This window comes from Pseudomonas sp. LBUM1652 (assembly GCF_059716105.1).
The window spans coordinates 3025344-3083014 of record NZ_CP166804.1 but is presented as its reverse complement, the minus strand read 5'-3'; the positions used below and the strand labels follow the sequence as shown (position 1 = coordinate 3083014).

Below are 57671 nucleotides of genomic sequence, written 5' to 3'. Positions count from 1 at the left end.
CCCCGCCGCGTTTATCGAAGAAGCACAACTGGCGCGTCAGCAGATCCTCAATGGCTCGCTGGCCAGCGATTGCGAAAGCGTTGCCCAAGCGCTGCTGCAAGTGGCCCGCGATGACCTGATGACCCGCGACCTGACCCTCGGCGCAATTCGCCGCGTACTACAGGCGTTGATCGTGCATTTCCCGGTGTATCGCACCTACATCAGCGCGATGGGTCGCTCGGCGCAGGATGACGTGTTTTTCCAGCAGGCCATGGACGGTGCGCGGCAGACTCTCGGCGAAGGCGACTGGCCAGTGCTCGACTGTGTCGCTGCGTGGCTCGGCGGCACCCCATGGCGACAAAAGCCACGCGGACGCTCGCGCAAAATCCTCAAACATGCCTGCGTACGCTTCCAGCAATTGACTTCGCCGGCGGCCGCCAAAGCCGTGGAAGACACCGCGCTGTATCGTTCGGCCGTGCTGCTGTCGCGCAATGACGTCGGCTACAACACCGAGCAGTTCAGCGCGCCGGTCAGCGATTTCCACGAGATCAATCAGCAGCGCCTGGCTCAATTCCCCGATAACCTGCTGGCCACTGCCACCCACGACCACAAACGCGGCGAAGACACCCGCGCGCGCCTCGCGGTACTCAGCGAGCGCAGCCACTGGTACGCCGAACAGATCGAACTGTGGCGCGCCCTCGCCCGCCCTGTGCGCGTTGACGAGCAAATGCCGTCGACCGGTGATGAGCTGATTCTCTATCAGGCGCTGCTCGGCAGTTGGCCGCTGGATTTGCATGACGGCGATCAGGCAGGTTTTGCCGACTACGCCAAACGCATCTGGCAATGGCAACAGAAAGCCCTGCGTGAAGCCAAGCTGCAAAGCAGTTGGAGCGCGCCGAACGAAGCCTATGAAAACGCCGCGCAGGCATTCACCGAAAAACTCCTCACCGGTGAAGAAGGTGAACTGCTGCGCGCAGCGTTGAGCAAGACCGTCAACAGCATTGCCGCAGCCGGCGCGCTCAACGGCTTGGCGCAAACCTTGCTGCGCATGACGGTGCCGGGAGTGCCGGATTTGTATCAAGGCAACGAGTTCTGGGACTTCAGCCTGGTCGATCCGGACAACCGTCGGCCGGTGGACTACCCCGCTCGCGAGCAGGCTTTGGCGGCGCAGGCGCCGACCACGGAGCTGCTGTCGAACTGGCGTGACGGTCACATCAAGCAAGCCTTGATCGCCCAGGTGCTGAACCTGCGCGCTGAACACGCCGAGCTCTTCCGGCGTGGCACGTACCTGCCGCTGGAGGTGCTGGGCAGCCAGGCGCATAACGTGCTCGCGTTTGCTCGCGAGCATGAAGGTCAGCAAGCCATCGTGATCGTGCCAATTCGCTGCGCGACATTGCTGGAAAACAGTGCCGTCCCGCAAATCGATGCGCTGCGCTGGGGCGATACGCGGGTGGTTTTACCGTTCGCCGCCTCTGACAAAAATCTGAAGGGACTTTTTGCAACCACAGCAGTCACAAAAAACAGGGAGCTGAATGTCAGCGACGCGCTGGGGGATGTCCCGGTCAATCTCTTTATCCAACACTTAACGTAAGCATGAGTTCAGTTCAGGAGCATTGCGATGAGCACCGACGATAAACGCATCCGCGAATTCGCCTATCAGATCTGGGAATCCGAAGGTAAGCCCGAGGGCCACGAAGAACGCCACTGGGAGATGGCGCGCAAACTGGCCGAGGCCGAAGCACTGGCACCGAAGAAATCACCGAAGGCTGCCGGCAGCAAAACAGCAGGCAAAACCGCCGAGGTGAAGGCGCCAGCCGCCAAGCCCAAAGCCCCGGCCAAAGCCAAGCCGGCGAGCGCCGCCAAAGTCGTGCCACCGGGCGAAAAAGCCGTCGAGAAAAAGCCCAAGGTGCCACGCAAGCCCCCGGCGAACTGACGCCCCCCCGATTATTGAACTGAATGACTGTGTGGCGGGCTTGCTCGCCACAGAGGGCCAACTCGCCCTGAAAAAACACACTACCGCCATGCTGGTGAAAACTTATGTGGTGAGGGGATTCAGCGAAACGTCGCACCGCCCCGATGGGTCGCGAAGCGGCCCCAGAACAACCAATGCGGAACATCTGACACCCCGCATTCAATGATTTTGCGACTGCTGCGCAGCCGATCTGGGATAAATCCCCTCACCACAAAAGCTTCCCCCCACTGGTCAGGTATCAACCGAACTACCCCGATTTTTGCAGGAGCAATCATGACCCGTCCAAAAAAAGCCGAGCCCGCACAGCACGCCGAGCCCTCGAGAATTCGTGAGGGGCTGCCCTTCCCGCTCGGTGCGACCTGGGATGGCTTAGGGGTGAACTTTGCCCTGTTCTCCGCCAACGCCACCAAGGTCGAACTGTGCATCTTCGACGATGCCGGTGAAGTCGAGCTCGAACGAATCGAACTGCCCGAATACACCGATGAGATCTACCACGGCTACTTGCCCGACGCCCATCCGGGGCTGATCTATGGCTACCGCGTCTACGGCCCGTATGACCCGGCCAACGGCCACCGCTTCAACCACAACAAATTGCTTATCGACCCCTACGCCAAACAACTGGTCGGCCAACTCAAGTGGTCCGAAGCCTTGTTCGGCTACACCATCGGCCACCCCGACGCCGACCTCAGTTTCGACGAACGCGACAGCGCTCCCTTCGTGCCCAAATGCAAAGTCATCGACCCGGCGCATACCTGGGGCAACGACCAGCGCGTCAGCGTGCCGTGGGACAAAACCATCATCTATGAGACTCATGTGCGCGGCATCAGCATGCGCCACCCCTCTGTGCCGGAAAACGTGCGCGGCACCTTCGCCGGTTTGATGAATGACGATGTGCTCAAGCACATTCGCAGCGTCGGGGTTTCATCGGTCGAGTTGCTGCCCATCCACGCTTTCGTCAACGACCAGCACCTGCTGCACAAGGGCATGACCAACTACTGGGGCTACAACAGCATTGCGTTCTTCGCCCCGGACCCGCGCTACCTGGCCAGCGGCAAGATCGCCGAGTTCAAGGAGATGGTCGCGCACCTGCACGAAGCCAATCTCGAAGTGATCCTCGACGTGGTCTACAACCACACTGCCGAGGGCAACGAGCAAGGCCCGACCCTGTCGATGCGCGGCATCGACAACGCCTCGTACTACCGGCTGATGCCGGACGACAAGCGCTTCTACATCAACGATTCCGGCACCGGCAACACGTTGGATTTGAGTCACCCGTGCGTCTTGCAAATGGTCACCGACTCGCTGCGTTATTGGGCCAGCGAGATGCATGTCGACGGTTTCCGCTTCGACCTGGCGACTATCCTCGGCCGCTACCACGACGGTTTCGATGAGCGGCACAGCTTCCTTGTGGCCTGCCGTCAGGACCCGGTTTTGCGTCAGGTGAAAATGATCGCCGAACCGTGGGATTGCGGCCCCGGTGGCTATCAGGTCGGCAACTTCCCGCCGGGCTGGGTCGAGTGGAACGACAAATTCCGCGACACCGTGCGCGCGTTCTGGAAGGGTGACGACGCCCAGGTCGCCGACTTTGCCAGCCGCATGACCGCTTCCGGCGAGATGTTCAACCAGCGCGGCCGGCGGCCGTATTCATCAGTGAACTTCATCACTGCCCACGACGGCTTCACCCTCAACGATCTGGTGTCGTACAACGACAAGCACAACGAAGCCAACGACGAGAACAATCAGGACGGCAGCAATAACAACCTGTCCTGGAACCACGGCGTTGAAGGTCCGACCGACGATCCCGAAATCAACGCCCTGCGCCATCGGCAGATGCGCAACTTCTTCGCCACGCTGCTGCTGGCCCAAGGCACGCCAATGATTGTCGCCGGCGACGAATTCGCCCGCACGCAGGATGGCAACAACAATGCCTACTGCCAGGACAGCGAGATCGGCTGGGTCAACTGGGATCTGAGCGAGGACGGCAAGGCCCTGCTCAAATTCGTCAAACGCCTGATCAAGCTGCGTCTGGCTTATCCGATCCTGCGTCGTGGGCGCTTCCTGGTCGGCGAGTACAACGAGGACATCGGCGTCAAGGACGTGACCTGGCTCGCCCCGGACGGCACCGAGATGACCACCGAGCATTGGCATGACGCGCACAACCGTTGCCTGGGCATGTTGCTCGACGGCCGCGCGCAGGAAACCGGGATTCTGCGCAAGGGTGCCGACGCGACCCTGCTGCTGGTGGTCAACGCCCACCACGACATCGTCAACTTCACCTTGCCGGAAGTCCCGGAAGGCAGTTTCTGGACCTGCATGGTCGACACCAATCAGCCGGCGATCCGAGGCCAGGAGCGCTTCGACTTCGGTCACGAGTACTCCGTCACCGGACGTTCGCTGCTGCTGTTTGAACTGCAACGTGAAGAAGAAGACTGATATGGACTTGCAGAACTATCTGGCCCGCCGTCCACCGGACTATGCCGACACGTTAGCTCTCGGTGGATGCCTGCGGGCCATGGTTGAAGCCGGACTGGATCGTTTACCGCTGCCGGGCAGCGGTCACACGCTGGAGCGTTTTCGGCATCTGGCGAATGTCGGCGGGCATGATCTGGGGTTATGCAAACTCTATGAAGGCCATACCGACGCGCTGGCAATCATCGAGCAATTGGGTGGTTCGCCAACGCCCGGCAGCACGTGGGGCATGTGGGCGGCCGAACCGCCGCAAGCGCGGGTGCAAGTGCGTCCCGCCGGGCATATGGTCACGCTCAATGGACGAAAAGCCTGGTGTTCCGGCGCCGCCGTGCTGAGCCATGCGCTGCTCACCGCGTGGGATGCCGATGATCAGCAACAATTGGTTGCCGTCGCACTGGATCAACCGGGCGTGACCGTTACCGATCAAGGCTGGCAAGCGGTGGGCATGGGCGCCACCGGCAGCGTCGAAGTGCTGTTCGACGGCGCCGAAGCGCAGGCCATCGGCAATCCCGGTGATTACCTGCAACGCCCAGGCTTCTGGCAAGGCGGGATCGGCATCGCAGCGTGCTGGTATGGCGCTGCGCGGCAAATCGGTGAATACCTGCGCAAGCAATGTGCTCATCGAGACGAGCCGCATGCCCTCGCCCATCTCGGCGCGGTCGACAGCGCGTTGCAGGCGGCCGCCGATGTGCTGCGCTTCAGCGCCTTGCACATCGACGCAAATCCCGAGGACAGCGCCGAACTGCTGGCCCGACGCGCCCGCGCCGTGGTGGAACAATCCGCCGAGCAAGTCATCCGTGAGGTCGGACGTGCCTTGGGTGCCGGGCCGTATTGCAAGGATCGGCATTTCGCCCGACTGATCGCCGATCTGCCGGTGTTTCTGCGTCAAAGCCACGCCGAACGCGACCTCGCCGGCCTCGGCCAACTGGTTGCCGCTCAACCCGAAGAGACATGGACGCTATGAATGTGGTCAAGAAAGATAATCCGATCGTCGGCCAAGGCACGTCCCTGCACCAATGGCAGGATTCGCGGCAACTGGCGCAATTGGACAGCATTGATATTCAAAGTCTGGTTCCGCCGTGCGCAAGAGCAGTAATCATCGCGCCACACCCGGACGATGAAGTGCTCGGTTGCGGCGGCCTGCTGCAATTGCTCGCCGCTGCCGGCCGCCCGCTGCAACTGATCTCGGTCACCGACGGCTGTGCCAGCCACCCCGGCTCCGAGCGCTGGCCAGTGGAGCGCCTGAGCGTGATCCGTCCGCAGGAATCCGCCGAAGCGCTACGGCGCCTCGGCCTGCCCATGCATCGAGTGAAATGGCTGCGTGGCGGTTTCACTGACACGCAAGTAGCGGCGCAAGAAGCTGAGCTGAGCGACTTTATCGAGCGGCATCTGCGCCCCGACGATGTCATTTTTACCACTTGGCGCGAGGACGGCCATTGCGACCATGAAGCCGTCGGTCGCGCCAGTGCCGAAGCGGCGCGCAGAGTCGGCGCAACCTGCCATGAGCTACCCGTGTGGACCTGGCACTGGGCAACGCCTGAAGACGTGTTGGTGCCGTGGCAACGAGCACGCAAGATTCTTCTGTCGCCTGAGCAAGTGGCGCGCAAACGCCACGCAGTACACGCCTTCGCCAGCCAGCTGGAAGGCGACGCGGCCGCCGGACTCGCCCCGGTGCTGGCGCCGTACGTGCTCGATCGCCTGCTGCAACCGTTTGAAGTGGTGTTTCTATGAGCGTCGAGGATCGTTACTTCGAAGGCCTGTTCGCCGGCAACGATGACCCGTGGGCGTTCCGCCAGCGCTGGTATGAGCAACGCAAACGCGCGATCACCCTCGCCGCTTTGCCGCGTCCGCATTACCGGTCGATTTTCGAGCCGGGCTGCGCCAATGGCGAGTTGAGTGCCGAACTGGCCGGTCGCTGTGATCGACTCCTGTGCTGTGACACCGCGAGCGCTGCGGTGAGTCTGGCGACCACGCGATTGAGCCTGTTTGATCACACCGAAGTACGCCAAAGTCGTTTGCCCGGCGACTGGCCGGAGGAAAAATTCGACCTGATTGTATTTAGCGAGATCGGCTACTACCTCGACAGTAAAGATCTGACAGAAGTGATCCGCCGGATCAGTGATTCCCTGACCGCCGACGGCCAACTGCTGGCCTGCCACTGGCGACCACCCATCGACGGCTGCCCGCTAAATGCACGGCAGGTTCACGACTTGATCCACGAACAATTGCACTTGCCGCGCCTGGTGCTGCATCAGGAGGCCGACTTTATTCTTGAAGTATGGAGTCGCGAACCGCGCTCGGTGGCATCGTTGGAGGGCTTGCGATGATTGGCATTTTGATCCCGGCGCACAACGAGGAAGACCTGCTCGACGAATGCCTGAACGCCGCGCTAAGGGCCAGCCGGCACGGTTTGCTCGCTGGCGAACGGGTTGAAGTGCTGGTGGTGCTCGACAGTTGCACTGATCGCTCGGCGCAGATCGTCAGCGGTTATCCGGTGCAGAGCCTGCATATTGATGCACGCAATGTCGGCCAGGCCCGAGCCGCTGGCGCACAGCTGTTGCTTGAGCGCGGGGCGCGCTGGATCTCCTGCTCCGACGCCGACAGTCGCGTCGCCGATGATTGGCTGGTGGCGCAACTCGGGTTGGGTGCGGACGCGGTATGCGGTACGGTCACTGTCGAGCGCTGGCATGAATCGTTCGATCAAGCGGCACAAATTCGCTATCACCGGCACTATCGGGCCTGCGAGGGCCACCGGCATATCCATGGCGCCAATCTGGGCGTCAGCGCCGATGCCTATCGTTGGGCTGGAGGCTTTAAACCGCTGGCTTGCGACGAAGATGTGCAACTGGTGCGGGCGCTGGAACTGGCCGGCGCGAACATCGCCTGGAGCCATCGCCCGCAAGTTCACACCAGCGCCCGTTTCGACAGCCGCGCGCGTGGTGGATTTGGCGACTACTTGCGAAATATGGCACAGATGACACAAAAAAAAGCGGATCAGATTGATCTGTGACGCGACGAACCACGCTTCATGAGCAATACTCTTCTGCGCGGCAATCCAGGGTTCGGAGCACCGCACGGCAATCAACCAGCCTTCACGGGTCGGCCACCGCAGATGTTTCTGGCTGTGGGCACGATTGAGGGCGAGACAACACAAGGACGTCGTACCCATGAAACCGTTATCGCTCATCGAAAACAGCCCGTCGGCGCAAATCTGGAACAGCGCCGCGCAACTCGACAATATTCCCGTGATCAACACCCGCAGTCTGGTACCGCCCGGCGCCCGCGCCGTGGTGATCGCCCCGCATCCCGGGGATGAAGTGGTGACCTGCGGCGGCCTGCTGCAATTACTCTCAAGTCTCGGTCATCCGCTGCAATTGCTCTCGATCACCGACGGCAGTGCCAGCCACCCCGGCTCGCGGCAATGGTCGGAAAAACGCCTGAGCGTATTTCGCCCGCAGGAAAGCGTCGAAGCCCTGCGGCGCCTCGGCTTGCCGATGCACAGCCTGAAATGGGTGCGCGGCGGTTTCACCGACAACGCCTTGAGCGACCAGCATGTTCAACTGACCGAGTTCATCGGCCGCTACTTGCGGCCAGGTGACGTGGTGTTCAGCACTTGGCGCGGCGATGGCAATGACGATCATGAGGCGGTTGGTTGCGCTGCCGCCGAAGCCGCCGAACTGGCCGGGGCGACCTTCCACGATGTGCCGGTCTGGGCATGGCACTGGCCAGAGCGCGATCAAAAACTGATCCCCTGGGAGCGCGCACGCAAACTGCGCCTCGACACCTGGACCGTCGCGCGCAAGAGCCACGCTACCCACGCGTACGCCAGTCAGCTCAAGGGCGAACCGGCAATCGGCATCGCCCCGATGCTGCCACCGGTGATTCTGGAGCGGATGCGTTTGCCTTACGAAATTGTTTTCGTCTGAGCAAAGCCTGTGCGTTCACATCAATGACCACTCGTCGCCACCTGTCAGATCTGACAGGTGTCTAATTCATCGTTTAGCGCTCTGATAGCTCCTGCCCGTTCCCTCTGCGCAGGAGCTTCGCCCATATGACTACCTCAAACCCACCAGACAACACCATTCTCGTGCTCCGCCCACCCCGAGTACCTGAAGCCACTACCCCGGTAGTCGGCGCCATTTATGGTGTGCCCAAACATGTCTATGACCTCAAACCCATGGGCCTGACAATCGCAGTCGATCCGCCGGCGTCGGGTACGGTTGATGCCGGCGATGTCATCCGACTCGTGCTGAACGGCGCCAGCACCGAGGCCACAAAAACCATCCCGGATGGCGGAGAGAACAACATTCAAACGTTGTATCTGCCCATAGGCCTGCTGCTGACAGACCTTGTCAATGAACTCGTTTACACCATCACCCGCGGCAGTCTGAACAAGGGGACTTCGACGCCGGCGCTGACATTGCTGTACAACCGCATCCGTCCTGGCCTCAAAGATCGCTTGACCGATCCCGGTGGTCACTCCGAACTCAAATTGCTGCTGCCCGACGCCATCAAGAACGGCGTCGCCCCGGACTTCGTCAGCGCAGAGGTGTGTGTGGCGTACCCCTACTGCCGGGCTTACGACCGCATCAGCCTCAAATGCAACGGCGAACTGATGACGGCCGATGTCAATCCGAATCAGGCGCCGCAACCACCGGATCATGGCTCCGAAGTGCCGATCACCATCTGCTTCACCGTGGATCGCGCTTACCTGGACAAGGCGAAACGGCTGGATCACAAACTGAATTTTTCCTACACCGTCATCGACCAGCTCGGTAACGGCCCGGACACCGATGCACCGTGGTCGCCGGCGCAGACCGTGGATGAGGATCTGGATGGTGTCCTGCTGCCCATGCCGATTCTGCTGGAACGGCTGGAAGATTTTCCGGGTGATGATGCGAGCATCATCGATCTGGAAAAACTCGCCGGTAATCCGTTACTGATGGTTGTGATAACGGCGGACAGCCGTTTTGTGGCCGGTGACGATGTCCTTGCCACCTACACCGCGAAAAATACAGGCCAACCCGCCGACGTGGTAGTGACTGTCCCCGGCAAAGTAGAAGCGGATCCTTTCGGTTCCAAGAAAACCTTGTTCCTTGAAATGGCCAACGACAAGGTCTTCGCTGGCAGTAGCGTGACGGTGACCTACGAACTGCGCCGCCCCAACGGTGATCTGGTGGGTAACTCAAAACCCGCGAAGGCCACGGTGACGGGTGCGGCCCCGATTAAATTGTTGAAGCCAAAAATCAAGCAAGCCCCCAACGATACAAGCCTCGAGCCGCTCGCTGCCAAGGACGCCCTGACGGCCGTGATTCCAGCCTACCCCAACATGATCGGCACGCAGGTCACCGTGACCTGGAGCGGCACCGCCGGTTCGGGCAGCCAGACCGTCGGCCCCATCAATGTGAGCACGCAAGGGGATCTGAACATCCCTCTGGACAACGCAGTCGTGGCGTTCAACCTTGGTAAAACGGTGACGGTGACCTACATCGTGACCGGCAATAGCACACCATCGGATCCGCTGGATCTGAGTGTGCTGCCGATTGCCGATGAAAACCCCGCCATGGGCATACCGTTAATCACCCAGGCGGCCAACAATGGTGCCGGCCCCGAGTTCGACGTCAGCAAGCTGACCACTGCCGCAACCGTGCGAGTGAACCGTTGGCCACTGATTGCGCTGGCTCAGTACGTCTGGCTGCGCCTGACAGGCACCAAAAAGGATGGCAACAACTACGACGAAACGTTTTGGCAACCACCGGGCTCGCAAACCAACAGTACCTGGATCAGCCAAGGCTATTGGGAGCGCTTGATCCCCCTCGCCACCTTGCAGAATCTGAAAGACGGTAGCGAACTGACACTGGAGTTCAAAGCCGGACTTGGCGGAAGTCAGGACGTTGGTCTGGCGCTAATCTTCAAGAAACGCATTTATACCGTCAAGGCCGTTGAGGATGTGAAGCCTGAGATCACAATGATCACCGGCTCGCCGAGTGGAGACGAGATTCAACCGGACGGCATCACTGTGGAAACGGCAGTGATCCTGACGGGCACTGCCGCCAAGGACCAGGATGTGAAAATCCTCGACGGCGACACACCCAAGGCCGAAGCCACGGCCGACCGCGTCACTGGCGTCTGGACCAAACTGATCACGGGGTTGAATGTGGGCGCCCACAGCTTTATCGCCGAGGCGTTGTATGGGGCAGCTCAGAAGTCTGACCCGAGAGTCGTCAATGTGCGAGAAAAACTGTCGATCACGTGGGATTTCAATAACGGCAATCTTCAGGGGTGGACTCCCCAAGGTGGGTATGCCTGGAAAGACAACTGTTACAACGAAAACGGCACTGTTCGGTGTAACACCAACTATCAAGGCGAGTTTCCTGGGGATCATAGTGGCAATGTCATGGTAATCCCGCTCTCGGTCTTGGCAGGAAAGACTTACGACTTTGGTTTTTCAGTGGCGGCTATTACAAACAGCGGCTATTCGACAAGACTTTGTTTGAAAATTGACGACATAGAAATTGGAGGACAGGTCGATACACAAAATCAGCCTGGGGTCTGGAAAAACGGTTCAGGTCTCTACACGGCCTCCTCCACCAAGGTTGTGACGTTCGCGGTCAAAAACTTTGTGGGCAGTGGCGGTGGTAATGACTTCTGGATTGATAACATCTGGGTACGTGAGCGGTAGAAACAGCCTCCAGCCCGGTGGGTGTGGGTGTGCGCCTGCTCGCTCCCACAAGGGGCTGAGACAATTTCGGACGATTTGTGGCGGTTGACGGGTTTGGCCTCACTCCCTATCCTCGCGTCCGTCACGACTCATTCGTGATCGGGTTTGACGGCTCGGCGGTTTTTTAAGGTGTGCACTGTTCTCCAACTTTGCTCGCGCGCTTGCGTGCTCGATACAAAGCTCAATGGTGACTGTGCGCGGGGCACTTTCGAGTGCGCCGGGTACCTTAGACCGGTCCGTCAACCTGCGCACAGTTGCCACCCATTCGTTTGACGGCGACCGAGTGGCAGCTCTTGATGACTAAGGAGCTACACCGATGACCGATCCAACCACAACTTCCACCCCCTTCGCCCGCTGCGACCACGTCGCCCACCACCTCTTCGCCGTACAACCCGGCATCCCCTTACTCGACGCCCTGGAACACGCCGCCGTCTACCTCAGTTGCGCCGAAGCCCTCGCCCATCAAGCCCCTACCGCCACCCGCCCGGAACACAGCGGTTCGTTGAACTGGGCCTGTCAGCAGATGCTCGGCAGCGCACGCGCGCTGGTGCAGGCTTCGATTGATGGTTTGCACGCTGCACGCGCCGGAGGTGAAGCATGAATTCGCACATCTCGATGACCCACAACGAAGACAGCATTCCCGTCCTGCTCGTTTCCACCCAAGCGCCGCTGGATGTGTTGCACACCAGTGCGGCCAGTCGTTTTCTGGCGGTGACGCAGATGATGGAAAGCCTGGCCAGCCTGGATATCTCGTCAGCCAAAGGTGCCGATGTGCAGCAATTGGCCCACGCGGCGGCGATGTTGCTGCGCGATGGCTGTGATGTGATGGATGTGTTGGGGCGGCAGATTCGATTGCGCGTCTGATGTAGGAGCTGCCGAAGGCTGCGATCTTTTGATCCTGAACAACAAGATCAAATGATCGCAGCCTCGTTTCACTCGACAGCTCCTACACTCGTTGGCTGTGTTGATTCAGAAGGAACCGCCACCCCCACCCATCAGTCGCATGAATACGCACTCAGGATTCAGAGGAGTAACCGTGTCCAGCGATCCCAAGCGTCACACCGTCGACGCGCCCGTCATCCATCGCCTGCGCGTGCTGACGGTCAATACCCACAAGGGCTTCACCGCGCTCAACCGGCGCTTCATTCTCCCGGAGCTGCGCGAGGCGGTGCGCAGTACCTCGGCCGATCTGGTGTTTTTGCAAGAAGTGGTGGGTGAGCACGAGCGGCATTCGAACCGCTACAACGAATGGCCGCAAACTTCACAATATGAATTTCTCGCCGACAGCATGTGGAGCGATTTCGCCTACGGGCGCAACGCGGTGTATCCCGATGGCCACCACGGCAATGCATTACTGTCGAAATACCCGATTCGCGAATACCGCAATCTCGACGTGTCGATCACCGGCCCCGAGCGCCGTGGCTTGTTGCACTGCGTGCTGGACGTGCCGGGACATGCCGAAGTCCATGCGATCTGCGTGCATTTGAGTCTGCTGGAAAGCCATCGCCAATTGCAGTTGCAACTGCTTTGTCAGTTGCTTGAGTCACTGCCCGACGATGCCCCAGTGATTATTGCCGGCGATTTCAATGACTGGCAGCTTCAGGGCAACGCCGCCCTCGCCCGTCGCGACTATTTGCACGAAGCCTTCGAACGTCATCACGGGCGTCCGGCCAAGACGTATCCGGCACGGTTTCCATTGTTGCGTCTGGACCGAATCTACCTGCGCAACGCCAGCAGTCATGACCCGCAGATTCTCGGCAACAAGCCGTGGACGCACCTGTCGGATCACTTGCCGCTGGCGGTTGAGGTGCATCTTTGACACTGCTTGCACTAAGACCGTCTGTCAGAAGTCTTTGATCATCGCGAAAAAACAACTACACCTTAAAAAGCTGAAGGATTGGCACTTTCAAAACGTTAGGGTACAGATCTCACGTAGTTCATTAGCTTCAGAGGCATATAGATCAAGCACCCATTCAAGGATGAATTCCCCAATGGCTAAACCAGGGAATTGCCGTGATGCGATCTATCAGATCTCTGAGAATTTTGCCGCACACCTTTATTTTGCCTGCCTCCCTCGTTCTGCTCGCCAGTCCACCGGCCTGGTCGGCGTGTGTGTTGACGCCCGGCGCAGGGAACGATGCCTACACTTGCGACAGTGGCAGTAGCGGCCCGTTGACCGACCTCTCCGGTAACAACAGCCTGACCCTCCCCGCCAATGGCAGCGGCCAGATCAACGGCAGCGTGACCTTTGGTGCAGGCACTGACCGGGTCGAAATCAACTCTGGCGTCATCACTGGCGCCGTCAATCAAGGCGCGGGCATCGATGACTTCGTCATGACGGGCGGCTCACTGGGATTTCTTGCTCAGGGTGACGGTCGCGACACGTTCCTGATGACCGGCGGCACCATCGTTGCAGCCTTCGAGGACGGCGATGTCGCGCGCATGACCGGCGGCACCATCGGCCGGGTCGACATGAAGCTCGACAACAATATTTTCGACCTGTCCGGCGGGCAGATCATCGGCAATCTGGTCACCGGATTCGGCACCGATACCATCATCGTTTCGGGCGGCCGGATTGGCGGCAACGTCAGTGTCAGCGGTGGCAACGACAGCATTACCTTGACCGGTGGGGAAATCGTCGGCGAGATCCGCGCCAGCGCCGGTGATGACCGCTTGCTATGGGACGGAGGCGGCATCATCCGCTCGGCGATCCTGATGGACGTCGGCAATGACAGCGCCACCCTGCGTAATCTCGATGACAGCATTCTCGCACTCACGCCCAACGTTGATGGCGGCGTCGGCAACGATGTGCTGACCTTCGACAACACCCGCACCGGCCTGCCCACGCGCTTCAGCAATTGGGAAACCGTCAACCTGAGCAACGGCTCGCAACTGGATCTTGGCTCAAGCAACCTTGTGTTGGGTGATGCCGGAACCGGCAGCGGCGTGCTGAATGTCGATGCCAGCAGCGTCGTGCTGTCCACGCAAGGCTCTGTGTCTCCCGCCGTGGCCGGGCAAGCGGTGACGTTCAACAACGCAGGCGTCATTGACCTGACCCGCGGCAACAGCCGCACCGACGACACGCTCACCGTACAAGGCAACTACGTCGGCAACAGTGGTCAGTTGTTATTGCAAAGTGTGGTCGCAGGCGACGACTCGCCCAGTGACAAGCTGGTGGTCAGTAACGGCAGCCTGAGTGGCGGGACAGTGATCAGCGTCACAAATCTTGGCGGGTTGGGCGCGCTGACTCAAGCCAACGGTATTCAACTGGTGCAGGCGCAAGGCAGCACGGTCAGCGCCGATAACGCCTTTACCCTGAACGGCCCGGTCTCCGCCGGGGCCTACGACTACTACCTGTTCAAGGGCGGCGTGACTGCCGGTACGGAAAACAGTTGGTACTTGCGCTCGGCCATTGTCGCGCCACAAGTGGTGAGTGTGCCTAACCCTGATCCGAGCTTGCCGCCGATTCTGGTGCCTGTGGTTGCCACGCCGATCGCGGCCGTGGCTCCGACTGGCAGTCCGCCATTGCCGGTTTTGCCCGCAGCCGTGGCGGGTGCCGCGCCGATTCCTCTGTACCGTCCGGAAGTTCCGACCTGGTCGGTGCTTCCGCCTGCCGCGGCGCAACTGACCCTCAATGCGCTGGGTACTTTCCATGATCGTCAGGGCGACCAGCGCCTGCTCAGCGAGACTGGCGCGTTAGGCGCAAGTTGGGGCCGGGTCTATGGCAAGAACCTCGAACAGACCTGGGCCGGCACCGTCACCCCGCGTCTGGATGGGTCGCTCAATGGCTTTCAAGTCGGCACCGACCTGTACGGCTCGCAGACCTCCGGCGGCCAGACCCAACGCATCGGTTTCTTCGTCGGCCATAGCCGTTTAAAAGGAGACGTCGATGGTTTCAATGAAGGTTTCGAGGGCAACAGCGCCGGCAAAATCAAACTTGAGGGCGACAGCTACGGCCTGTACTGGACGTTGACCGATCCCTATGGCTGGTACATCGATACCGTGGTCATGGGCACGCGCTTCGATGGCGACAACCATTCTGATCGAGGCGTAAAACTGGACAATCGCGGGCATGCGCTGACCGTGTCGGCAGAGGCTGGCTACCCTTTGCCAATCAACGATACCTGGGTGGTCGAACCGCAAGCACAGGTCATTCACCAAAAGATATCCCTCGACAGTCAGGACGACGGCATTTCGCGTGTGTCGTTCGACTCCGACGGTGCGTGGACCGGCCGGCTCGGCGCGCGGATCAAGGGTCGATATGAAGTCAGCGGCTTACCGGTAGAACCCTACCTGCGGGCTAATCTGTGGCACACGTTTTCCGGCACCGACTCGGTAACCTTTGGCGACAGCGATGTGATCAGCACTGAACAGAAGTCCTCAACGGCGGATCTCGGACTGGGTGTGGTAGTCACCCTTGACCGCGCCGTCAGCGTTTACGCCAGCACCGATTACAGCCGCAATATTGACAGTAATGACCTGCGCGGCGTGACGGGGAACCTGGGAATCCGGATTAGCTGGTAGACCTTCCGTCGGTAATAAAACACCTCTGGCGCGGGGCTTTCATGGCGTTTTTCCATACAAACAAACACTTAGTTATGTACAGAAAAACAAACGCTTGCGAATCCCGATTTACCACTACCGCTCATCGTTCAATTTCTTGACGCACGGGCACAGCTCTTCTTATCTCTACCTTACTACCCCGAGATTTACTTCCGGGGCGACCCTCAGGACACTCGCGAAATCGAGCGGCCACGGTTCGCCCCGCTCCATTCGGTCGCCCCTCGTTCGGGGTAGGAGAGACGCCATATCGAGATGCCACATGCGCTTGCAAGGTAGACCTCCATGAAAACTTCATTCCACACACACGAGATCAAAATAAGCTTCTGCACAGTGTCGAGTTCTCTCTTGCTGTGCTCATCCATGGAGGCGCAGGCCGGCCCTGCGGCGGATGAAACGACCCCGTGGTATCGAGAGAACGTACCGGTCATGACCCTGCCCGCGACAGTGATCACGCCCGGTCCGCAACGCATCAACCCGCGCCCGGACCTGCGAGGGGCCACCCTCATCACAGAAGATCTCGCCCCGGGCGCCTGGGAGCAGCTTTACGGGCGCAGTGCCCGACAGGCACAAACCGACGTGCTGTCCGCAAGCTTCGCAACGCCTGGCAGCGGTCATTTCAAAGGTCCCGCCGTCCTTACCCTGCGAAGCGGCAATGGGCCTACCCAGACCCTAGGACTCATCGGCGGTCAGAACCAGATTCAAGCCAATGGCAACGGGCTGATCACCAGCCGCGCCCTCAGCGACCCGACCACCGATACGCTTAACCTCCAGGGCCAAAGCCTGGGTGCGTATTACAGCCTGACGGGCGCGCAGGGCTGGCACGTCGACTTGTCAGCCAGTGGTGGCCGGGTCAGCGGTTTTAGCCGCAACGAACAAGGAGCACGGCAAGCCACCGAAGGCAGCGCCATGACTTTCTCGGTCGAAGGCGGCTACCCGATCGGTTTGAGCGAAAACTGGGTGGTGGAACCTCAAGCGCAACTGATCAATCAGCGCATCACCCTCGACACACCTTACGCGGGCTCTGGCAATGCCTCTTCCACGGATGTGACCTCCTGGAGCGGGCGCGTCGGTGCGCGTTTGAAAGGCAGTTATGACTTGAATGGCTTGCCGGTCGAACCCTACGTGCGCACCAACCTCTGGCACACGGTGTATACCGGCAACACGGTGACACTGGATCAGGTCGACAAGATCAGCAGCAGCCGCAAGTCCTCGACCGTCGAGTTGGGCTTGGGTCTGGTGGCGCGGGTGACGCCGGCCGTGAGTCTGTATGTCAGCGCCGATTACAGCAGTGATGTCGATGACAATGATTTGAATGGCTTGATCGGCAGTCTGGGCGTGCGGATGAGGTGGTAGGAAAAGATCAAAAGATCAAAAGATCGCAGCCTGCGGCAGCTCCTACAGGGAAATGCATTCCAATGTAGGAGATGCCGCAGGCTGCGATCTTTTTCAAGTCACCCCCCAGGCCGCAGGATCAACACCGCCAACGGCGGCAGATTCAACTCCAGCGACAACGCCTGACCATGGCTCGGCACCTCTTCGGTAAACGCCCCGCCACCATTGCCATAGTTGGAGCCGGCGTAAGTGTCGGCATCGCTGTTGAGCAATTCAGTCCAGCGCCCGGCAAAGGGCACACCAACCCGATACGACTGGCGCGGCACCGGCGTGAAGTTGGCCACCACCAGCACCGGTTCGCCGTCCTTGCTCCAGCGCAGCCAGGCATAAACGCTATTGATCGCATCGTCACCGATCAACCACTGGAAACCCTGCGGTGCGTCGTCCTGATCGTGCAGCGCGGGCAATTCGCGGTACAGGCGATTGAGGTCGCCTACCAGTTTCTGCACACCTTTGTGCTCGGAATACTGCAGCAGATACCAATCGAGTTGCTGATCGTGATTCCACTCGCGCCACTGGCCGAACTCGCAACCCATGAACAGCAGCTTCTTGCCCGGATGGGTCCACATGAAACTCAGATAGGCCCTCAGGTTGGCGAACTTCTGCCAGCGATCGCCGGGCATCTTGTCGATCAGCGAATGTTTGCCATGCACCACTTCATCGTGGGAAATCGGCAGGATGAAACGCTCGGACCAAGCGTAGACCAGGCCAAAACTCAATTCGTTGTGGTGATGAGCGCGGTACACCGGATCCTGCTGAATGTAGTGCAGCGAATCGTGCATCCAGCCCATGTTCCATTTGTAGGCAAAGCCCAGTCCGCCCTGCTGTGTGCTCTGACTGACGCCCGGCCACGCCGTGGATTCCTCGGCGATCACCAGCGCGCCCGGCGCTTCCAGCTCGACCACGTCATTCAAATGACGCAAAAAGTCGATGGCCTCCAGATTCTCCCGCCCGCCGTGGCGGTTAGGTACCCATTCGCCAGCCTTGCGCGAATAGTCGCGATAGAGCATCGAGGCCACTGCATCGACCCGCAGGCCATCGATGTGGAAATGCTTCAACCAGTGCAACGCCGACGCGAGCATGTAGCCATGCACTTCGGTGCGGCCAAGGTTGTAGATCAGCGTGTCCCAATCCTGATGGAAACCTTCCAGCGGATTGCCGTACTCGTACAGCGCCGTGCCGTCGAATTGCGCCAGTCCATGGGTATCGGTCGGGAAATGCGCCGGCACCCAATCGAGAATCACGCCGATGTCGGCGCGGTGGCAGGCGTCGACGAATTCGCCGAATTGCTCCGGCGTGCCGTAACGTGCGCTCGGGGCGAATTGCGAGAGCAATTGATAGCCCCATGAGCCACCGAACGGGTGTTCCATGATCGGCATCAATTCGATGTGGGTGAAGCCCAGTTCTTTCACATATGGAATCAAGCGTTCGGCCAGTTCCGGCCAGGTGTACTGACGCGCGACTTCGCCGAGATCATCCAGCTCGCACTGCCACGAACCGGCATGCAGCTCGTAGATCGACAGCGGCGCGGAATGTTTCTGCCGTTCGCGGCGGCCGTTCATCCAGTCCTGATCCTGCCAGTCGACTTGCAGCGGCGCGGCGACTTTCGACGCCGTGTCCGGCGGCAGGCTGGTTGCCAGCGCCATCGGGTCAGCCTTGAGCGGCAGAATTCCTTGGGCACTCAGGATTTCGTATTTGTACAACTCCCCCGCTTGCAGGCGCGGGATGAACAGCTCCCAGACCCCGGATGGGTGGCGCAGACGCATCGGATGCCGGCGCCCGTCCCATACGTTGAAATCACCGACCACCGACACTCGCCGCGCATTCGGCGCCCACACGGCGAAGCGCACGCCATCAACGCCATCGACAGTTGTCAGTTGTGCGCCGAGGCATGCGCTGAGGTCGCGGTGATTGCCTTCGGCGAACAGATACAAATCCATTTCACCGAGCAACTGGCCAAAGCTGTAGGGATCTTCCGCCACCTGCTCGCCGCCGGCCCAACGGGTGCGCAGCAGATACGGCCGCGCCTGATCGAAGTGACCGACAAACAATCCCGGCGTTTCACTTTGCTCCAACGGGCCGCGCTCTTCGCCGGACGCCTTGTCCAGCACCACAACGCTTAGCGCACCCGGTAAATAGGCGCGGATAAACTGCCCGCCGGCGCCATCGCCGTGCGGGCCAAGAATGGAAAACGGGTCTGGATGTTCCGCACGTACCAGCGCGTCAATATCGCTGGCTGACGGCAGCAATGCTTCTTTGACCTGACCCTGTTCCTTGTTCGAGAAACTCATGACTACTCTCCACCAAGATCGGAAAAGGGTTTAAGCCCCGTCAATAACCCATACAAACCGTGCAACGGCACGGGCAGCCACGTCGGGCGATTTTCGGCTTCATAGGCCACTTCATAGGCCGCCTTCTCCAGACCGAACAACGCCAGCGCGGCGTCGGCACCGTCAGGATCTTGCCAGGCATGATCAAGACTAGCTGCCGCCCGGCGATATGCCTGAACAAATGCCTCTCGGGCCTCACGCAAATATCGCTCGGCCACACGGTGACGGGACGCTTCGGACTCAGCACTGTGATCAACGTTGTGCACGTTGATGGTCATCGCTGCCGCGTAATCGAAGGATCGCAGCACGCCGCTGACATCCTTGTACGGGCTGTGTTTGCCACGACGTTCGCTCAATGGTCGCGCCGGTTCGCCCTCGAAATCGATCAGATAGGCATCGCCCTTGATCACCAGCACCTGCCCCAGATGCAGGTCGCCATGCACACGAATGCGCAAACCGCCGACGGCTTTTTTAGCCAGTTCCTGCACATGGGCCAGGATGGTTTTTTTCTCGTCGACCAGTCGCTTGACCAGTTTCTGATCCGCCGCACTAAGCTCGCCCTGATGCTGCTTAAGCAGCTTCAACGCATGCTCGACCTGCCCGGCGACATCCTTGCCAGTGGCCTGCATATCTTTGGCCGTACTGGTTTGGGGGGCAAAGTCGGGGTCATCGGTCGGCGCCGCTAACACCTGGTGCATTTCTCCCAGACGCTGGCCGAGCATCCCGGCAAAGTCCTTCAATTCGCCCAGCGCGTTGTAGTGCTGGTCCTGCTCGGACATGGCATCGGCCAGTTCGTCGCGCAACGCCCGTTCGAGGTTGTTCTGCGTCCATTCCCACGCGTCGCCCTGATTGCTCAGATAGCCTTGGGCGATCATCAGCAGATTGTCCTCGCCCTTGCTGTCGCGGCGAATCACCGAACCGAGCAGCGGTGAGATATTGGCAAATCCGGCAGCGGTCAGGTAAGCGCTCATCTCCAGTTCCGGGTGTACGCCAGAAGCGACTTTGCGGATCAGCTTAAGTACCAGGCTGTTGCCGATCACCACCGAACTGTTCGATTGCTCGGCCGACAGATAACGCACTTCGGACTCGCCACCCAGGTTGAGTTTGTCCAGATGCGGCGTCGGTTCGAAACGGATTTCGCCTTCGGACGATTCCAGCACGGTGTTGTTTTGCATGCCCTGCAGGACAGCGCGGATAAACGCCTCAAGGCTGAATGCATCAGTGATCAACCCGACCTGACGCACGCGGCGAACGCGGGCCAGGGCCAATTGCTGCGGCAGCGCCGCACCGACCTGATCTTCGGCAATAAAGCCAAACGGCAGTTGATAACGGCTGGTCTGGCCACCGCTGGTGACTTCGATTTCGCTGAGCAGCACCGGATGCTCCGCATCGCCGAAACGCACGCCATAGGCCAGATTGACCTTGTCGATGGCCGCGTCCTTGCCGGCGAACCAGCGCCGGTTTTGCAGCCAGCTCGGCAGAATGCCCTGCTCCAGCGTCGCGCGGGACGGCGTTTCGAGCAGTTCTTCCATGCGTTTTTTCAGCACCAGCGTGGTGAAGTCCGGCAGGCTCTGCGCCGGTTCCACGTGCCAACTCGGCATCTGGTTTTCCGTCGCCAGTGCGAACCAATAGAAGCCGTATGGCGCCAGCGTCAAAAGGAAATTCAATTGGCCGATGGGCGGGAAGGCGTTACCGCCGAGCATTTCCACCGGCACCATGCCGACATACGCCGACAGGTCCAGCTCCGCTGCTTGCGCGCTGCGCGACACGTTGGCCACGCAGAGAATGATTTCGTGCTTGCCGTCGGCGTCGGTGAATTCACGGGTATAAGCCAAAATCCGCCGGTTGCTTGGTGAGAGCATTTTCAGCGTGCCACGGCCGAACGCCTTGGATTGCTTGCGCACGGCGAGCATGCGCCGCGTCCAGTTAAGCAACGAATGCGGGTCGCCGGCCTGGGTTTCGACATTGACCGACAGATAACCGTATTGCGGGTCCATGATCGGCGGCAGCACCAGACTCGCCGGATCGGCGCGGGAGAAACCACCGTTGCGGTCGATCGACCATTGCATCGGTGTACGCACGCCATCGCGGTCGCCGAGGTAGATGTTGTCGCCCATGCCGATTTCATCGCCGTAATACAGGGTCGGCGTACCCGGCATCGACAGCAGCAGGCTGTTGAGCAGCTCGACGCGACGGCGATCGCGCTCCATCAACGGCGCCAGACGCCGACGAATGCCGAGGTTGATGCGCGCGCGGCGGTCAGCGGCGTAGTAATTCCACAGATAGTCGCGCTCCTTGTCGGTCACCATCTCCAGCGTCAGCTCGTCGTGGTTACGCAGGAAAATCGCCCATTGGCAGTTGGCGGGGATTTCCGGGGTCTGCCGCAGAATATCGGTAATCGGGAAGCGATCTTCCTGGGCCAGCGCCATGTACATGCGCGGCATCAGCGGGAAGTGAAACGCCATGTGGCATTCGTCGCCATTCAGGCCTGCGGCATCGGTGTCGCCGAAGTACAACTGGGTGTCTTCCGGCCATTGGTTGGCCTCGGCCAGCAGCATGCGATCGGGGTAATTGGCGTCGATTTCGGCGCGGATCTGCTTGAGGACGTCGTGGGTTTCCGGGAGGTTTTCGTTGTTGGTGCCGTCGCGTTCGATCAGGTACGGAATCGCGTCAAGACGCAGGCCGTCGATGCCCATGTCCAGCCAGTAACGCATCACCGACAGCACGGCTTTCATCACTTGCGGGTTATCGAAGTTCAGGTCTGGCTGGTGCGAATAGAAACGGTGCCAGAAGTACTGGCCGGCGACCGGGTCCCAGGTCCAGTTGGACTTTTCGGTGTCGAGGAAAATGATCCGCGTGCCATCGTATTTCTGATCGTCATCCGACCACACATAAAAGTCCCGCGCCGCTGAGCCGGGCTTGGCTTTGCGCGCACGCTGGAACCACGGGTGCTGATCGGAGGTGTGATTGATGACCAGCTCGGTGATGACCCTCAACCCACGTTTATGCGCCTCGGCGATAAAGCGCTTGGCGTCGGCCATGGTCCCGTAATCGCTGTGGACGCCACGGTATTCGGCGATGTCGTAGCCGTCATCGCGACGTGGCGACGGGTAGAACGGCAGAAGCCAGATGGTGTTGACGCCGAGTTCGGCGATGTAGTCGAGCTTGGCGATCAGGCCGGGAAAGTCGCCGATCCCGTCGTTGTTTGAATCGAAAAACGATTTGACGTGAACCTGATAGATCACCGCGTCCTTGTACCAGAGCGGGTCTTTGATAAAGGTGGCTGCCTTGGGTTTCTTCGCCATGTGAAACTCCTGTTCAATTCGCTGAGACCACACGAATACCCTGTGATGAGAGGGCTCTTGTGGTGAGGGGATTTATCCCCGATCGGCTGCGCAGCAGTCGTAAAATCGCGCAACTCGGTTTAAATGGTAAACAGCGGGGCCGCTTCGCAGCCCAGCGGGGCGGTGCGACGTTTCGATAAATCCCCTCGCCACAGTGAATTCATTTCTAACCACAGATTTGATTGTCAGCTTCAGGCGGCGGTGATCCGCCAGATCCCGAACGGTTGATGACCCGGATCAATACGCATGAACTGATACTTGCCGTGCCAGTCCCAGCGATGCCCGCTCATCAAATCCTCACCGTGGGTAGTCGCGTCATCGGGCAGGCCCATTTCCCACAACGGCAGTTCGAAATTCGCTTCCTGCACGTTATGCGGATCAAGGTTCACCGCCACCAGAATGAAGTTGCTGCCATCCGCGCTGCGCTTGCCGAAATACAGAATGTTGTCGTTCCAGGCGCTGTAGATCGTCAGGCCCAGATGCGTGTGCAACGCAGGGTTCTGTCGACGGATGCGGTTGAGTTGGGCGATCTCGGCAATGATGTTGCCGGGCGCGGTGAAATCGCGGACGCGGATCTCGTATTTCTCCGAATCGAGGTATTCCTCCTTGCCCGGCACCGGCGCCGCTTCGCACAGTTCATAACCGGAATACATGCCCCACAGGCCCGAGCCCATGGTCGCCAGCGCCGCGCGAATGAGAAAACCCGCGCGCCCGGACTCATGCAGGAACGCCGGGTTGATGTCCGGCGTATTGACAAAGAAATTCGGCCGATAGCATTCACGCCATGGCGATTCGTTGAGTTCGGTGAAATACGCGGCCAGCTCGGATTTGGTATTGCGCCAGGTGAAATAGGTGTAGCTCTGCGTGTAACCGACCTTGCCGAGACGCGCCATCATCGCCGGCGTGGTGAACGCTTCGGCGAGGAAGATCACTTCCGGATGCAGCGCCCGCACATCGGCGATGAGCCATTGCCAGAACGGCAGCGGCTTGGTGTGCGGATTATCGACGCGAAAGATCTTCACGCCCTCTTCGACCCAGCCGACAACAATGTCACGCAGCTCGACCCACAGGCTCGGGATCGCGTCCGGCGCATAGAAATCGACATTGACGATGTCCTGATATTTCTTCGGCGGGTTCTCGGCGTATTTGATCGTGCCGTCGGGGCGCCAGTTGAACCAGCCGGGATGCTGCTTGAGCCACGGGTGATCCTGAGAACACTGGATGGCGAAATCGAGGGCGATTTCCAAACCATGGTCGGCGGCGGCAGCCACCAAACGGCGGAAGTCTTCGCGGGTGCCGAGTTGCGAGTGAATCGCCTCGTGGCCGCCCTCCTCGCTACCGATGGCATAAGGACTGCCCGGATCATCGGGACCTGCGGTGAGGGAATTATTGCGACCCTTGCGGTGGGCGCGGCCGATCGGGTGGATCGGCGTGAAGTACAACACGTCGAAACCCATGTCCTGAATCATTGGCAACCGCGAATGCACGTCGTTAAAGGTGCCGTGACGGTTGGGATCGTCGGTGATCGAGCGCGGAAACAGTTCGTACCAGCTGGCGAATTCAGCCAGCTCACGTTCGACGTCCATGGGGAACTCGGGGCTCACGCTCAGATAAGCGCGGTGATCGGCCTGGGACATCAATTGCGCACTGCGCGAGTGCAGAAACAGCGCCACCTGCTCGGTTTCGAGCAGGCCGGACAGTTCGTGATGCAGGGCGGCGAGTTGTTCGCTGAGCTGACCTTCGCTGCGCTCGGCGGCCTGTTGCACCATGGTTCGGCCTTCTTGCAGTTCCAGCGAGACGGGCACGGCGGCGGTGTGTTTCTTTTCCAGTTCGTACTGGAAACTGGCGAAATGATCGATCCACGCTTCGATGCAGTACAGAAAACGACCCTGATGCTCAGGGCGGAACTGACCTTTCCAGCCGTTATTGCCCTGATCGGCCATGACCTCGCTTTGCCAGGTGTCTTCACCCTCCTCACGCCAGCGAATGCGCACCGCCAGTTTGTCGTGGCCGTCGGCAAATACCTTGCTGGTGACGACCACGTCGCGTCCGGCAATCGACTTCACGGCGAACTGGCCGCCATCGAGGGTCGGCATGGTGTTTTCGATGACAATGCGTGGTAACAGCAATGCCTGCGACAGCGGCATGTGGGGGTTGTAGCTCAGCTCTGAGGGTTTTTCAGCAGTCATTGAGCATCTCTCCTTAACGCCCAAAGGACGCTCTTGTAGCGGATCAGTTTTCGCAACGAAGCGCCTGCCCCGCAATGAACTCACTTAGGTTCCGAGCAGCCGGCGCCGGGAAAAGTTCAGCGAAATTTGCCTAGGTGAAAAAGCGGATCGAATTCGCCGAGAGGTGGTCAACTCACTTAAGCACTTCTCACGCCATGTGCCACACGGAGGTCTATCTGATGAACATCCCGATCCCGGCTGAAACCCCTGATCCGAACATCGACAACCCGACGATTCCCGAGACCGAACCTCAACCGATTCCCGAGCAGGAACCGCCCGGCACCACGCCGCCACCGAAGGAAGAGCCACCGACGACCATGCCACCGGTCATCCTTTAAGCTCGCGTTACTCTTGCTGATCATTCCCACGCTCTGCGTGGGAACGATCATTCGGCGCAGGAATGATCAGTGGTCATCAGTCTTCTCTTCTTCTTTTTCGAAAAGCTTCACGATCCGTGGCATCACGCTGAAAATGCCAAGCGCGAGAAAAGTGCTGAGCAACGCCGTCGCCTCCCTGCCCAACCCCGCCGCCACACCAATCGCCGCCGTCATCCACAGCCCGGCAGCAGTGGTCAGGCCTTTGACGTGGCCTTCATCGCCTTCCTTATTCTTCAGGATCGTACCGGCGCCGAGAAAACCGATCCCGGCAATCACCCCCTGCAACACCCGACTCATCGCGTCCGACTCGGCTCCTGAAGTCTGCGGCACCAGCACAAACAGTGCCGCCCCCAGTGCCACCAGCATATGGGTGCGCACCCCGGCAGCCTTGCCCTTGTGTTCTCGTTCAAACCCGAGAATCCCGCCCAGCACCGCCGCCATCAACAGGCGCACGGTAATCCGCGTCAGTTGCGAGGCATCGCCGATGTCGGCAAATTCCGCTTGCAGGGTTACCCACACTTCATGCCACCACGCGTTCATCCTGCAGTCCTTCCAAGAGGCTTATAGAAGATGGACAGCGGCGACCATTAATCAGTTGCGCAGAACGATCGGCGAAGCGTGCGCCCTAACGTTTCAGACACCCCAGGAAAAAGGACAGCCACCATGACCGTTCGAATTGAAAACCAGACCTGCTTTTTCACCGTTGAAAACGGCGAGCAGATCCGCTTGTGTGAGGACGTGACAGTGATCACCGACAGTAAACAATCAATGTCGGCCGTGGAAATCGAAGGCAAGCGCATTTACATCACCGAAAAAGAAGCCGACGCCTTGACCCTCGCAGGCGCCAAGGATGGACGTAAACACTTGAAGGCCGACGAGAGTGGTTCGATGATTTGATTGACCCTGATCAGCACCCCACGCAAACGTCTGGGATAGGCGTTTGCGCCCGTGTCTGCGGGCTGCTTCAAGTTGTCGCAGGGTCTGAGCCCGATACTATCTGATCCGCTTTTTATTCAAATAGCTGAGCCTGTTATGCAAACAGATCGGCGCTCATAGTGCATCGGCCTGATGGAGGCTGATGAGCGAACGACCATGAGCGAACAAATCCCCGTCCGAACCGTAGAAGCAACGCCCACAATAGCTCCTCATATAAAGAAGGTGCCCGCACGCCCAATGAAGGCGACGGCCAAATCCAGCGACAACCAGATCCACACCCGCAGCTTCACCGGCCTGTTTCGTAGCCTGCGCATCAGCGGCGCGGGGTTTCTGTTTTTGCTGTTCTTCGGCACGGTGTGGTTGAACTGGGGCGGTCGTCAGGCCGTGTTGTGGGATCTGTCGGAAAGCAAATTCCACATCTTCGGTGCGACCTTTTGGCCACAGGATTTCATCCTGCTCTCGGCCTTGTTGATCATTGCCGCGTTCGGCCTGTTCGCCATCACCGTGTTCGCCGGGCGCGTCTGGTGCGGGTACACCTGCCCGCAGAGTTCGTGGACGTGGATTTTCATGTGGTGCGAGAAGATCACCGAAGGCGAACGCAACCAGCGAATCAAACTGCAAGCGGCGCCCTGGAGCCTGAACAAACTCGCGCGCCGCGCCGCCAAACACACGCTATGGCTGGCGATCAGCGTGCTCACCGGTTTGACCTTCGTCGGCTACTTCACCCCGATCCGGCCACTGGCAGAAGAACTGCTGACTCTGCAAATCGGCGGAGTCAGCCTGTTCTGGGTGCTTTTCTTCACCGCCGCCACCTACATCAATGCCGGTTGGCTGCGTGAAGCGGTGTGCATGCACATGTGTCCATATGCGCGGTTCCAGAGCGTAATGTTCGACAAGGACACCCTGACGATTGCCTACGACGTGGCCCGCGGCGAAAACCGTGGCCCGCGCAAGCGTGATGTGAAACCGGTTGAGGCCGGGCTGGGCGATTGCATCGACTGCCAGTTGTGCGTGCAGGTGTGCCCGACCGGCATCGACATCCGCGACGGTTTGCAGATGGAGTGCATTGGTTGCGCGGCGTGCATCGACGCCTGTGATTCGATCATGGACAAGATGAACTACCCACGCGGTTTGATCCGCTACAGTTCCGAGCGCGAATTGCAGGGTGGCAAGACTCATCTGCTGCGGCCACGGCTGATCGGTTACGTTGCGGTGTTGCTGGTAATGATCGGCGCGCTGGCCCTGGCTCTGATCGAACGTCCCATGGTGTCGCTGGACGTGACCAAGGATCGCGGGCTGTTCCGTGAAAACGGTCAGGGCCAGATCGAAAACATCTATTCGCTGAAAGTCATCAACAAGACCCAGCAGCGCCAGAACTACAACCTGACCCTGGTGGACGGCGACGGCTTCCAGTTGCAAGGCAAGACCGAACTGAGCCTGGCACCGGGTGAGATTGTCGATGTGCCAGTGTCGGTGGCGATGACCACAGATCGGCCGAGCAGCAGCTCGCAGACCTTGAGCTTCAAGATTGCCGACAGCGATGAGCCTGAGGTTTACAGCGTGGCGAAGAGCAGGTTTGTGGCGCCGATGAATCGCTGAGCCGTTAGAATCGTTTCCCCTCACCCCAGCCCTCTCCCGAGGGAGAGGGGGAAAGGGAGCAGATCTCGGTTGCTTTCAAAACCGAGTTCGACTCGATATCTCAGGTCGATGTATAGCGAAAGAACACCACGGTCAGTCCCCTCTCCCTCCGGGAGAGGGCTAGGGTGAGGGGCAGGTCCCTGACACCCCACACAATCAACCAGCACCAAGGCTCCTCGATGAAACGCTACGAAAAATTCGCCGACGACATCGCTGAACTGATCCGCTCCGGCGTCCTTGGCCCCGGCCAGCGCGTGCCCTCGGTGCGCTACGCCAGCCAGACTTACGGCGTCAGCCCGTCCACGGTGTTCCAGGCTTATTATTTGCTGGAACGCCGTGGCCTGATCCGAGCGCGCCCGCGCTCGGGTTACTTCGTCAACACCCACGCGCCGAGCCCGTTCTCGGAGCCGGTGATCAGTAGCCACGTAAACGATTCGACTGAGGTTGACGTCAGCGAACTGGTGTTCTCGGTTCTGGAATCGATCAAGGACCCCAGCACCGTACCGTTCGGTTCGGCGTTCCCCAGCCCGACCCTGTTCCCGCTGCAACGCCTGTCTCGCTCGCTGGCCAGCGCCGCTCGGGAGATGGACCCGCGCATGGTGGTCACCGACATGTCGCCGGGCAACCCGCAACTGCGCCGGCAGATCGCCCTGCGCTATATGGTCGGCGGGCTGATGCTGCCGATGGAAGAACTGCTGATCACCAATGGCGCCCTCGAAGCGCTGAACCTGTGCCTGCAAGCCGTAACGGAACCGGGCGATCTGGTCGCCATCGAAGCACCGGCGTTCTACGCCAGCCTGCAAGTGCTGGAACGGCTGAAACTCAAAGCGGTGGAAATCCCCGTACATCCGCGCGATGGCATCGACCTCGGCGTACTCGCCCAGACACTCGAGCGCCACCCGATCAAGGCCTGCTGGTGCATGACCAGTTTTCAGAACCCGATGGGCGCGACCATGCCCGAGGCCAAGAAGCAGGAACTGGTCGAACTGCTGCGCCGCCATCAGGTGCCGCTGATTGAAGACGATGTCTACGCCGAACTCTATTACGGCCAGCAAGCGCCGAAACCGGCCAAGGCCTTCGACACCGAAGGGTTGGTGATGCATTGCGGCTCATTCGCCAAAAGCCTGGCCCCCGGCTATCGCATCGGCTGGGTCGCCGCCGGGCGTTACGCGCAGAAAATCGAACGGCTGAAACTGATGACCTCGCTGTGCGCCTCGATGCCGGCGCAAGCGGCGATTGCCGACTACCTGCAACACGGCGGCTACGATCGGCATCTGCGCAAATTGCGTTATGCGCTGGAAGAACAGCAAAGTGCGATGCTCGCGGCGATTGCCCGTTATTTCCCGGCGCAGACGCGGGTCAGCCAACCGGCGGGCGGCTACTTCTTGTGGCTGGAACTGCCACCGCAGATGGATTCGTTGAAGCTGTTTCAGATGGCGCTGGCGCAGGGCATCAGCATTGCGCCAGGGCCGATCTTTTCGCCGACTCAGCGGTTCCGCAACTGTATTCGCTTGAACTACGGCAGCCCGTGGACCGAGGATTCGGAAAAGGCGATGGAGACGTTGGGGCGGATTGTGCGGTCGTTCTGACAGCAAAAAGATCGCAGCCTTCGGCAGCTCCTACAGGGAAACGCCTAATCCTGTGTAGGAGCTGCCGCAGGCTGCGATCTTTTGATCTTGCTTCTTTTACCGCCCACCACCCAGATCAACAAACGTCCCGGTGGCATAGGAAGCCTTGTCCGATAGCAGCCATATAATCGCCTCCGCCACTTCATCCGGCCGGCCGCCACGGGCCATCGGAATCGCCGACTCAAGCTTGCTGACCCGATCAGGATCGCCACTCAGGGCGTGGAAATCGGTGTAGATGTAACCCGGACGCACCGCGTTGACGCGAATCCCCTCGCCCGCCACTTCCTTGGACAAACCGATGGTGAACGTGTCGAGCGCGCCTTTGGAGGCGGCGTAATCGACATACTCGTTCGGCGAACCCAAGCGCGATGCCACCGACGACACGTTGACGATACTGCCGCCCTGCCCGCCATGCTTGGGCGACATGCGCAGGATCGCGTGCTTGGCGCACAGGATCGGCGCCAGGACATTGGTTTTCATGATTTTCAAGATGCGGAATTCGGACATCTCATCGACTCGCGACTTTTGCCCGACAGTGCCGGCGTTGTTCACCAATGCGGTGACTCGCCCTAACTCGGTGTCGACCCGCTGAAACAGTGCGATCACTTCGTCTTCGATGCTGACGTCGGCGCGTACTGCGATGGCCTGTGCGCCCAACGCGCGGACTTGCTCCAGCACGCTTTGCGCGGCCTGTTCGTCTGACTGGTAGTTGATGCAGATGCGATAGCCCTGCTCGGCGGCCAACAGCGCCGTAGCGGCGCCAATCCCGCGCCCGCCACCGGTGATCACAATGACTTTATCCATGCTGGCCTTTCCCCTGAATGCACACGTAACAGTCGGGGGGAAGAATAACCGCCATTGGCGGGTTTTGCATGAGGTCTGTTTTTGACTGGACCGACGCTTTCGCGAGCAAGCGCGCTCCCACAGGGGCTTGCATTTCAAATGTGGGAGCGAGCTTGATGGCGCGGTTTATCAGACTGTCGGCAGGCGCTGTGCACTGACAATGTCATGCATGAACTTGTCTGCCGGCTTCGGATACCCCAGCAGATACCCTTGCAGCGAATCACAGCCCAATTGCGTCAGGAAATCCTGCTGCGAACCCGTTTCCACGCCTTCAGCCACAATCCGCAGCCCCAGCGCCTGCCCCAACGCAACAATCGCCGACACGATGGCCGCATCGTCACTGTCATGCTCCAGATCCCGCACAAACCCACGGTCGATCTTCAGCTCATTGGCCGGCAAACGCTTGAGGTACATGAGGCTCGAGTAACCGGTACCGAAGTCATCAATGGACAGGTCGACACCCATGTCCGACAACTCCTGCAACACCGTCATGCTTGCATCGGCATCGCTCATTGCCGTGGTTTCGGTGATTTCCAGGGTCAGGCTATTCGCAGGTAAATGGTGCGTAGCCAAGGCTTTGGCAACACTTCGGACCAATCCGGCATGGCAGAACTGCAACGCCGAGAGGTTCACCGCGATACGCCAGTCGGTGTAGCCGAGCACGTACCACTCGCGCATCTGCCGGCAGGCTTCGTTGAGCACCCACTCGCCGATTGGAATGATCAGGCCGGTTTTCTCCGCCATATCGATAAACTTGTCCGGCATCAGCATGCCGTGGACCGGATGTTGCCAGCGCAACAACGCTTCGGCGCCCACCGGATGACCGCTGGCGGCGTCGAATTTGGGTTGGTAATGCAGGCTGAACTGGCTGTGCTCCAGTGCCGCGCGCAAGTCCTGCAACAGTTGCAGCTGTTTGCGTGCGTTGGTGTTCATCGACGCATCGAAGAAGCTGTAACCGTTCTTGCCGCCACCCTTGGCGTGATACATCGCCGCGTCGGCGTTCATCAGTAGTTCCGGGGCGTTCTGGCCATTGCCCGGATACAGGGCAATGCCGACGCTGGCGGATATCTGCAAGTCATGCTCGGCCACGCGGAACGGCTGCGCGATCAGGCTGACCTGGCGTGCAGCCAATCCCAATGCATCATCGGGCTCGGCCAGGCGCACCAGCAACACAAACTCATCGCCGCCGATGCGTGCCAGCGTGTCGAGGCTGCGCAAATCTTCGCGCAAGCGCACACCGACTTCGCGCAGCAGTTGATCGCCCATGTGATGGCCAAAAGCATCATTGACCGGTTTGAAGCCATCCAGATCAATGAACATCAAAGCAAAACAGCCGCCCTGCTCTTGGACTTTCTTGATCGCCTGATTGATCCGGTCGTCGAGCAGCATGCGGTTCGGCAAACCGGTCAGGGTGTCGTGCAGCGCCAGTTGCGTGAGTTCGCGGTTGGCCACCGTCAACGAGTGCGCCAGATCGGCGGTGCGCGCTTCAAGCCGTGCATCGAGGATTGAGGTCAACAAGGCAATCGTCAGCACCGCTAGCGTGGTGATCAGCACCAGGCTGTCCAGACCATTGCCCTTCAGACCATTGAGCGCAGCACCGCAGAAACTGCCGTCAGGAAATTGCGCAGCGGCCATGCCGGTGTAATGCATGCCGACAATAGCGATGCCCATGATCACCGCAGCACCGGCGCGAATCAGGCGTACATAGGGCGAATGCTGGCGCAGGCGAAAAGCAATCCACAACGCCGCAGCCGAGGCACCGATGGCAATCAGTAACGAGGCGCCAAACAGCGTCGGGTCGTAATCGATCCCGGGCGTCATGCGCATCGCCGCCATGCCGGTGTAATGCATGGCGCTGATACCGGCGCCCATGATCAGCGAGCCAAAAGCCAACTGCAAAATCGGCAATTTCGGCTGACTGACCAGCCACAAGGCAAAACCGCAGGACAGTACCGCGATCAACAGCGACAGAGCGGTGAGCGTGATGTCGTAGCCCAGAGAGATCGGCAACTTGAAGGCGAGCATGCCGATGAAGTGCATTGACCAGACACCCACACCCATGGCGAACGCGCCCCCGGCTGTCCAGAAATGCACGGCACGGCCCTTGGCTGTTGCAATGCGTCCGGTAAGGTCGAGGGCGGTGTAGGACGCGAGGATCGCTACACACAACGAAATGAAAACCAGGGTGGAGGAATAACTACCGATGAGCATGCGGATTCTCACGACTACCCAAACCGGATCGCGTCCATTCTCGGTCGGGCAAATGCGGCGATTGTACTGATTGCACAGAAGAACGCACTGACTAAGTAATCAAATTGCCATCAGTCCGATGAAACGCTTGTTTGATGGCCCGATAATGCTCTGAACCGGGATAATCCAGCGAAAGGGCTGACGACAACTCGCTCCCACAGTTTTTGCGCTCGCGTTGCCTTAGCGGTTGTCACTCACGTCGAGCTGGCCATCCCAACCGCCGCCCAGCGCGGCAATCAATTGCACACTGGCAATCAAACGGTTCTGCAGAATAGTCAACACACTGCGCTCATTACTCAATGCCGTGGCCTGCACCACGACCACGTCGATGTAGGCAATCAGCCCGGCCTTGTACTGGTTTTCCGTAAGGCGCAAGGAATCGCGGGCAGCATCGAGGGCTTCCTGGCGTACCGCCGCTTCGTCCTCATACACCTTGAGCTGCACCAGATAGTTTTCCACTTCGCGGAAACCGTCGAGCACGGTCTGCCGGTACTTGGCGACCGTCTGGTCGTACACCGCTTCAGTGCGGTCAACTTCCGCCGAACGGATACCGCCGTCGAACAGCGGCAAGGCCAGTTTTGGTCCGACGGACCAGAAGCGATTCGGCAAACTGATCAGGTTTTGTGACGTACTGCTGCTGTAACCGCCGCTCAGGCTCAGGGACAGATCAGGGTAGTACGCCGCTTTGGCCACACCGATATTGGCGTTGGCGGCGATCACCGAGCGCTCGGCCGAGGCGATGTCCGGACGGCGCTCCAGCAACTGCGACGGCAGGCTCAACGGCACCTGCGGCAGGTTCGGGATGGTCTGGGTTTCGGCGATATTGAAGTCCGCTGGCGCCTGACCGGTCAGCACGGCAATGGCATTCTCGAATTGCGCGCGTTGCCAGATCAGATCGACCAGATCAGCCTGGGTGCTTTTGAGCTGGGTCTGCGCCTGCGCCACCGCGTCACGCCCGGAAACACCCGCGCGGTATTGGTTCTGGGTCATTTTCAGCGAGCGCTCATACGCCGCAACCGTCGCTTCGAGCAGACGCTTCTGCTGATCGATCACCCGCAGTTGCAGGTAGTTCTGCACCAGCTCCGATTGCTGACTCAAACGCATCGCGGCCAGATCGGCGAAACTCGCCTGCGCGCTGGCCTGATCGGCCTCAAGACCGCGACGCAACTTGCCCCAGACATCGGCTTCCCAACTCACGCCCAACTCCGCGCTGTAGGTGTCGCGAATGCCGCTGGAAGAACTGCTCAAACTCGAACTGCTGCTGCCGGTGCCTTGGCTGGAGCGGGTTTTGCCCACGCTCAGGTCGACGCTTGGGTAGAACGCCCCGCGCGCACTGCGGACGAGGGCCTGCGCCTGTCGAAACTGGGCTTCCGACTGGGCGACGGTCTGGTTGGAGCTGTTGAGTTTTTCGATCAGCCCGTTGAGTTGCTGATCGCCATACAACTCCCACCACGCGCCACGCGCCAGCGAATCGCTCGGGTTGGCTTGACGCCAGCCTTCAGCTTCCTTGTATTGAGGAATTTCAGCCGTCTGCGGGCGCTGGTAGTCCGGGCCGACGGCGCAGGCACTGAGCATTGCCACGCACAGCGACAGGCTCAACAGACGCGAGCCGCGAACAGTGGCCAGATTGAAAAGCGAACGGTCAGTCATAGCGGAGTTTCCAGAGCAGCGTCAGTACGCACGCCACGCCATTTGTTGAAACGATGGCGAAGCTTGTCGAGATAGAGGTAGACCACCGGGGTGGTGTAAAGCGTCAGCACCTGGCTGAAAACCAGTCCGCCGATGATGGTCAGGCCCAATGGCTGGCGCATTTCCGCGCCTTCCGCCCGGCTGAGCAGCAACGGCAAGGCACCGAGGATGGCCGCCAATGTGGTCATCAGAATGGGGCGCAGACGTTGCAGGCAAGCACTGCGGATCGATTCCAGCGGCGACATGCCCTGATGCCGTTCCAGTTGCAGTGCGAGGTCGATCATCAGGATCGCGTTTTTCTTCACCACCCCGATCAGCAGGAACAGCCCGAGCAACGAGATCAGGCTGAATTCGCCGCCCAATGCATAGATCGACAGCAATGCGCCGACACCGGCCGACGGCAGCGTCGACAGAATCGTCAGGGGGTGAATGTAGCTTTCATACAGCACGCCCAACACCAGATACACCGCCAACAGCGCGCCAAGAATCATGAACGGCTGACTCTTCTGGGTCGCGGCGAACGCATCGGCAGTACCGGCCATTTTCGCGATCACGTCTTCCGGCAAGCCGAGCTTGGCAATCGCCCGTTCGATGGCGGCACTGCCCTGCTCTACCGTCACGCCTTCAGCCATGTCGAAAGAAATATCTTCCGAGGCGAACTGGCCTTCGTGGCTGACGCGATCGTCCTCCAGGCTGCTCTCATAGTGAGCGATGGTCGATAGCGGAATCCGTGCGCCGTCGGCGGTGATCACCTGGACCTGCTTGAGGGTAATCGGATCCTGGGCGTATTTCGGATTGACCTCCATCACCACTTGGTACTGGTTCAGGCTGTCGTAGATCGTTGAAATCTGCCGCTGGCTGTAAGCGTTGTTCAGCACCGCAGTCACCATGCTCATGTCCACCCCCAGACGCTTGGCCTGATCGCGGTCGACAATCAAAGTCACCTGCTGCGCGCCTTTGCCTTCACGGGCATCAATGGCCGTCAACTCCGGCAAAGCCCGCAACGCGGCGACCACTTTCGGGTACCACTCACGCAACTCGCCAAGATCACCGCTTTGCAGGATGTAGCTGTACTGCGAAGTGGTCTGCTCGCGACCACCGCCAAACTGCAGGTCCTGGTCGGCCATCAGCATCAATTGTGCGCCGGCCACCTTAGGCATTTCCTTGCGCAGGCGCTCGATGACTTTCTGTGCCGACAACTGACGGTCCTTGATCGGCTTCAGACGTACCAGCATGAAGGCGTTGTTGGTGCCGTTGGTGCCGCCGATGAACCCGGCGACGCTTTCCACCGCCTCGTCCTTGAGCACGGCGCGGCGGAAGGTTTCCATTTTCGGCTGCATCACGCTGAACGACAGGCCGTCGTCTCCGCGCACGAAACCGATCAACTGGCCGGTATCCTGCTGCGGCATGAAAGTCTTCGGCACCACCACATAGAGCGCGACGTTGACGCCAACGGTGATGAACAGGCTGAGCAACGTCAGGCGGCGGTGACGCAGCACCCAGTCGAGGCTGGTGGCGTACTTGGCCACCATCCAGTCGTTGGTCTTGCGACTCCAGCGTTGCAGACGGTTTTCCTGCCCCGGCGTGTGCGGCTTGAGCCAGCGTGCGCAGAGCATCGGCGTCAGCGTCAGCGAAACCACCAGCGAGACCACAATGGCCGCAGCCAGCGTGATGGAGAATTCGCGGAACAAACTCTCGACAATCCCGCCCATGAACAGAATCGACAGGAACACCGCGACCAGCGAGACGTTCATCGATAACAAGGTAAATCCGACTTCCTTGGCCCCCAGATACGCGGCCTGCATCGGTTTGACGCCTTCGTCGATGTGCCGCGAAATGTTCTCCAGCACCACGATGGCGTCGTCCACCACCAGACCGGTGGCGAGAATCAGCGCCATCAGTGACAGGTTGTTCAGTGAGAAGCCATAGAGGTACATCACCGCGAAAGTACCGACCAGCGACACCGGCACCGCCAATGTCGGAATCAGCGAGGCGCGGAAGTTACCGAGAAACAGGAACACCACCAGAATTACCAGTGCCACGGCGATCAACAGGGTCATCTCGGCTTCGTGCAACGTTGCCTTGATCACCGGCGAACGGTCCATCGCCAGATTCAGCTTCACGCTGGCTGGCAGTACCGCTTGCAGCGCGGGCAGTTGCGCCTTGATCTCGTTGACCGTCTCGATAATGTTGGCCCCGGCCTGGCGGTTGATCACCAGCAGCACCGCCGCGTCGTCGTTGAAGAAACCGCTGTTGTAGCGGTCTTCGACGCCGTCGCTGACCTTGGCCACGTCCTTCAGGCGCAACGCGGCACCGTCGGCGTAATGGATGATCAGCGATTCATAATCCTTGGCTTTCTCCAACTGGTCGTTGGCCTGGATCTGCCACAAGCGCTGGCCGTCCTCGACCGAGCCCTTGGGCCGGCGCACGTTGGCATCGGCGATGGTCTTGCGCACGTCATCGAGCGCAACGCCGTACTGGTTCAGGGCCTGCGGTTCGAGTTCGATACGCACGGCCGGCAACGAACTGCCGCCGATCTGCACCTCACCGACACCCTGCACCTGCGACAGACTCTGCGACAGGATGGTCGACGCCAAGTCGTAGAGCTGACCTTTTTCCAGCACATCCGAAGTCAACGACAGCACCATGATTGGCGCCTGCGACGGGTTGACCTTCTTGTAGGTCGGCATGCTGCGCATCCCGCTCGGCAGCAGGTTGCGCGAAGCGTTGATCGCCGCCTGCACCTCCCGCGCCGCGCCGTTGATGTCACGGTCGAGGTCGAATTGCAGAATGACCCGGGTTGAACCCTGACTGGAGCGGCTGCTCATGGTGTTGACGCCGGCAATGGCACCGAACGAACGCTCCAGCGGCGTGGCCACCGTGGAGGCCATGACCTCCGGGCTGGCGCCAGGCAGGCTCGCCTGCACGACGATCACCGGGAAGTCCATCTGCGGCAACGGCGAAACCGGCAGCAGACCGAAGCTGACACCGCCCAGCAGCATGATCGCCAGGCTCAGGAGCATGGTGGCTACCGGGCGTTTGATGAAAGGACCGGAGAGGTTCATTGACCGCAATCTCCGAATTCACACCACTCCCCTGGAGGAGTGAGCCTGCTCGCGATAGCGGTGTATGTGTTCGCATGAATGTTGCAGGTGCCGGCCTCATCGCGAGCAGGCTCACGCCTACAGGTTTTGCGCTGCGTCATACCACCACCTCTTCGGTGTCGGCATTGGTTTTGCCAAAGCGACGGCCCAAACGGTCGAAGTAAAGGTAAATCACCGGCGTGGTGAACAGTGTCAACACCTGACTCATCAACAACCCGCCAACCATCACCAGACCCAACGGCTGACGCAACTCAGCCCCGGAACCGGTGGCCAGCATCAATGGCACCGCGCCGAACAGCGCGGCCAACGTGGTCATCAGGATCGGCCGGAAACGCAGCAGGGCCGCTTGATAGATCGCCTCCTCCGGCGCCATGCCCTGGTTGCGTTCAGCGTCAAGGGCGAAGTCGATCATCATGATCGCGTTTTTCTTGACGATACCGATCAAGAGAATGATGCCGATGATCGCGATCATGCCTAGGTCATTGCCGCTGAGCAGCAATGCCAGCAACGCGCCAACCGCCGCCGATGGCAGAGTCGAGAGAATGGTGATCGGGTGGATGTAGCTCTCGTAAAGCACGCCGAGCACGATGTACATGGTCACCACCGCCGCCAGAATCAGCAGCAAGGTGCTCGACAGCGACGCTTGAAACGCTTCGGCCGCGCCCTGGAACTGGGTCTGCACGCCGACCGGCATGCCGATGTCTTTCTGCACTTGTTCGATGACGTCCACCGCATGCCCCAGCGCCACGCCCGGTGCGAGGTTGAACGACATCATCACCGCCGGGAACTGACCGATATGAGTGATCGCCAGTTGCGCCTGACGCTCCTCGACACGGGCCAGACTCGACAGGCGCACCTGCGCGCCGTCAGTGGTCTTGACGTGAATCTGATCCAGCGCCTGCGGGCCGATTCTTTCCCCCGCCTGCGCCTGCAGCACCACGCGGTACTGGCTGGCCTGGGTGTAGATGGTCGAAATCTGCCGCTGACCGAAGGCGTCGTACAGCGCATCGGTGATGTTCGCCACCGAAACGCCGAGGCGCGAGGCCGCATCGCGGTCGATCACCAGATACACCTGCAAGCCCTTGTCCTGCAAATCACTGGCGACGTCGGTCAGTTCCGGGCGCTGTGCCAGCGCTTCGACCAACCGCCCGCTCCACTGGCTGAGCAGTTCTGAATCCGGCGACGACATGCTGAACTGGTATTGAGTACGGCTGACGCGGTCTTCGATGGTCAGGTCCTGCACCGGTTGCATGTACAGACGAATGCCGACCAGTTTGTCCAGTTGCGGTTGCAGTCTCGCGATCACCTCGGTGGCGCTGAGATCACGCTCGCCATGGGGCTTGAGATTGATCAGCAGGCGGCCGCTGTTGAGCGTGGCGTTGTCACCATCGACACCGATGTAGGACGACAGGCTTTGCACTGCCGGGTCTTCAAGAATGACCTTGGCCAACGCCTGCTGACGCTCGCCCATGGCGGCGAAGGAAATCGACTGCGGCGCTTCGGAAATGCCCTGAATCACCCCGGTGTCCTGCACCGGGAAGAAGCCTTTTGGCACAACCATATAAAGGAAAACGGTCAGCGCCAGTGTGCCAATGGCTACCAGCAGGGTCAGCGGCTGATGCTTGAGTACCCACTGCAAACCGCGACCATATTTGGCAATCATCCAGTCGATGCACGCGCCGCTGGCCCGGTAGAAACGGCCCTGTTCGTGCTCTTCGGGTTCGCGCTTGAGCAGACGCGCGCACATCATTGGCGTCAGGGTCAGCGACACCACGAGGGAAATCAGGATCGCCACTGCCAGCGTAATGGCGAATTCGCGGAACAGGCGCCCGACCACATCGGCCATGAACAGCAGCGGGATCAGCACCGCAATCAGCGACAGGGTCAGGGAAATCAGGGTGAAGCCGATCTGTCTGGCGCCCTTGAGCGCCGCTTGCATCGGACTGTCGCCCTCCTCGATGAAGCGCGAGATGTTTTCCAGCATCACGATGGCATCGTCGACCACAAAACCGGTGGCGATGGTCAACGCCATCAGGGTCAGGTTGTTGACCGAGAACCCGGCGAGGTACATCACGCCGAAGGTGCCTATGAGCGACAGCGGCACCGCCACGGAAGGAATGATCGTCGCGCTGAAACGGCGCAGGAACAGGAAGGTCACCATCACCACCAGCGCGATGGCGATCAGCAACTCGTGCTGCACGTCGGTGACCGAGGCACGAATGGTCTGGGTGCGGTCGGTCAGCACGGTGACATCAAGACCGGCCGGCAGGTTGTCGGTGATGCTCGGCAGCAAGGCCTTGATCCGGTCGACCACTTCAATCACGTTGGCGCCAGGTTGACGCTGAATGTTGAGCAAAACCGCCTGATTCTGGTTGGCCCACGCGGCGAGGCGTTCGTTCTCGGCACCGTCGACGATCTCCGCGACATCCTTGAGCCGCAGCGGTGCGCCATTCTTGTAGGCGAGGATCAGGTTGGCGTAGTCCTTGGGCGACGTCAGCTGATCGTTGGCGTCGAGCATCGACACCCGCGTCGGGCCGTCAAAGTTACCCTTCGGCTGGTTGACGTTGGAGGCGCTGATCAACGTGCGCACATCCGACAGGTTCAGGCTGTTGGCGGCCAGGGCCTCCGGGTTGACCTTGATCCGCACCGCCTGACGCTGGCCGCCGGCAATGCTGACCATGCCGACGCCACTGATCTGGGCGATTTTCTGCGCCATGCGCGTATCGACCAGATCATTGAGCTTGGGCAGGAGCATGGTTTTCGAAGTGATGGCCAAGGTCAGCACCGGGGTATCCGCCGGGTTGACCTTGTTGTACACCGGCGGCGCCGGCAAATCGGTCGGCAACAGATTGGTCGCGGCGTTGATCGCGGCTTGCACCTGTTGCTCGGCGACGTCCATGTTGATGTCGAGGCTGAACCGCAGGGTCAGTACCGAAGCACCGCCGGAACTGGTCGAGGCCATTTGCGTCAGGCCCGGCATCTGCCCGAACTGGCGCTCAAGCGGCGCGGTCACGGCACTGGTCATCACGTCCGGGCTGGCGCCGGGATACAGGGTCATGACGCGGATGGTCGGGTAATCGACCTGAGGCAACGCCGACACTGGCAACAAGCGATAAGCGATCAGGCCGGCCAGGATAATGGCCAGCATGCTCAGGGTGGTGGCTACCGGACGGAGGATGAACAGCCGCGAAATGTTCATGCGCCCTTCTTGGCCTTGTCGGTGACAGCGGCGTCAGTCGGGGTGGCGGCGGACTTGCCTTGCAGGTGTTCGGTCGGCGTGGTTGGCACCTGGTTGCTGTCGTTGACCACTTCCACTTCGCTGCCTTCCTTGAGGCGGTCGGTGCCTTCCAGCACCACGCGATCGCCGGCGGCCAAGCCCTCGGTGACTACAGTGTTCTCGCCGTCACTGGCGCCGATCTTCAACGGGCGGATGGTGACTTTCTTGTCGCCTTCAAGCGCGTAGACAAAAGTGCCGTTGGTGCCGAACTGAATGGCGGCGGACGGTGCCAGCACCACGCCTTTGAGGGTGTCGGCCAGCAGGTGTACGTTGACGAACTGATTGGGGAACAGCGACTGATCGCGGTTTTCGTAACGCGCCTTGAATTTCAATGTGCCGGTGGCCACATCGATCTGGTTGTCGAGACTTTGCAGCACACCGGTCGCTTGCAGTTTGCTGTCGCCACGATCCCAGGCTTCGGCCGGCAGTTTGGCGCCGCTGCGATAGCGGGCGAGCACGGTTTCGAGGCTGTTTTCCGGCAGGGTAAATGCAACGCTGATCGGCTGGGTCTGGGTGATCACCGCGATGAACGTGGTGTCATTGGCCGTTACAAGGTTGCCCACGTCGACCTGACGCAGACCGACGCGACCGGCAATCGGCGCGCGGATCCTGGTGAATTCGAGATTGAGCTTGGCGTCGTTGACCGCCGCCTGATTGGTCTTGACCGTGCCCAGATACTGGCCGACCAGCGCTTCGGCGGTGTCCAGGGTCTGTTTGGCGATGCTGTCTTCCTTGTACAACCCGCGATAACGCTCGACATCGACCTGTGCGTTTTTCAGTTGCGCCTGATTCTGCAACAACGTGCCTTCAGCTTGAAGCAAGGCGTTCTGGTACGGGCGCGGATCGATCTCTGCCAGCAAGTCGCCAGCCTTGACCATCTGCCCCTCTTCGAAATTGATCTTGACCAGCTCACCACCCACCCGGCTGCGCACGTTGATGGTGTTGAGTGCGGTCACGGTGCCCAGCGCCTTGTAATACAGCGCGAAGTCGCCCGTGACGGCCGGCGCCACCCGCACCGGAATCGGCCCGGTGCCGCCACCGAAGCCCGGTCGCATCATCCCCGAACGCCCGGCATGCCCGGCCGCTGCCTTGTCGGCGCCCTCTTTCTGGGTTGAACCGGCAGGCCAGAACTTCCAGCACAGAACGGCGATAACCAACAAGACAAGCAGGCTGATCAGCCAGCGACGGGAGTTGCGTGGGGACGATTGCATGGAGTGATTAACCATTGGGCGCGTGGGCTTCTTTTACGGGAGGCTGAACGATAAGCACTGATGGGGATTAAGCAAAGCAGCTTTACCGGCTATTTACCTTCAACTTACGTTTCAAGGTGTGTGAGGCAAAACACTGATACACAAATGAAAACGGCCTGGACAGGGCCAGGCCGTTAACAATTGTAAAGCGCTTGTTTCAGAACACTTATTTCAAGACGGCAAGTGCCGCTTCGTAATCAGGCTCTTCAGCGATTTCCTTGACCAATTCGCTGTGCAGGACATTGTCGTTTTCGTCCAGCACCACCACGGCACGGGCGGTCAGGCCTTTCAGCGGGCCGTCAGCAATGGCCACACCGTAGTTCTCAATGAACTCGGCACCGCGCAGGGTCGACAGGTTCTGTACGTTGTCCAGACCTTCAGCGCCGCAGAAACGCGCCTGAGCGAACGGCAGGTCAGCCGAAATGCACAGCACCACGGTGTTGCTGATGTCGTTGGCCTGAGCGTTGAACTTGCGCACGGAAGTGGCGCAGGTCGGGGTGTCGACGCTTGGGAAGATGTTCAGCACTTTGCGCTTGCCGGCAAAGTCTTTCAGGGTGACGTCGGACAGATTGCCGGCAACCAGAGAAAAGGCTGGCGCCTTGGAACCGGCTTGTGGCAACTGGCCGTTGACTTGAACCGGATTGCCTTTAAGGGTGACTTGAGCCATGACTTGAGTCCTTCTGAACGTTGTTTTAGAAAATCACGCAAGGGCCGAAGTTAACCACGAAATTGTTCGACAACCTATGCTTTGACCGAAATTGTCATGTACCGAAACGCAAAACTGCATACAACTGCAAGTCCTGCGGGATCTTCGCGGACTTCGGGTCTGCATCATTTATTTAGAGTCCCTGTCGATTCGTGATGTGCCCATTCGACTAAGCAGTGAATCCCCCACACTCCACGGAGTTACCACTATGCGATTCATGATCCTCGTAAAAGCCAGCGCCGATTCCGAGGCCGGCATCATGCCCAGCGAAGAACTGCTTACCGCCATGGGCAATTTCAACGAAGAACTGGTCAGGGCCGGCATCCTGGTCGCGGCAGACGGCCTGCACCCGAGCAGCAAAGGCGCCCGCGTGCAATTCTCGGGTGATAAACGCACGGTAATCGACGGCCCCTTCATCGAAACCAAAGAGCTGGTGGCCGGTTACTGGATCTGGGACGTGAAGTCGAAAGAAGAAGCCATCGAATGGGTCAAGCGTTGCCCCAATCCCATGCCGGGCACCGACTCTGATATCGAGATTCGCCAGATATTCACCGCCGAGGATTTCGGCGCCGAACTCACCCCTGAACTGCGGGAGCAGGAGGAACGCGTTCGCGATCAGGCGAAGAAGCCCTGACCGCCCCCGCAACGCGCTCAACTGTAGGAGCTGTCGAGTGAAACGAGGCTGCGATCTTTTGATTTTGCGTCTAAAAATCAAGATCAAAAGATCGCAGCCCGCGGCAGCTCCAAAAAAAGTTGCTGTTCAGATGAGCTGTATGTTTTCAGCTTGTTTGCCTTTGGGGCCTTGCGCTACCTCGAACGAAACTTTTTGACCCTCTTGAAGCGATTTGAACCCTGCACTTTGAATCGCAGAGAAATGCGCAAAAAGATCCTCCCCGCCGTCATCCGGCGTGATAAAGCCAAACCCCTTTGAATCGTTAAACCACTTCACCGTTCCCGTTGCCATATTTGCCTTCCCGTTGCTCGTCTGCACACAAGCCAAATAATCTTGCGCGTCGCCCAACAATCAAACACCCACCCTCCCATTCCAACAACTGTCAAACCTGACAGGGTGTAAATATCTACAGCCCCACCCGCCCTGCGCTGGCCAAGCCCCGATTAGCTGCTAGCTTCAATCGAAGGTGTCCTGAAGGCTTTGGTAAAAACAGGATTTCTTATCAGCGGCACAGGCGTGCCGGCATCGACAATGCACACCAGAGAATCGTGACGTCATGGCGAAGAAAATGAGAATGCATGCATGGCTATTGGCGGCGGCACTTTTGCCGGCGATGACGTTTGTCAGTTGTGGCGTCGGTGCTTGAGTCTCGGATCCCAAGCCCTTAGGCATTGCCTCAGATCACGCCTGAGGCAACGCCTGCAGCATTGGCTTATTTGGACTTGAGCTTGAGATAAGACTGGTTCAGATCCGACGCCCAGCCATCGATCACGTTTTTCACGTCATCAGCCTTCATCACCTGCGATTCGTTTGCCAGCGGCTTGCCGGTGCCTTTGCGTACTACCTGAGCAACCACTTTGTTGTTGCCGCCATCGAGGAACACCGCCTCGGTGGCCAGGGTGGTTTCCTGATCACGAATGCCGCTGGCTGTGCTGACAGCCGCAGCCAGCAGCGCAACAGGGATCACTTCATAGGGTTTGAGGCCTTCGGTCTTGCTGCTGACGGCGGTGATCGCCGCACGCACCACCATCACACCGGGGCCTGGCCCGTTGGCCAATGGCAAAGACTTGCCGATTTCACGTTTGAGTGCCTGATCGTAGTAGCTGGTGATGCCGTTGAGAGTCTGCTGTGGAATCTTTGTGGTCGGTTGCGGCTGTGGATAGAGCTGGGTCGGTTCGACATAGACACTGGTGAATTTATTGATGTCGGCTTTGGGGTCGATCCAACGCATTACCTCAGCACCGGAGGGTGACTTGGCCTCCTTGAGTTGGCTGTAGTCCTTGAGAAACCCGGAATACTCATCGGGAGCAACGGTTTTGCTGGAACAACCCACCAGTGCGAGAGTGGCAATGCACAGTGTGCCCATCATTACTGCTGGCTTCATGCTGTAACTCCTGTCAGAAGGCCTGGATTTATTGCGTAGGGGGGAGTTACAGGTATAGCTAAAACCTGAGCATTTGCGATGGCAAAACATAATCTTCACCCAAGGCTGGGCGGCGCATCACAACGGCCGAAGGCGCAGGTGCTTTTGCAGGGCTGGAAGAAGATGAACATGGGCGATCCGGCGTTGAAATAATCCCTGCTCCGCTACCTGCGGTGCCCCGTGCAGGAGCTGCCGCAGGCTGCGATCTTTTGATTGCAAAGACCAAGATCAAAAGATCGCAGCCGACGGCAGCTCTTGCAGGGTAAGTGGTTTACCAGGAAGACGTCTCGCCACTACGAAGCTTTATCTCGCGCCGGGTATTGGCGCGCATTGCCTTGTACAACGACACCGTCCCAACCAACAAAATCGCCGCACCAAACAGGAAGTCGATGTTGTACAGCCGGAAGTCCTCCACCGGCCCGATCAACAGCACTCGGACCAGCGCAACGCCCATCAAAGTGGCAAGGAAGTCGATCCCCGGCTCTTCGCGATAGAACACCAGCATCAACGGCAGGCACAGCACCAGCAGCGTCAACAACACGACGACCTTGAACGACCCCTTGCGCTCGATGCTGAACGCGCATTCGTGCGGGCCGTAGGCCTTGTAGTCTTCGTCGCGGATCATCGAGGTTTTCTCGTTGATGTAATCGACGCGGTTGTACTTCTGGATCGGTGTGAAGGTGTTGGACATCTCCATCAGCGTGGTGATGTTCTTGAAGCGCAGGTCGATGCGCTCGCTGCCCTTGAGGTAATAGAGCACCGGTTTGTAGCCATAGCGGTAAGTGTCGAACGGAAACTCGGCGACTTGGCCATGAACACCGATCGGGCGAGGCTCAAGTTCGGCGTAGGCACTTTTGTTGGTGGCCGAGAGATTGCGGCTCAGTGGCTGAACCTTGACCTGCTCAAGGAAGATTGGTGTGACGCCGTAGGACCACTGCAACGGTTCCAGACGCAGGCGCAATTCGTTGCGGCTCAGGTCATAACGGTTGAAGGTGCGTTCGGACACCACCAGAGAACCGCTGAGCATGAACTCGCCGCGCAGGTTGTTGGTGACGCGCAAGGTCAGTTGATCCTTGCCCAGCAACGCCGCTTCGTTGGTCGGCGGAGTGCCGCACCATGCAGTGCTTTGGCCGGCCCCGCCAAGTTGGCCGTCGCGGTTTTCCTTGAATACATAAAAGTAACTGGCCCACAGCGTCAGCATCAAAAGCAACGCGGTGAGGCCCAGGATTTTCTTGCCCGGACTCACTGATCAGACTCCCTTCTTCGGTTCCATCGGCCAGCCGAAAACCCGCTGGCGACGGCGACTCTACCAAAAGGCCAGCATCGACCCAAGGAAAAATCCCCGATTCGTCGGCGCTCTAAGGGTTTCCCCTGCACTGGCAAAGGGTTAGCGGCGGCGGAATAACGGCCTTGGCTCGATCACCGAGCGCCCATACAGCACGCTCATCCCCGCCAGTCCTTTGAGTGCATCTTCGGCCGACTTGTCTTCGCGCACGGCAAAACTGTCGAAGCCGCATTGGCGCATATGGCTGAGTTGATCACGCAACACATCGCCAATCGCGCGCAACTCCCCTGCCCAACCGAAACGGCTGCGCAGCAGGTACGCCTGACTGTAGGCGCGGCCGTCGCGAAAGCTCGGGAAGTCCAGCGCGATCAGCGGCAGCGATGCCAGCCACGGAACCAGGCTTTCCACCTCATCGTCCGGCCCCAGCCACACCGCGTGGGTGGACGGCGATTCCAGCCAATGGGCGAGCGGCAGAATCAACAACCCTGCGGGCCTTGGCGTCGACGGCTCACGCACCAGCATCCACGGATCATCCCTTTCAATCCGCGCCACGCCCTGCTCAAGTCGCAACAGATTGTTCATGCCGATACCTCCAGCGCCTTCGGATAGACCCGCTCCTTGAACGGCTCCAGGCCGATACGTGTCAACGTATCGACAAACAATTCCTCGCTCTCGCGATAGCGCACGAAGGTACCGATGATCCGCTCGATCACCTGCGGCACTTCGGCGGCGCTGAAGGACGGGCCGATGACTTTACCCAGCGCGCTGTGCTTGCCCTGCGCGCCACCGAGGGTGATCTGGTACCACTCGCTGCCGTTCTTGTCGACGCCGAGGATGCCGATATTGCCGATGTGGTGATGACCGCAAGCGTTCATGCAGCCGGAGATGTTCAGGCTGATGTCGCCCAGATCATGCAGGTAATCGAGATTGTCGAAGCGCGCCTGAATCGCCTGGGCGATCGGGATCGACTTGGCATTGGCCAATGCGCAGAAATCCCCACCAGGGCAGGCAATGATGTCGGTCAACAAGCCGACGTTGGCCGTCCCCAGATTCAGCTCACACGCCAACTGCCACAGCGCATACAGATCGGCTTTCGGCACATCGGGCAGGACGATGTTCTGCTCATGGGCGATGCGAATCTCGCCGAAACCGAAACGCTCCGACCAGTCAGCGACCGCAAGCATCTGCAAGCCGGTGACGTCTCCCGGCGGCGCGGCCAGGCCCGGTTTGGTCGACAGCACGACGCTGGTGTAACCCTGCACCTTATGCGGCTGCACGTTACGCGCCACCCAACGGGCGAACGCCGGGCTCTCGGCCAGGTGCGTGCCGAAGTCCAGATCGGTATCGGCCAGCGTGCGATAGGTCGGCGGCACAAAAGCGCTGGCAACGCGTTGATACTCTGCGTCGGTCAACTGCGCCGGGCCGTCCTTCAGGTGTTGCCATTCCTCTTCGACTTCCTTGGCGAACGCCTCGATGCCCAACGCCTTGACCAGAATCTTGATCCGCGCCTTGTACTTGTTGTCGCGCCGGCCATGTCGGTTGTAGACCCGCAACACCGACTCGACGTAGGACAACAAGTGCTGCCACGGCAAACCTTCGCGAATCTGTAAACCGAGGATCGGCGTGCGCCCCAAGCCACCACCTACGATCACCCGCAGGAGCATTTGCCCATCGCGGCCGGGGTAAAGATAGAGGCCGATGTCGTGCATCATGATCGCCGCCCGATCCTGCTTGGCCGAGCAGATGGCGATCTTGAATTTGCGTGGCAGAAACAGGAATTCAGGGTTGATCGTCGACCATTGCCGCAGGATCTCTGCCAGCGGGCGCGGGTCGATCATTTCGTCCGCCGCGACCCCGGCAAACGCTTCAGTGGTGATGTTGCGTACGCAGTTGCCGGAGGTCTGGATCGCATGCATGTTGACCTGGGCCAGGCGTTCGAGGATGTCCGGCACCTCGCTCAGCTCAATCCAGTTGAACTGCATGTTTTGCCGTGTGGTGAAGTGGCCGTAGCCGCGGTCGTAGTCGCTGGCGATGCTCGCCAGCGTGCGCATCTGTTCGGCGCTCAGCGTGCCGTAGGGAATGGCCACCCGCAGCATATAGGCGTGCTTTTGCATGTACAGACCGTTTTGCAGACGCAGCGGCAGGAACTCCTCCTCACTCAACTCTCCCGCCATGAAGCGCTCGACCTGATCGCGGAATTGCGCGACGCGCTCGAACACCAGTGCGCGGTCGTAATCGTCGTATTGATACATGCAGCGGCTACCTCATCAGGATTGTGCGCAATTCCTGTAGGAGTGAGCCTGCTCGCGATCGCGGTGTGTCTTGCACACCGCGATCGCGAGCAGGCTCACTCCTACAGTTTTCGTAGAGGCACTATGAAGGTACGGCGCAGGACGTTACAGATTCACCTGAACGTATAAAAACCATATCAGGACGCGGCAGAACGCCGCAGGCAGCACTTCAATCTGATCCGCACAAATGAAAGATTCCTGAGCCTGTTTTGTTTCCAGCGGTATTCCTACAGTGCAGCTCGTGCCAGACCGGGTGGCCTGGCAAGACTTTGCAACCGTGGATGAACTGACCATGAGCACAGCAACAATCGGACAGGCTTATAACTACAAGGTCGTCCGTCAATTCGTTATCGCGACGGTTTTCTGGGGTGTCGTGGGGATGGCGATGGGGGTATGGATCGCCTCGCAACTGGTTTGGCCAGAGATGAATCTGGACCTGCCGTGGACCACCTTCGGCCGTTTGCGGCCGCTGCACACCAGCCTGGTGATTTTCGGTTTCGCCGGCAGCGCGCAATTCGCCGCCAGCTACTACGCGGTGCAGCGCACCTGCCAGGTGCGGCTGTATTCGGACAAGCTCGCTGCGTTCACTTTCTGGGGTTGGCAATCGGTGATTGTGATCATGCTGATCACCCTGCCAATGGGCTACACCACCACCAAGGAATACGCCGAGATCGAATTCTCCGGCGCGGTGTGGATGGCCGTGGTCTGGGTCGCTTACGCCGTGGTGTTTTTCACCACGGTGGTGCAGCGCAAGACCAAACACATCTACGTCGGCAACTGGTTCTTCGGCGCGTTCATTCTGGTGATCGCCATGCTGCATGTGGTCAATCACCTGTCGATCCCGGTGGACTGGTTCAAGTCGTATCCGGTGTATTCCGGCGCCACCGACGCCATGGTGCAATGGTGGTACGGGCACAACGCGGTGGGCTTCTTCCTGACCACCGGTTTCCTCGGAATGATGTATTACTTCGTACCAAAGCAGGTCAACCGGCCGGTGTATTCGTATCGGTTGTCGATCGTGCATTTCTGGGCGCTGATCACCCTGTACATCTGGGCCGGCCCGCACCATTTGCACTACACCGCACTGCCCGACTGGGCGCAGTCGCTGGGCATGGCGATGTCACTGATCCTGCTGGCGCCGAGCTGGGGCGGGATGATCAACGGCATGATGACGCTGTCGGGTGCCTGGCATAAATTGCGCACCGATCCGATTTTGCGCTTCCTGGTGCTGTCGCTGGCCTTCTACGGCATGTCGACGTTCGAAGGGCCGATGATGGCGATCAAAACGGTCAACGCCCTGTCCCACTACACCGACTGGACCATCGGCCACGTTCACGCAGGCGCATTGGGCTGGGTGGCGATGATCACTTTCGGCGCGACTTATCACATGGTGCCGAAAGTCTTCGGCCGCGAGCAGATGTACAGCACGCCGCTGATCAACCTGCACTTCTGGCTGGCGACCATTGGCACCGTCCTGTACATCGCTTCGATGTGGGTCAACGGCATTACCCAAGGCCTGATGTGGCGGGCGATCAACGAGGACGGCACGCTGACGTATTCGTTTGTCGAGGCGCTGCAAGCCAGTCATCCGGGATTCATCGTGCGCTTTGCCGGTGGGGTGTTCTTCCTCAGCGGCATGTTACTGATGGCTTACAACGTTTGGCGTACGGTGCGGGTGGCGGATGTTGCACTGGCGCACAGCGAAGCGCAGATCGCCTGAGGCAGGGAGCCGGTCATGTTCGATGTTTTCTTGAATGTGTTGGGGGTGGTTTTTTTGTGGCTGGCGGTGGAGTACTGCTTGCGGCATCAAACCGCAGAAAGCCTAGATGACGCGAGTATGGTGCCGTTTGCCGATGATCCGGAGGTGGCGCGGCGGGTTGAGTTGGCTACGGGCAAGGCGGTGAAAGCGGTCGCGCCGGAGATGCCGAAGCCGGGTTGGGTCAACCTGGATATGTGAGCCCTTTTCCCTGTAGATACGAGGTGCTGCCGAATGAAGCGCAGTTGCGATCTTTGATCTTGCTCAAACCAAAGTGAAAAGATCGTGATCTGCGCCAGTCTTGTATTGTGACCAACCCATTAAAATAGCCCCTTCCCCAACTCTCCGTAACCTGTCAACTCTGACAGCTAGTCAACACTCATTTTTATGGGTTGAATCCCTTCCGAAGGGTGCGATGTATCGGGTGCAAGACGCGATGTGCCTCCATGGCAGATTAGGAGACAGGCATTGAACAAGACCTACGTATGGCTGCTGGTACTGATGCTTTCTTTCGCGGGTTGCAGAAGTGGCGAATACATAACGTCATCACCCCCTGATCACGAGTATGGCGTCACCAGTACGACTTCAAGTGCTACGCAAACCGGTGCGCAAGTCGCAGCCAACCTGACCGCACGCTATAACGATGTCAGAATCCATTGTGGTTCAGCTTCGATGCCGGCGTTCCTTTGCCGCGGCATCGTTTTACGCTCAACCGTTCCGTCGCCTGATTACAAGGCCTGGAACCCCAGCCCTCATTCCCAGAAAAGCGGCGGCGTGTCTTTTTCGTATTTGAGCAAGGACGCCAAATTCACCGGCCTCGTGTTTGCCCAGAAGAATGGCTACATTTTTTTCCCTGTGCTGTCGCGGCCCGTCGGCACACGCCAGATTGAAATACTCTGTTCCTACCCGCTCGACGGCGCTACACAGTTGAGAGATGCACCCGGATGTGGTGCACATCCCTATTCACCTGACCGCAGCCGGCGCTGCCAGACCATCGGAATCACCACTGCCGAGGGCTGGATAGAAAATCGCCGGGCAAACATTTGGAATATTTGCAGCTTCGATGTTCGCGACTCCATGAATAATCTAGGCGCGGATTCTTTTTACCAGACCATCCGTGCGCACCAATTGGGCGGCTTCTTTGCCGGCCAGCATGATTACACCGAGCTGGTTTTGGCTACATGGCCCCAGAACATCCCGAAAGAACTGCCCATCGAGGCATTCTTTTATCTTCAAGATGGCCTGGCGGGCGCTCAATTCGACCAAAAGGATTTCTTCGACTCAACGGGTGGAAAGGTGGTTCCGATCATAAAGATCGTCCTGCCAACCAGCCTGTCCACCGACGCACAGTTCATTTACAGCGCGGCGGACCAAGTCAAATAACTCAGGCCGCAGGTGCCATTTTTTGATCGTGTCTTCAACAACATAATCAAAGGTCGCAGCCTGCGGCAGCCATATAGGGGAGATGCGCTCAGGAGCGATCGCGGGGGATCAGACCTTGCAACTGAAGTGCCAGAAAGTCTGCATCGAACACAAACGTGTCCGGGTCCTTCAAACCGTTGGTTTTGCGCCACTGCCACTCTCCCCCCGGCAACCCTGCCAGCGAAATGCTGCCGTAACGCGCCGCCGTCAATCCCATCACCGCCAGGGAAATCTGCCCCGCGCTGCCCATCACATCAGGCACGAACTCCACCGGTTTGCCAGCAATCACGATCGTTAGCTTCTCTGTCTTGAAGGTAGAGGTTTCGACCGGCGTGCTCGGCCCGAACGCCACGTACGCCTCACGGCTGACCTCCAGCAGATGCGGTGTCTGCACTGGCTCGAGCCATTGCTCGATATTGCCGAACAGCTCGGTAATTCGCGTAGCCCATGCAGCAGATTGCGTCTCGAACAGTTGCTTCTTGTGCGCTTCGCTTTCGGCGTAATGACGAAGCATTTCGCCCAATTGTTGTACGTCGTTCATTGCTGCGTTCCTCGGGGGAGCCTGCGAAGTTCGATAGTGGCAGATCGAAGTCTGCGCGTACGCCAATCGCCGGTTTCGTAGTCATCTACCACGTATTAATGCGACGGACGGTATGTACTAGCCGCATTTACCTGTCAGATCTGACAGTAGGCACCCGCCCCCCATAGGTTTTAAATCCCTCTATCCATTAATGATGCAAATTGGAGCATTCGCGATGTCACAGCAGATCGACGATGAAAAACCGCTGAAAATCTACCCGGTCATTATTCCCGGCTGCGTTACGTCAGTGGAGCACCCGGAGAAACCGCACTGTGGCTTGCCACTTTCTCTGATCTCGAATGGAAACATCCAGCTGGTCGTCGACCCCTGGACCAATCAGTCCGCTTTTGACTTCGGCGATGTGTTGCTCAACCAGTCCGATACCTCGGTAGCCCATAAAACAATTCAGCCGGGTGAAGAGAACAAGCGATTCGATATGAATTTGCCGGCGGATCTTTTGAATGAAGGCATCAATCAGCTTCGCTTACGGGTAGAGCGGATCAGCGGGAACGAGGAAACCTCTGATCCACTGGTTGTGCTTTACCACACGCCGCGACCGGCCGGCGAGATCACCGGCGCCGGCGACAACCCGAATCTGCTCATGGCCCTTCCGGCCGACGTGATTACCGATGGCATCAATGCCGACCGGGCAGCACGCGGAGTGGAGGTCACTCTGAGTTATGTTTACATGCGAGAACACGACGTCATCACGCTCGATTGTGACGGTCGAAACATATCGCATAAGGTGACCGCGGCCCAAGTGACCGCCCGCCGTGTGGTATTGACGCTCACCACCGCCAACTTCTGGCAAGACAACCCGAAATTCGCCCTGCGTTTCAGGGTGGTCGACCAGCTCGGTAATAGCTCGGGTCCGCAGGCAATCTGGTCGAGGACCACGCTTGTTGACGTACACATCCGCAAAATCGAGCTGGATCTGCTCCAGCCCAAAGTCCTGGAAGCCAAGGACGCCAACGGCACGGTATTGAATTTTGTTCGCGACTTTTATTCCGCGCAGCACGCCACTGTCGAGGTGAACTACACAGGTTCCGATAAAGGGCAGAGCGTGAAGGTGTACTGGTTGGGCCGTAACAATACTTATGGCAGCGAGATTCAGACCGTGGCAAGTGCCGGCCAGACCTTACAGTTTCGCGTGCCGCGCCAGGAAGTGGTGGACACCCTCGGCAGCGGCGCAGAGGTGTCTTATACCGTGCGGTTACCTGGTACCGATAACAACATCCCATCACGAGATCTGGACCTGACCGTTACTGGACAAAAACACCATCTACCCGAGCCGACGCTGAACACTGCCAAGGACAACCTGAGAATTTACTACCCTGCCCTTGAAGCGGCTTACAAAGCCCGGATCTCTTTGACCGTTGGAACGGATCGCTACGACAGTGAAGAGTTCGACATCACCCAGGCGTCTTATACCAACGTTCCTGTCCCGACGAGCTGGATCATACCGAACAAAGGGAAGCTGGGGCTGTTCAACTTCACCCTCAGAAAAACCGGTACAGACGAGCCGATCATCTTTTCCTGGTACTTACGCGTGCCCCTCTGAGCAGGTCGGAACACAGCACAACAGTCCCCCATTAACGGATTCAGTTTACTGATGACAATAAGGACAGCGTTATGCGCCACCTAATAGCTGCAATGTTAATCATCCTGTTGGTCGGCTGTTCACAAACCAGCCTACAACCACCGGATGTGATTAACGTCAGCAGTACGCAAGCAGTGGATGGCTTCGCCATCGCCGCTTATCTGCAAACGCTATACGGGCGCAAATTCCCCAACTGCAACAAAGTAAATTCGCAACCTGCGTTTCTCTGTTCCGGCGTGACGATACGGGTCACTGTGAAGAGCACCCGTTATAAAGTCTGGGAACCCAGCCCGTTTTCGGTGAGACAGGGAGGTGTGGCATTTTCATACTTGCGGGCGGATGCGGACTTCGGTCGCTTCGCCTATGAGCGTGCAAACGGTTACATCCTCTACCCCGTCCTCGAAGCGCCCGTCGACAAATTCAAAATGCACTATCTGTGCGCTTACCCTTACGACGCGTGGTCCCACACACGTCAGGCAGACAAGCCGTGCGGTCCGCACCCAAGCTATCCGGCTCAAAGCAAACTGTGCCAGGACGCAGGGGTAACGACCGCAGAACAGTGGCTCGCCGTGTGGAAGATACCGGGCGGCAACCCCAACCAGCGGCAGTGCGGGTTCGACGTGAGTGACGGTCGCAATGCGCTGGCCGGCCCGGCCTTTTATCAGTCCATCCGCGCCAGAAGCCTGGTGAACATGAGTGGAGTCAATGAGCACAACGAGGTCACAATCAAGACCTGGTGCGACCCCCTCAGCACCGATCCAGGGAAGTCTTGTGCGCAATCGTTCTCGGCGAACAAGTTTCCGATCATGGCCTTCTTCTACACGCAAGGTGGGCAGGCCCTGGCCGATGCTCAATACAATCAGCGGGATTTCTACAACTCGACCACCCCGAAAATCATCGTGCCGATCATTCGTCTTGTCCCCTCGGCCAGCACTCCAGGCACAGCGAAGTTCGAATATCTCCGTGCAGATCAGACGATTACGCCATAAGCGCATTCAGCGTAACGCCGAAGTGCGCGGCACCTTTGCGTAATTGCTAACGAGTAAAGTTTGACAAACAAAGTGGATTCCTTCTTTCAAGTGCGTTAAAACCGGACGAAGAGAAATGATGAACAGAATAATCGGACTACTGTTTTTCGCTCTTTTGGTTGGTTGCGCACAGCCTGTATCGCAAACGCCTGATGTCATCAGCGGGAACAGTGTTCAGAGCCAGAGAATGGATGGCGCGGCCACAGTTGCTTATCTCACTACGCTGTACGGTCGCCAGCTTCCAAATTGCAACACAGTGAATTCGTCATCTGCGTTTCTGTGCTCAGGTGTAATGACAAGGGTCACGAACAAAGATTCGAACAACACTTATAAAGTTTGGGCCTCCAGCCCTACCTCAATAAAAAATGGCGGGGTCAACTTCTCCTACTTGCGAGCTGATACCAACTTTGACAAGTTCGCCTTAAATAAAACCAATGCCAATGTCTACATTCTTTATCCCGTACTGGAAAGGTCTGCCAATACCGATCAACTGAAGGAGCTGTGTTCCTGCCCCATGGACTCCTACGGGTGGTATCGCAGCGCAACCGCTGTGTGTGTGGCCCACCCGTCTTACCCGAATAGCGGACATTACCAAGACGCTGGTATCACCACGGGCAAGCAATACAAGAGCGCCTGGAGTTCGGCACCTGGCGACCAAAACAGGCGCCAGTGCGAATTTGACGTGAGGGACGAGCGCAATATGCGGGCCCGCCCGGCCTTTTATCAGTCGTTACGCGCCAAATCACTGCTAGGCACAACAGGACTCAGCCAATGGAACGACTTACTCGTTAAAACCTGAGCCGCCGGCAAACCAAACGTTTTACCAATACTTGCGTTCTTTTAACTGCCAGCAATAAACGACCCTAAAGCGCTCGCAGATGCGCAATACAACCAAAGGGATTTTTACAACTCCACCAACCCGAAAATTTGTCGTACCGGTCATTCGTGTGGCACTTCCCACCGTCTTAACCGGTAAGGCCGCATTCACCTGCTTTGCAGCAGATCAGGGAATCAACCAATGAACGTGCTCAACGCGCCCTCGAAGCTCATCTCGTGTTTACTGGCAGGCGCCAGTCTGACAACACTCAGCATTTCTGCCGCCCCTGCGCAAGTTACGGAGCCCGGAGACAGCTTCATCGTCGTCACAGAGCGCTGTAATAAATACATCGAAGGCGCGCACTGGTTCTACCGGGACTACGAGTGGTCGCTTTCTATCACTCCCACGCCATGTGCGAGGAGGACACTGGAGCCGAGCACAGCTTACATATGGGATGAACTCACACGCGACTACTCCAATAGTCGCTACTGGCAAAACACGCATGGCATGCGTCACCAGTTGATTTGCCATTTGGCTATAGCTCGTGACAAGCCACAATGGAATCTGGAGCCGTGGCGCCCGGATGTGGGGTATGCCAAAACGCTGGAAGCCGGATGCAATCACGTCATCCCATTGCCGGAAAAGGCACCATGACACCTGTGTGATAGATGAGCGATACAGTTCATTTGACGCTGGCATCCGTCATTGAACCAACGGAAACTCGGAGCAGGCCTGGGTCGATCCAGGCCATTGCCTGAGGAATTTCAATGCGCACCATCGGCCTGATCGGCGGCATGAGCTGGGAGTCCAGCGCCGAATACTATCGACTCATCAATCAACAGGTGCGTGACCGTCTCGGTCCACTGCGCTCGGCACAAGTGTTGATGTACAGCGTAGATTTCGGCCCCGTCGAACAAGCCCAGCACGCCGGGCGCTGGGACGATGCGGCGGCGATTCTGGTGGATGCGGCGCGCAGGCTTGAGGCCGGCGGCGCGGAGTGCGTGGTGCTGTGTACCAACACGATGCATAAGGTAGCGGAGCAGATTCAGGCGGCGATCAGCATTCCGTTCCTGCACATTGCCGAACCGGCAGCGCACGCGGCTTTGGCGATTGACGCCGGTACCGTCGGGCTACTCGGCACGGCCTTCACCATGGAGCAGGACTTCCTCAAGCAACGCCTGATTGCTCAAGGCCTGACGGTGTTGGTGCCGGACGAGGCCGAGCGCAAAGACGTGCATCGGATCATCTACGAAGAACTGTGCGTCGGGGTGATCAGTGAGGCTTCGCGCAAGATTTATCAGCAGGTGATCGAATCACTGACCGCGCGTGGCGCCCAGGCGATCATTCTCGGCTGCACGGAAATCGGCATGCTGGTGAAACCCGAACACAGCGCCCTGCCCCTGCTCGACACCACCGAACTGCATGCGCAGTCGGCGGTGGCGTTTGCGCTGGGCGACTGAGTCAGGCTTTAGGCGAGCGGCGCAGGCGGGCCATGCTCAGAGTGTCCACCCATTGCCCGTCGCGCACCGCGTAGTCACGGAACAGGCCTTCGTTTTCGAAGCCGAACTTGCGGTAGAGGCCGATGGCCGCTTCGTTGTCGGCGTATACCGTGAGTTCGACGCGGTGCAGGTTCATCCAGTTGTCGGCAACGTCCAGCGCCGCCGCCAGCAATTTTGAACCCACGCCTTTGCCCTGCCAGGCCACCGCCACGCCCATGCCGATGCTGCCGGCGTGGCTGCGGCGAATCCGCGAATAATGTTCCAGGCCCAAATGGCCGATCACCTCGCCCTGATGCAGCGCCACCAGTTTCACCGCCCGCTCGTTATCCGCCATCACCCGTTGCCGCCAGACCTCGACGGACTGAAACGGCATCTGCAACACCTGGCGGGCCACGGCTTGATCGTTGTAAAGCGCAGTAACGGCCTCGACGTGGGATTCGTTGAAGCGTTCGATATGAATGGCGGGGTTGTAGTCGGGCATGGCGGATCCGTCCTGGATCGATGTGTGGCAGACCACTCTAAACCGCACGACCCGACACATTCAAACTGGAGCTGCCAAAGGCTGCGATCTTTTGATCTTTGATCGTTCCCGCGCTCTGAG

The 57671-nt window shown here is 59.2% G+C and carries 45 protein-coding genes (1 of these 45 only partly in view); 27 read left to right on the top strand and 18 right to left on the bottom strand.

All coding sequences use genetic code 11. The features are described 5' to 3' along the window. The 14 genes from ACA069_RS13985 to ACA069_RS13920 form a co-directional block, all read left to right on the top strand. Nucleotides 1-1570, top strand: partial view of a malto-oligosyltrehalose synthase gene (locus tag ACA069_RS13985; protein ID WP_497618085.1) — the 3' portion only. It extends 1199 nt beyond the left edge of the window; only the last 1570 of its 2769 coding nucleotides appear in the window; its start codon lies beyond the left edge, outside the window; its stop codon occupies nucleotides 1568-1570. Nucleotides 1571-1597: 27 nt separating this feature from the next. Then, nucleotides 1598-1912, top strand: a complete 315-nt coding sequence (locus ACA069_RS13980; protein WP_187678319.1) for a DUF2934 domain-containing protein — start codon at nucleotides 1598-1600, stop codon at nucleotides 1910-1912. A 312-nt stretch (nucleotides 1913-2224) separates the two neighbouring features. Then, entirely contained in the window at nucleotides 2225-4384 is a 2160-nt protein-coding gene (gene glgX, locus ACA069_RS13975) for a glycogen debranching protein GlgX (protein ID WP_187678318.1), read from the top strand. 1 nt (nucleotide 4385) lies between these two features. Next, complete coding sequence (locus ACA069_RS13970) at nucleotides 4386-5384, top strand: acyl-CoA dehydrogenase family protein (protein ID WP_497618243.1); 999 nt, start codon at nucleotides 4386-4388, stop codon at nucleotides 5382-5384. Next, the gene (locus tag ACA069_RS13965; RefSeq protein ID WP_497618242.1) at nucleotides 5381-6151 is read left to right on the top strand and encodes a PIG-L deacetylase family protein; all 771 of its coding nucleotides are present in this window, start codon (nucleotides 5381-5383) and stop codon (nucleotides 6149-6151) included. The genes ACA069_RS13970 and ACA069_RS13965 overlap by 4 nt, the downstream gene beginning before the upstream one ends. Beyond that, entirely contained in the window at nucleotides 6148-6747 is a 600-nt protein-coding gene (locus ACA069_RS13960; protein WP_489879826.1) for an SAM-dependent methyltransferase, read from the top strand. Before ACA069_RS13965 ends, ACA069_RS13960 begins: the two co-directional genes overlap by 4 nt. Further along, entirely contained in the window at nucleotides 6744-7430 is a 687-nt protein-coding gene (locus tag ACA069_RS13955; protein WP_497618082.1) for a glycosyltransferase family 2 protein, read from the top strand. The genes ACA069_RS13960 and ACA069_RS13955 overlap by 4 nt, the downstream gene beginning before the upstream one ends. Nucleotides 7431-7587: 157 nt before the next feature. Next, on the top strand, nucleotides 7588-8346 hold the full coding sequence (locus ACA069_RS13950) for a PIG-L deacetylase family protein (RefSeq protein WP_401267357.1): 759 nt from the start codon (nucleotides 7588-7590) through the stop codon (nucleotides 8344-8346). Between the two features lie 125 nt (nucleotides 8347-8471). Then, nucleotides 8472-11102, top strand: coding sequence for a hypothetical protein (locus ACA069_RS13945; RefSeq protein ID WP_497618080.1), 2631 nt, complete (start codon nucleotides 8472-8474; stop codon nucleotides 11100-11102). A gap of 355 nt (nucleotides 11103-11457) precedes the next feature. After that, nucleotides 11458-11742 (top strand): DUF3077 domain-containing protein, encoded by a 285-nt coding sequence (locus tag ACA069_RS13940; protein WP_497618078.1) that lies wholly within the window; start codon nucleotides 11458-11460, stop codon nucleotides 11740-11742. Further along, nucleotides 11739-12005 (top strand): short-chain dehydrogenase, encoded by a 267-nt coding sequence (locus tag ACA069_RS13935; protein WP_401265068.1) that lies wholly within the window; start codon nucleotides 11739-11741, stop codon nucleotides 12003-12005. Before ACA069_RS13940 ends, ACA069_RS13935 begins: the two co-directional genes overlap by 4 nt. 172 nt (nucleotides 12006-12177) lie before the next feature. Then, the gene (locus ACA069_RS13930; protein ID WP_187678313.1) at nucleotides 12178-12960 is read left to right on the top strand and encodes an endonuclease/exonuclease/phosphatase family protein; all 783 of its coding nucleotides are present in this window, start codon (nucleotides 12178-12180) and stop codon (nucleotides 12958-12960) included. 197 nt (nucleotides 12961-13157) lie between these two features. Next, nucleotides 13158-15665 carry an autotransporter family protein gene (locus ACA069_RS13925; RefSeq protein WP_497618075.1) on the top strand — a complete coding sequence of 836 codons (2508 nt, stop codon included), beginning with the start codon at nucleotides 13158-13160 and terminating at the stop codon, nucleotides 15663-15665. 321 nt (nucleotides 15666-15986) lie between these two features. After that, nucleotides 15987-17057, top strand: coding sequence for an autotransporter domain-containing protein (locus ACA069_RS13920; protein WP_497618073.1), 1071 nt, complete (start codon nucleotides 15987-15989; stop codon nucleotides 17055-17057). 98 nt (nucleotides 17058-17155) lie between these two features. Here ACA069_RS13920 and glgB read toward each other — a convergent pair whose 3' ends face one another. The 3 genes from glgB to ACA069_RS13905 form a co-directional block, all read right to left on the bottom strand. Beyond that, complete coding sequence (gene glgB / locus ACA069_RS13915) at nucleotides 17156-19387, bottom strand: 1,4-alpha-glucan branching protein GlgB (RefSeq protein WP_497618071.1); 2232 nt, start codon at nucleotides 19385-19387, stop codon at nucleotides 17156-17158. Between the two features lie 2 nt (nucleotides 19388-19389). Continuing rightward, complete coding sequence (gene treS / locus ACA069_RS13910) at nucleotides 19390-22731, bottom strand: maltose alpha-D-glucosyltransferase (RefSeq protein WP_497618069.1); 3342 nt, start codon at nucleotides 22729-22731, stop codon at nucleotides 19390-19392. A gap of 230 nt (nucleotides 22732-22961) precedes the next feature. After that, a complete protein-coding gene (locus ACA069_RS13905; protein ID WP_497618067.1) occupies nucleotides 22962-24959 on the bottom strand; it encodes an alpha-1,4-glucan--maltose-1-phosphate maltosyltransferase in 1998 nt (665 codons plus the stop codon). Nucleotides 24960-25177: 218 nt separating this feature from the next. Here ACA069_RS13905 and ACA069_RS13900 point away from each other — a divergent pair, with 218 nt between their 5' ends. Continuing rightward, nucleotides 25178-25336, top strand: coding sequence for a hypothetical protein (locus tag ACA069_RS13900; RefSeq protein ID WP_401265054.1), 159 nt, complete (start codon nucleotides 25178-25180; stop codon nucleotides 25334-25336). Between the two features lie 66 nt (nucleotides 25337-25402). Here the strand turns inward: ACA069_RS13900 and ACA069_RS13895 are convergent, their stop codons facing one another. After that, on the bottom strand, nucleotides 25403-25915 hold the full coding sequence (locus ACA069_RS13895; RefSeq protein ID WP_497249048.1) for an MgtC/SapB family protein: 513 nt from the start codon (nucleotides 25913-25915) through the stop codon (nucleotides 25403-25405). 123 nt (nucleotides 25916-26038) lie between these two features. Between ACA069_RS13895 and ACA069_RS13890 the strand changes: the two genes are divergently transcribed. The 3 genes from ACA069_RS13890 (at nucleotide 26039) to mapR (ending at nucleotide 29538) form a co-directional block, all read left to right on the top strand. Then, on the top strand, nucleotides 26039-26272 hold the full coding sequence (locus ACA069_RS13890) for a DUF3203 family protein (protein ID WP_497618064.1): 234 nt from the start codon (nucleotides 26039-26041) through the stop codon (nucleotides 26270-26272). A gap of 195 nt (nucleotides 26273-26467) precedes the next feature. Next, nucleotides 26468-27910 carry a cytochrome c oxidase accessory protein CcoG gene (ccoG, locus tag ACA069_RS13885; protein WP_497618062.1) on the top strand — a complete coding sequence of 481 codons (1443 nt, stop codon included), beginning with the start codon at nucleotides 26468-26470 and terminating at the stop codon, nucleotides 27908-27910. 218 nt (nucleotides 27911-28128) lie between these two features. Continuing rightward, nucleotides 28129-29538 carry a GntR family transcriptional regulator MpaR gene (gene mapR / locus ACA069_RS13880; protein ID WP_008087199.1) on the top strand — a complete coding sequence of 470 codons (1410 nt, stop codon included), beginning with the start codon at nucleotides 28129-28131 and terminating at the stop codon, nucleotides 29536-29538. 96 nt (nucleotides 29539-29634) lie between these two features. Here the strand turns inward: mapR and ACA069_RS13875 are convergent, their stop codons facing one another. The 7 genes from ACA069_RS13875 to tpx all read right to left on the bottom strand — a co-directional run bounded on the left by ACA069_RS13875 (nucleotide 29635) and on the right by tpx (nucleotide 42657). Further along, a complete protein-coding gene (locus tag ACA069_RS13875; RefSeq protein ID WP_401265044.1) occupies nucleotides 29635-30381 on the bottom strand; it encodes an SDR family oxidoreductase in 747 nt (248 codons plus the stop codon). A 168-nt stretch (nucleotides 30382-30549) separates the two neighbouring features. Continuing rightward, a complete protein-coding gene (locus ACA069_RS13870; protein ID WP_497618059.1) occupies nucleotides 30550-32631 on the bottom strand; it encodes a putative bifunctional diguanylate cyclase/phosphodiesterase in 2082 nt (693 codons plus the stop codon). A gap of 219 nt (nucleotides 32632-32850) precedes the next feature. Next, nucleotides 32851-34320, bottom strand: coding sequence for an efflux transporter outer membrane subunit (locus ACA069_RS13865; protein WP_497618057.1), 1470 nt, complete (start codon nucleotides 34318-34320; stop codon nucleotides 32851-32853). Further along, nucleotides 34317-37424, bottom strand: coding sequence for an efflux RND transporter permease subunit (locus tag ACA069_RS13860; protein ID WP_401265036.1), 3108 nt, complete (start codon nucleotides 37422-37424; stop codon nucleotides 34317-34319). The genes ACA069_RS13865 and ACA069_RS13860 overlap by 4 nt, the downstream gene beginning before the upstream one ends. Before the next feature lie 136 nt (nucleotides 37425-37560). Next, the gene (locus ACA069_RS13855; RefSeq protein ID WP_401265033.1) at nucleotides 37561-40662 is read right to left on the bottom strand and encodes an MdtB/MuxB family multidrug efflux RND transporter permease subunit; all 3102 of its coding nucleotides are present in this window, start codon (nucleotides 40660-40662) and stop codon (nucleotides 37561-37563) included. Further along, the gene (locus ACA069_RS13850; RefSeq protein WP_497618054.1) at nucleotides 40659-41966 is read right to left on the bottom strand and encodes an MdtA/MuxA family multidrug efflux RND transporter periplasmic adaptor subunit; all 1308 of its coding nucleotides are present in this window, start codon (nucleotides 41964-41966) and stop codon (nucleotides 40659-40661) included. Before ACA069_RS13850 ends, ACA069_RS13855 begins: the two co-directional genes overlap by 4 nt. A gap of 190 nt (nucleotides 41967-42156) precedes the next feature. After that, entirely contained in the window at nucleotides 42157-42657 is a 501-nt protein-coding gene (tpx, locus tag ACA069_RS13845; protein WP_187678297.1) for a thiol peroxidase, read from the bottom strand. Nucleotides 42658-42904: 247 nt separating this feature from the next. On the opposite strand from tpx, the gene ACA069_RS13840 reads away from it, so the two are divergent. Next, the gene (locus tag ACA069_RS13840; RefSeq protein WP_497618052.1) at nucleotides 42905-43330 is read left to right on the top strand and encodes a YciI family protein; all 426 of its coding nucleotides are present in this window, start codon (nucleotides 42905-42907) and stop codon (nucleotides 43328-43330) included. A 126-nt stretch (nucleotides 43331-43456) separates the two neighbouring features. Here ACA069_RS13840 and ACA069_RS13835 read toward each other — a convergent pair whose 3' ends face one another. From ACA069_RS13835 to nirA, 5 genes are all read right to left on the bottom strand, one after another. Continuing rightward, nucleotides 43457-43660, bottom strand: a complete 204-nt coding sequence (locus ACA069_RS13835; RefSeq protein ID WP_401265082.1) for a cold-shock protein — start codon at nucleotides 43658-43660, stop codon at nucleotides 43457-43459. A gap of 421 nt (nucleotides 43661-44081) precedes the next feature. Then, complete coding sequence (locus ACA069_RS13830) at nucleotides 44082-44753, bottom strand: DUF3313 domain-containing protein (RefSeq protein WP_497618050.1); 672 nt, start codon at nucleotides 44751-44753, stop codon at nucleotides 44082-44084. Between the two features lie 310 nt (nucleotides 44754-45063). Continuing rightward, entirely contained in the window at nucleotides 45064-46038 is a 975-nt protein-coding gene (locus ACA069_RS13825) for a hypothetical protein (RefSeq protein WP_497618048.1), read from the bottom strand. A gap of 141 nt (nucleotides 46039-46179) precedes the next feature. Further along, nucleotides 46180-46659, bottom strand: a complete 480-nt coding sequence (locus ACA069_RS13820; protein ID WP_497618046.1) for a DUF934 domain-containing protein — start codon at nucleotides 46657-46659, stop codon at nucleotides 46180-46182. Then, nucleotides 46656-48329, bottom strand: a complete 1674-nt coding sequence (gene nirA, locus ACA069_RS13815; protein WP_489879806.1) for a nitrite reductase NirA — start codon at nucleotides 48327-48329, stop codon at nucleotides 46656-46658. The genes ACA069_RS13820 and nirA overlap by 4 nt, the downstream gene beginning before the upstream one ends. Before the next feature lie 331 nt (nucleotides 48330-48660). On the opposite strand from nirA, the gene ccoN reads away from it, so the two are divergent. The 3 genes from ccoN to ACA069_RS13800 all read left to right on the top strand — a co-directional run bounded on the left by ccoN (nucleotide 48661) and on the right by ACA069_RS13800 (nucleotide 51507). Beyond that, the gene (gene ccoN, locus ACA069_RS13810; protein ID WP_401265016.1) at nucleotides 48661-50088 is read left to right on the top strand and encodes a cytochrome-c oxidase, cbb3-type subunit I; all 1428 of its coding nucleotides are present in this window, start codon (nucleotides 48661-48663) and stop codon (nucleotides 50086-50088) included. Between the two features lie 15 nt (nucleotides 50089-50103). After that, entirely contained in the window at nucleotides 50104-50325 is a 222-nt protein-coding gene (locus ACA069_RS13805; RefSeq protein ID WP_497618044.1) for a cbb3-type cytochrome c oxidase subunit 3, read from the top strand. A 267-nt stretch (nucleotides 50326-50592) separates the two neighbouring features. Beyond that, nucleotides 50593-51507, top strand: coding sequence for a halovibrin HvnA (locus ACA069_RS13800; RefSeq protein WP_489879803.1), 915 nt, complete (start codon nucleotides 50593-50595; stop codon nucleotides 51505-51507). A gap of 88 nt (nucleotides 51508-51595) precedes the next feature. Here ACA069_RS13800 and ACA069_RS13795 read toward each other — a convergent pair whose 3' ends face one another. Beyond that, nucleotides 51596-52087: a hypothetical protein gene (locus ACA069_RS13795; RefSeq protein ID WP_489879802.1), complete on the bottom strand. Its 492-nt coding sequence runs from the start codon at nucleotides 52085-52087 to the stop codon at nucleotides 51596-51598. 214 nt (nucleotides 52088-52301) lie between these two features. Here ACA069_RS13795 and ACA069_RS13790 point away from each other — a divergent pair, with 214 nt between their 5' ends. The 5 genes from ACA069_RS13790 (at nucleotide 52302) to ACA069_RS13770 (ending at nucleotide 57031) form a co-directional block, all read left to right on the top strand. Then, nucleotides 52302-53687, top strand: a complete 1386-nt coding sequence (locus tag ACA069_RS13790) for a hypothetical protein (protein WP_489879801.1) — start codon at nucleotides 52302-52304, stop codon at nucleotides 53685-53687. Between the two features lie 71 nt (nucleotides 53688-53758). Beyond that, complete coding sequence (locus tag ACA069_RS13785; RefSeq protein ID WP_489879800.1) at nucleotides 53759-54715, top strand: halovibrin HvnC; 957 nt, start codon at nucleotides 53759-53761, stop codon at nucleotides 54713-54715. A 118-nt stretch (nucleotides 54716-54833) separates the two neighbouring features. Further along, nucleotides 54834-55553: a halovibrin HvnC gene (locus ACA069_RS13780; protein WP_497618041.1), complete on the top strand. Its 720-nt coding sequence runs from the start codon at nucleotides 54834-54836 to the stop codon at nucleotides 55551-55553. Nucleotides 55554-55772: 219 nt separating this feature from the next. After that, on the top strand, nucleotides 55773-56225 hold the full coding sequence (locus ACA069_RS13775; RefSeq protein ID WP_489879798.1) for a DUF2599 domain-containing protein: 453 nt from the start codon (nucleotides 55773-55775) through the stop codon (nucleotides 56223-56225). A gap of 113 nt (nucleotides 56226-56338) precedes the next feature. Next, nucleotides 56339-57031: an aspartate/glutamate racemase family protein gene (locus tag ACA069_RS13770; RefSeq protein WP_497618038.1), complete on the top strand. Its 693-nt coding sequence runs from the start codon at nucleotides 56339-56341 to the stop codon at nucleotides 57029-57031. Between the two features lies 1 nt (nucleotide 57032). Here the strand turns inward: ACA069_RS13770 and ACA069_RS13765 are convergent, their stop codons facing one another. Beyond that, nucleotides 57033-57551: a GNAT family N-acetyltransferase gene (locus tag ACA069_RS13765; RefSeq protein WP_497618036.1), complete on the bottom strand. Its 519-nt coding sequence runs from the start codon at nucleotides 57549-57551 to the stop codon at nucleotides 57033-57035. Nucleotides 57552-57671: the final 120 nt, after the last annotated feature.

Excerpts from the sequence above, each read along its gene's own strand:
- tpx (WP_187678297.1), bottom strand. The coding sequence starts at position 42,657 with ATGGCTCAAGTCACCCTTAAAGGCAATCCGGTTCAAGTCAACGGCCAG.
- ACA069_RS13945 (WP_497618080.1), top strand. The coding sequence starts at position 8,472 with ATGACTACCTCAAACCCACCAGACAACACCATTCTCGTGCTCCGCCCA.
- ACA069_RS13970 (WP_497618243.1), top strand. The coding sequence starts at position 4,386 with ATGGACTTGCAGAACTATCTGGCCCGCCGTCCACCGGACTATGCCGAC.
- ACA069_RS13940 (WP_497618078.1), top strand. The coding sequence starts at position 11,458 with ATGACCGATCCAACCACAACTTCCACCCCCTTCGCCCGCTGCGACCAC.
- ACA069_RS13805 (WP_497618044.1), top strand. The coding sequence starts at position 50,104 with ATGTTCGATGTTTTCTTGAATGTGTTGGGGGTGGTTTTTTTGTGGCTG.
- ACA069_RS13790 (WP_489879801.1), top strand. The coding sequence starts at position 52,302 with ATGTCACAGCAGATCGACGATGAAAAACCGCTGAAAATCTACCCGGTC.
- ACA069_RS13860 (WP_401265036.1), bottom strand. The coding sequence starts at position 37,424 with ATGAACCTCTCCGGTCCTTTCATCAAACGCCCGGTAGCCACCATGCTC.
- glgX (WP_187678318.1), top strand. The coding sequence starts at position 2,225 with ATGACCCGTCCAAAAAAAGCCGAGCCCGCACAGCACGCCGAGCCCTCG.
- ACA069_RS13855 (WP_401265033.1), bottom strand. The coding sequence starts at position 40,662 with ATGAACATTTCGCGGCTGTTCATCCTCCGTCCGGTAGCCACCACCCTG.
- ACA069_RS13925 (WP_497618075.1), top strand. The coding sequence starts at position 13,158 with ATGCGATCTATCAGATCTCTGAGAATTTTGCCGCACACCTTTATTTTG.
- nirA (WP_489879806.1), bottom strand. The coding sequence starts at position 48,329 with ATGTATCAATACGACGATTACGACCGCGCACTGGTGTTCGAGCGCGTC.
- mapR (WP_008087199.1), top strand. The coding sequence starts at position 28,129 with ATGAAACGCTACGAAAAATTCGCCGACGACATCGCTGAACTGATCCGC.
- ACA069_RS13950 (WP_401267357.1), top strand. The coding sequence starts at position 7,588 with ATGAAACCGTTATCGCTCATCGAAAACAGCCCGTCGGCGCAAATCTGG.
- ACA069_RS13980 (WP_187678319.1), top strand. The coding sequence starts at position 1,598 with ATGAGCACCGACGATAAACGCATCCGCGAATTCGCCTATCAGATCTGG.
- ACA069_RS13965 (WP_497618242.1), top strand. The coding sequence starts at position 5,381 with ATGAATGTGGTCAAGAAAGATAATCCGATCGTCGGCCAAGGCACGTCC.
- ccoG (WP_497618062.1), top strand. The coding sequence starts at position 26,468 with ATGAGCGAACAAATCCCCGTCCGAACCGTAGAAGCAACGCCCACAATA.
- ccoN (WP_401265016.1), top strand. The coding sequence starts at position 48,661 with ATGAGCACAGCAACAATCGGACAGGCTTATAACTACAAGGTCGTCCGT.
- ACA069_RS13820 (WP_497618046.1), bottom strand. The coding sequence starts at position 46,659 with ATGAACAATCTGTTGCGACTTGAGCAGGGCGTGGCGCGGATTGAAAGG.
- ACA069_RS13905 (WP_497618067.1), bottom strand. The coding sequence starts at position 24,959 with ATGACTGCTGAAAAACCCTCAGAGCTGAGCTACAACCCCCACATGCCG.
- ACA069_RS13870 (WP_497618059.1), bottom strand. The coding sequence starts at position 32,631 with ATGCTCATCGGTAGTTATTCCTCCACCCTGGTTTTCATTTCGTTGTGT.
- ACA069_RS13840 (WP_497618052.1), top strand. The coding sequence starts at position 42,905 with ATGCGATTCATGATCCTCGTAAAAGCCAGCGCCGATTCCGAGGCCGGC.
- ACA069_RS13830 (WP_497618050.1), bottom strand. The coding sequence starts at position 44,753 with ATGAAGCCAGCAGTAATGATGGGCACACTGTGCATTGCCACTCTCGCA.
- treS (WP_497618069.1), bottom strand. The coding sequence starts at position 22,731 with ATGGCGAAGAAACCCAAGGCAGCCACCTTTATCAAAGACCCGCTCTGG.
- ACA069_RS13875 (WP_401265044.1), bottom strand. The coding sequence starts at position 30,381 with ATGGATAAAGTCATTGTGATCACCGGTGGCGGGCGCGGGATTGGCGCC.
- ACA069_RS13955 (WP_497618082.1), top strand. The coding sequence starts at position 6,744 with ATGATTGGCATTTTGATCCCGGCGCACAACGAGGAAGACCTGCTCGAC.
- ACA069_RS13795 (WP_489879802.1), bottom strand. The coding sequence starts at position 52,087 with ATGAACGACGTACAACAATTGGGCGAAATGCTTCGTCATTACGCCGAA.
- ACA069_RS13900 (WP_401265054.1), top strand. The coding sequence starts at position 25,178 with ATGAACATCCCGATCCCGGCTGAAACCCCTGATCCGAACATCGACAAC.
- ACA069_RS13920 (WP_497618073.1), top strand. The coding sequence starts at position 15,987 with ATGAAAACTTCATTCCACACACACGAGATCAAAATAAGCTTCTGCACA.
- ACA069_RS13865 (WP_497618057.1), bottom strand. The coding sequence starts at position 34,320 with ATGACTGACCGTTCGCTTTTCAATCTGGCCACTGTTCGCGGCTCGCGT.
- ACA069_RS13785 (WP_489879800.1), top strand. The coding sequence starts at position 53,759 with ATGCGCCACCTAATAGCTGCAATGTTAATCATCCTGTTGGTCGGCTGT.
- ACA069_RS13780 (WP_497618041.1), top strand. The coding sequence starts at position 54,834 with ATGAACAGAATAATCGGACTACTGTTTTTCGCTCTTTTGGTTGGTTGC.
- ACA069_RS13775 (WP_489879798.1), top strand. The coding sequence starts at position 55,773 with ATGAACGTGCTCAACGCGCCCTCGAAGCTCATCTCGTGTTTACTGGCA.
- ACA069_RS13770 (WP_497618038.1), top strand. The coding sequence starts at position 56,339 with ATGCGCACCATCGGCCTGATCGGCGGCATGAGCTGGGAGTCCAGCGCC.
- ACA069_RS13850 (WP_497618054.1), bottom strand. The coding sequence starts at position 41,966 with ATGGTTAATCACTCCATGCAATCGTCCCCACGCAACTCCCGTCGCTGG.
- ACA069_RS13960 (WP_489879826.1), top strand. The coding sequence starts at position 6,148 with ATGAGCGTCGAGGATCGTTACTTCGAAGGCCTGTTCGCCGGCAACGAT.
- ACA069_RS13765 (WP_497618036.1), bottom strand. The coding sequence starts at position 57,551 with ATGCCCGACTACAACCCCGCCATTCATATCGAACGCTTCAACGAATCC.
- ACA069_RS13835 (WP_401265082.1), bottom strand. The coding sequence starts at position 43,660 with ATGGCAACGGGAACGGTGAAGTGGTTTAACGATTCAAAGGGGTTTGGC.
- ACA069_RS13890 (WP_497618064.1), top strand. The coding sequence starts at position 26,039 with ATGACCGTTCGAATTGAAAACCAGACCTGCTTTTTCACCGTTGAAAAC.
- ACA069_RS13895 (WP_497249048.1), bottom strand. The coding sequence starts at position 25,915 with ATGAACGCGTGGTGGCATGAAGTGTGGGTAACCCTGCAAGCGGAATTT.
- glgB (WP_497618071.1), bottom strand. The coding sequence starts at position 19,387 with ATGAGTTTCTCGAACAAGGAACAGGGTCAGGTCAAAGAAGCATTGCTG.
- ACA069_RS13935 (WP_401265068.1), top strand. The coding sequence starts at position 11,739 with ATGAATTCGCACATCTCGATGACCCACAACGAAGACAGCATTCCCGTC.